Annotated in this window: 53 protein-coding genes (2 of these 53 cut by a window edge); 23 read left to right on the top strand and 30 right to left on the bottom strand. The window is 65.5% G+C overall.

Features of this window, described 5'->3' with window-relative positions:
* Positions 1-783, bottom strand: the 5' portion of a protein-coding gene (locus tag NIBR502770_RS12275; RefSeq protein WP_141182121.1) for a cell wall metabolism sensor histidine kinase WalK. 879 nt of this gene lie to the left of the window's left edge; only the first 783 of its 1,662 coding nucleotides appear in the window; it begins with the start codon at positions 781-783; the stop codon falls past the left edge of the window.
* Positions 784-1,034: 251 nt separating this feature from the next.
* Between NIBR502770_RS12275 and NIBR502770_RS12270 the strand changes: the two genes are divergently transcribed.
* On the top strand, positions 1,035-1,817 hold the full coding sequence (locus NIBR502770_RS12270) for a response regulator transcription factor (protein WP_141182120.1): 783 nt from the start codon (positions 1,035-1,037) through the stop codon (positions 1,815-1,817).
* Between the two features lie 3 nt (positions 1,818-1,820).
* Here the strand turns inward: NIBR502770_RS12270 and NIBR502770_RS12265 are convergent, their stop codons facing one another.
* From NIBR502770_RS12265 to NIBR502770_RS12175, 19 genes are all read right to left on the bottom strand, one after another.
* Complete coding sequence (locus tag NIBR502770_RS12265) at positions 1,821-2,303, bottom strand: Hpt domain-containing protein (protein WP_141182119.1); 483 nt, start codon at positions 2,301-2,303, stop codon at positions 1,821-1,823.
* 94 nt (positions 2,304-2,397) lie between these two features.
* The gene (locus NIBR502770_RS12260) at positions 2,398-3,282 is read right to left on the bottom strand and encodes a type II secretion system F family protein (protein ID WP_141182118.1); all 885 of its coding nucleotides are present in this window, start codon (positions 3,280-3,282) and stop codon (positions 2,398-2,400) included.
* A gap of 7 nt (positions 3,283-3,289) precedes the next feature.
* Positions 3,290-4,222: a type II secretion system F family protein gene (locus NIBR502770_RS12255; protein WP_141182117.1), complete on the bottom strand. Its 933-nt coding sequence runs from the start codon at positions 4,220-4,222 to the stop codon at positions 3,290-3,292.
* A gap of 10 nt (positions 4,223-4,232) precedes the next feature.
* Positions 4,233-5,717: a CpaF family protein gene (locus tag NIBR502770_RS12250; RefSeq protein WP_141182116.1), complete on the bottom strand. Its 1,485-nt coding sequence runs from the start codon at positions 5,715-5,717 to the stop codon at positions 4,233-4,235.
* Entirely contained in the window at positions 5,717-6,910 is a 1,194-nt protein-coding gene (locus tag NIBR502770_RS12245; protein WP_141182115.1) for an AAA family ATPase, read from the bottom strand. Before NIBR502770_RS12245 ends, NIBR502770_RS12250 begins: the two co-directional genes overlap by 1 nt.
* On the bottom strand, positions 6,907-7,662 hold the full coding sequence (locus NIBR502770_RS12240; protein WP_246857261.1) for a Flp pilus assembly protein CpaB: 756 nt from the start codon (positions 7,660-7,662) through the stop codon (positions 6,907-6,909). The genes NIBR502770_RS12245 and NIBR502770_RS12240 overlap by 4 nt, the downstream gene beginning before the upstream one ends.
* Before the next feature lie 26 nt (positions 7,663-7,688).
* Complete coding sequence (locus NIBR502770_RS12235) at positions 7,689-8,606, bottom strand: pilus assembly protein TadG-related protein (protein WP_246857260.1); 918 nt, start codon at positions 8,604-8,606, stop codon at positions 7,689-7,691.
* A gap of 44 nt (positions 8,607-8,650) precedes the next feature.
* The gene (locus tag NIBR502770_RS12230) at positions 8,651-9,064 is read right to left on the bottom strand and encodes a TadE/TadG family type IV pilus assembly protein (RefSeq protein WP_141159791.1); all 414 of its coding nucleotides are present in this window, start codon (positions 9,062-9,064) and stop codon (positions 8,651-8,653) included.
* A gap of 115 nt (positions 9,065-9,179) precedes the next feature.
* A complete protein-coding gene (locus tag NIBR502770_RS12225; protein ID WP_141159792.1) occupies positions 9,180-9,419 on the bottom strand; it encodes a Flp family type IVb pilin in 240 nt (79 codons plus the stop codon).
* Positions 9,420-9,669: 250 nt separating this feature from the next.
* A complete protein-coding gene (locus NIBR502770_RS12220) occupies positions 9,670-10,554 on the bottom strand; it encodes a type II secretion system F family protein (protein ID WP_141182113.1) in 885 nt (294 codons plus the stop codon).
* A 9-nt stretch (positions 10,555-10,563) separates the two neighbouring features.
* Positions 10,564-11,328, bottom strand: a complete 765-nt coding sequence (locus NIBR502770_RS12215; RefSeq protein ID WP_246857259.1) for a type II secretion system F family protein — start codon at positions 11,326-11,328, stop codon at positions 10,564-10,566.
* Between the two features lie 181 nt (positions 11,329-11,509).
* On the bottom strand, positions 11,510-12,895 hold the full coding sequence (locus NIBR502770_RS12210; RefSeq protein WP_371416459.1) for a CpaF family protein: 1,386 nt from the start codon (positions 12,893-12,895) through the stop codon (positions 11,510-11,512).
* Positions 12,896-12,978: 83 nt separating this feature from the next.
* Complete coding sequence (locus NIBR502770_RS12205) at positions 12,979-14,178, bottom strand: AAA family ATPase (protein WP_141182110.1); 1,200 nt, start codon at positions 14,176-14,178, stop codon at positions 12,979-12,981.
* Positions 14,175-14,951: a Flp pilus assembly protein CpaB gene (locus NIBR502770_RS12200; protein ID WP_141182109.1), complete on the bottom strand. Its 777-nt coding sequence runs from the start codon at positions 14,949-14,951 to the stop codon at positions 14,175-14,177. The genes NIBR502770_RS12205 and NIBR502770_RS12200 overlap by 4 nt, the downstream gene beginning before the upstream one ends.
* A 55-nt stretch (positions 14,952-15,006) precedes the next feature.
* On the bottom strand, positions 15,007-16,062 hold the full coding sequence (locus NIBR502770_RS12195) for a Tad domain-containing protein (RefSeq protein WP_141182108.1): 1,056 nt from the start codon (positions 16,060-16,062) through the stop codon (positions 15,007-15,009).
* Positions 16,050-16,457: a TadE/TadG family type IV pilus assembly protein gene (locus NIBR502770_RS12190; RefSeq protein WP_141182107.1), complete on the bottom strand. Its 408-nt coding sequence runs from the start codon at positions 16,455-16,457 to the stop codon at positions 16,050-16,052. The genes NIBR502770_RS12195 and NIBR502770_RS12190 overlap by 13 nt, the downstream gene beginning before the upstream one ends.
* Before the next feature lie 112 nt (positions 16,458-16,569).
* Complete coding sequence (locus NIBR502770_RS12185; protein ID WP_246857258.1) at positions 16,570-16,764, bottom strand: Flp family type IVb pilin; 195 nt, start codon at positions 16,762-16,764, stop codon at positions 16,570-16,572.
* 607 nt (positions 16,765-17,371) lie between these two features.
* The gene (locus NIBR502770_RS12180; RefSeq protein WP_168223166.1) at positions 17,372-17,566 is read right to left on the bottom strand and encodes a Flp family type IVb pilin; all 195 of its coding nucleotides are present in this window, start codon (positions 17,564-17,566) and stop codon (positions 17,372-17,374) included.
* 277 nt (positions 17,567-17,843) lie between these two features.
* Complete coding sequence (locus NIBR502770_RS12175; RefSeq protein WP_141182106.1) at positions 17,844-18,476, bottom strand: prepilin peptidase; 633 nt, start codon at positions 18,474-18,476, stop codon at positions 17,844-17,846.
* Positions 18,477-18,804: 328 nt separating this feature from the next.
* Between NIBR502770_RS12175 and rplM the strand changes: the two genes are divergently transcribed.
* The 3 genes from rplM (at position 18,805) to glmM (ending at position 21,314) form a co-directional block, all read left to right on the top strand.
* The gene (gene rplM, locus NIBR502770_RS12170) at positions 18,805-19,248 is read left to right on the top strand and encodes a 50S ribosomal protein L13 (RefSeq protein ID WP_043454696.1); all 444 of its coding nucleotides are present in this window, start codon (positions 18,805-18,807) and stop codon (positions 19,246-19,248) included.
* Positions 19,249-19,286: 38 nt separating this feature from the next.
* A complete protein-coding gene (gene rpsI / locus NIBR502770_RS12165; protein WP_141159801.1) occupies positions 19,287-19,790 on the top strand; it encodes a 30S ribosomal protein S9 in 504 nt (167 codons plus the stop codon).
* Between the two features lie 162 nt (positions 19,791-19,952).
* Positions 19,953-21,314: a phosphoglucosamine mutase gene (gene glmM, locus NIBR502770_RS12160; protein WP_141182105.1), complete on the top strand. Its 1,362-nt coding sequence runs from the start codon at positions 19,953-19,955 to the stop codon at positions 21,312-21,314.
* 92 nt (positions 21,315-21,406) lie between these two features.
* Here glmM and NIBR502770_RS12155 read toward each other — a convergent pair whose 3' ends face one another.
* From NIBR502770_RS12155 to coaA, 4 genes are all read right to left on the bottom strand, one after another.
* Positions 21,407-22,069 carry an isoprenylcysteine carboxylmethyltransferase family protein gene (locus tag NIBR502770_RS12155; protein WP_210418860.1) on the bottom strand — a complete coding sequence of 221 codons (663 nt, stop codon included), beginning with the start codon at positions 22,067-22,069 and terminating at the stop codon, positions 21,407-21,409.
* A gap of 255 nt (positions 22,070-22,324) precedes the next feature.
* The gene (gene mscL, locus NIBR502770_RS12150; protein ID WP_141182103.1) at positions 22,325-22,729 is read right to left on the bottom strand and encodes a large conductance mechanosensitive channel protein MscL; all 405 of its coding nucleotides are present in this window, start codon (positions 22,727-22,729) and stop codon (positions 22,325-22,327) included.
* Between the two features lie 92 nt (positions 22,730-22,821).
* The gene (locus NIBR502770_RS12145) at positions 22,822-23,679 is read right to left on the bottom strand and encodes a D-alanyl-D-alanine carboxypeptidase family protein (RefSeq protein ID WP_141182102.1); all 858 of its coding nucleotides are present in this window, start codon (positions 23,677-23,679) and stop codon (positions 22,822-22,824) included.
* A gap of 5 nt (positions 23,680-23,684) precedes the next feature.
* Positions 23,685-24,680, bottom strand: coding sequence for a type I pantothenate kinase (gene coaA, locus NIBR502770_RS12140; protein WP_210418859.1), 996 nt, complete (start codon positions 24,678-24,680; stop codon positions 23,685-23,687).
* 105 nt (positions 24,681-24,785) lie between these two features.
* Between coaA and glmS the strand changes: the two genes are divergently transcribed.
* The 8 genes from glmS (at position 24,786) to NIBR502770_RS12100 (ending at position 38,127) form a co-directional block, all read left to right on the top strand.
* The gene (gene glmS, locus NIBR502770_RS12135) at positions 24,786-26,678 is read left to right on the top strand and encodes a glutamine--fructose-6-phosphate transaminase (isomerizing) (RefSeq protein ID WP_141182100.1); all 1,893 of its coding nucleotides are present in this window, start codon (positions 24,786-24,788) and stop codon (positions 26,676-26,678) included.
* 776 nt (positions 26,679-27,454) lie between these two features.
* Complete coding sequence (locus NIBR502770_RS12130; RefSeq protein ID WP_141159808.1) at positions 27,455-27,802, top strand: holo-ACP synthase; 348 nt, start codon at positions 27,455-27,457, stop codon at positions 27,800-27,802.
* A 15-nt stretch (positions 27,803-27,817) separates the two neighbouring features.
* Positions 27,818-29,401, top strand: a complete 1,584-nt coding sequence (locus tag NIBR502770_RS12125; protein WP_141182099.1) for an NAD(P)H-hydrate dehydratase — start codon at positions 27,818-27,820, stop codon at positions 29,399-29,401.
* 69 nt (positions 29,402-29,470) lie between these two features.
* Entirely contained in the window at positions 29,471-31,729 is a 2,259-nt protein-coding gene (glgX, locus tag NIBR502770_RS12120; protein ID WP_141182098.1) for a glycogen debranching protein GlgX, read from the top strand.
* A complete protein-coding gene (gene treY / locus NIBR502770_RS12115) occupies positions 31,726-34,056 on the top strand; it encodes a malto-oligosyltrehalose synthase (RefSeq protein WP_141182097.1) in 2,331 nt (776 codons plus the stop codon). Before glgX ends, treY begins: the two co-directional genes overlap by 4 nt.
* A complete protein-coding gene (treZ, locus tag NIBR502770_RS12110; protein WP_141182096.1) occupies positions 34,053-35,840 on the top strand; it encodes a malto-oligosyltrehalose trehalohydrolase in 1,788 nt (595 codons plus the stop codon). The genes treY and treZ overlap by 4 nt, the downstream gene beginning before the upstream one ends.
* The gene (gene mgrA / locus NIBR502770_RS12105; protein ID WP_141182095.1) at positions 35,837-36,877 is read left to right on the top strand and encodes an L-glyceraldehyde 3-phosphate reductase; all 1,041 of its coding nucleotides are present in this window, start codon (positions 35,837-35,839) and stop codon (positions 36,875-36,877) included. Before treZ ends, mgrA begins: the two co-directional genes overlap by 4 nt.
* A gap of 164 nt (positions 36,878-37,041) precedes the next feature.
* On the top strand, positions 37,042-38,127 hold the full coding sequence (locus NIBR502770_RS12100; protein WP_141182094.1) for an inositol-3-phosphate synthase: 1,086 nt from the start codon (positions 37,042-37,044) through the stop codon (positions 38,125-38,127).
* Positions 38,128-38,399: 272 nt separating this feature from the next.
* Here NIBR502770_RS12100 and NIBR502770_RS12095 read toward each other — a convergent pair whose 3' ends face one another.
* The 4 genes from NIBR502770_RS12095 to NIBR502770_RS12080 form a co-directional block, all read right to left on the bottom strand.
* Positions 38,400-39,359: a DUF559 domain-containing protein gene (locus tag NIBR502770_RS12095; protein ID WP_141182093.1), complete on the bottom strand. Its 960-nt coding sequence runs from the start codon at positions 39,357-39,359 to the stop codon at positions 38,400-38,402.
* A gap of 400 nt (positions 39,360-39,759) precedes the next feature.
* Entirely contained in the window at positions 39,760-41,436 is a 1,677-nt protein-coding gene (locus tag NIBR502770_RS12090; RefSeq protein ID WP_141182092.1) for a formate--tetrahydrofolate ligase, read from the bottom strand.
* 101 nt (positions 41,437-41,537) lie between these two features.
* Positions 41,538-42,803, bottom strand: a complete 1,266-nt coding sequence (gene mshA, locus NIBR502770_RS12085) for a D-inositol-3-phosphate glycosyltransferase (protein WP_141159818.1) — start codon at positions 42,801-42,803, stop codon at positions 41,538-41,540.
* 76 nt (positions 42,804-42,879) lie between these two features.
* Positions 42,880-44,292, bottom strand: coding sequence for a 6-phospho-beta-glucosidase (locus NIBR502770_RS12080; protein WP_141182091.1), 1,413 nt, complete (start codon positions 44,290-44,292; stop codon positions 42,880-42,882).
* 91 nt (positions 44,293-44,383) lie between these two features.
* On the opposite strand from NIBR502770_RS12080, the gene NIBR502770_RS12075 reads away from it, so the two are divergent.
* Genes NIBR502770_RS12075 through tsaD form a run of 6 tightly spaced genes read left to right on the top strand, consistent with a single transcriptional unit; the run spans position 44,384 to position 49,621 of the window.
* Positions 44,384-45,475, top strand: a complete 1,092-nt coding sequence (locus tag NIBR502770_RS12075; RefSeq protein ID WP_141182090.1) for a carbohydrate kinase family protein — start codon at positions 44,384-44,386, stop codon at positions 45,473-45,475.
* Positions 45,476-45,530: 55 nt separating this feature from the next.
* Positions 45,531-46,769, top strand: a complete 1,239-nt coding sequence (gene alr, locus NIBR502770_RS12070) for an alanine racemase (protein WP_141182089.1) — start codon at positions 45,531-45,533, stop codon at positions 46,767-46,769.
* Positions 46,766-47,353 (top strand): tRNA (adenosine(37)-N6)-threonylcarbamoyltransferase complex ATPase subunit type 1 TsaE, encoded by a 588-nt coding sequence (gene tsaE, locus NIBR502770_RS12065; protein WP_141182088.1) that lies wholly within the window; start codon positions 46,766-46,768, stop codon positions 47,351-47,353. Before alr ends, tsaE begins: the two co-directional genes overlap by 4 nt.
* Positions 47,347-48,018: a tRNA (adenosine(37)-N6)-threonylcarbamoyltransferase complex dimerization subunit type 1 TsaB gene (tsaB, locus tag NIBR502770_RS12060; RefSeq protein ID WP_141182087.1), complete on the top strand. Its 672-nt coding sequence runs from the start codon at positions 47,347-47,349 to the stop codon at positions 48,016-48,018. Before tsaE ends, tsaB begins: the two co-directional genes overlap by 7 nt.
* A 44-nt stretch (positions 48,019-48,062) precedes the next feature.
* Positions 48,063-48,533, top strand: coding sequence for a ribosomal protein S18-alanine N-acetyltransferase (gene rimI, locus NIBR502770_RS12055; RefSeq protein WP_141183409.1), 471 nt, complete (start codon positions 48,063-48,065; stop codon positions 48,531-48,533).
* Positions 48,530-49,621 (top strand): tRNA (adenosine(37)-N6)-threonylcarbamoyltransferase complex transferase subunit TsaD, encoded by a 1,092-nt coding sequence (gene tsaD / locus NIBR502770_RS12050; RefSeq protein WP_141159824.1) that lies wholly within the window; start codon positions 48,530-48,532, stop codon positions 49,619-49,621. The genes rimI and tsaD overlap by 4 nt, the downstream gene beginning before the upstream one ends.
* A gap of 118 nt (positions 49,622-49,739) precedes the next feature.
* Here tsaD and NIBR502770_RS12045 read toward each other — a convergent pair whose 3' ends face one another.
* The gene (locus NIBR502770_RS12045) at positions 49,740-50,891 is read right to left on the bottom strand and encodes a glutamate--cysteine ligase (protein WP_141159825.1); all 1,152 of its coding nucleotides are present in this window, start codon (positions 50,889-50,891) and stop codon (positions 49,740-49,742) included.
* A 374-nt stretch (positions 50,892-51,265) separates the two neighbouring features.
* Here NIBR502770_RS12045 and NIBR502770_RS12035 point away from each other — a divergent pair, with 374 nt between their 5' ends.
* Complete coding sequence (locus NIBR502770_RS12035; protein ID WP_141182085.1) at positions 51,266-52,714, top strand: glycoside hydrolase family 3 N-terminal domain-containing protein; 1,449 nt, start codon at positions 51,266-51,268, stop codon at positions 52,712-52,714.
* A 42-nt stretch (positions 52,715-52,756) separates the two neighbouring features.
* On the top strand, positions 52,757-53,575 hold the full coding sequence (locus NIBR502770_RS12030; protein ID WP_256371914.1) for a shikimate 5-dehydrogenase: 819 nt from the start codon (positions 52,757-52,759) through the stop codon (positions 53,573-53,575).
* 8 nt (positions 53,576-53,583) lie between these two features.
* Here NIBR502770_RS12030 and NIBR502770_RS12025 read toward each other — a convergent pair whose 3' ends face one another.
* A complete protein-coding gene (locus NIBR502770_RS12025; RefSeq protein WP_141182084.1) occupies positions 53,584-54,822 on the bottom strand; it encodes a class I SAM-dependent methyltransferase in 1,239 nt (412 codons plus the stop codon).
* A 54-nt stretch (positions 54,823-54,876) separates the two neighbouring features.
* On the opposite strand from NIBR502770_RS12025, the gene NIBR502770_RS12020 reads away from it, so the two are divergent.
* The 3 genes from NIBR502770_RS12020 to groL form a co-directional block, all read left to right on the top strand.
* Positions 54,877-55,257: a hypothetical protein gene (locus tag NIBR502770_RS12020; RefSeq protein ID WP_141182083.1), complete on the top strand. Its 381-nt coding sequence runs from the start codon at positions 54,877-54,879 to the stop codon at positions 55,255-55,257.
* A gap of 286 nt (positions 55,258-55,543) precedes the next feature.
* Entirely contained in the window at positions 55,544-55,837 is a 294-nt protein-coding gene (gene groES, locus NIBR502770_RS12015; protein WP_003805290.1) for a co-chaperone GroES, read from the top strand.
* Between the two features lie 78 nt (positions 55,838-55,915).
* A protein-coding gene (gene groL / locus NIBR502770_RS12010; RefSeq protein WP_141159829.1) for a chaperonin GroEL crosses the window boundary here: on the top strand, positions 55,916-57,212 show its 5' portion. The gene runs 314 nt beyond the window's last position; 1,297 of the gene's 1,611 nt are visible here — the first part of the coding sequence; the start codon lies at positions 55,916-55,918; its stop codon lies beyond the right edge, outside the window.

The raw sequence follows: 57,212 nt of genomic DNA, 5'->3' as shown, positions 1-57,212 counted from the left end.
CCGCCGGTCCTGGCCGAAGATGAGCTGGTGCCCCTGGCCCGGGATGGCGTCGTCAGCGCCCGTGGCGCGGCGGAAGTTGCGCTGGCGGCTGTTGGACACCAGGAAGTGGCCGGAACTGTCGACGGCGGCAATTCCGACGTCGGTGGCGTCCAGGACGGTTTCAAGCAGCTTCTCCCGTTCCCGGCTTGCCGCCAGCAGGTTCCGGAGCTCACGGTCCTTCTCTGCCAGCTCGCGCTGCTGCAGGCGCAGGTTCACGCTCGCGAAGCGGATCGCCAGGGAAACGGCGAGCATCATCACGGGGAAGAGCACCACCGTGGTGAGGTCTGATGCGGTGACGGCGGGAAGATGGCCAATCGCTGTGGGAGCCATGATGAAGAACGGCCCCAGGAAGCTGAGGACCAGGCTGGTGCGGGCCAGCATGCCGGATGCGGAGAGCCAGATGACCGGGAAGACCGCCAGGACGGCCAGCCCCGGCAAGAGCGGTGCCGCACCGTTGCGCATAAGGCCAATCGCCAGGAAGTCCAGGACGGGGACCAGCAGGTACGGCCTGTGCGGCAGGCGTTCCCAGGGAACCAGGAAGCACGCCAGGAACAGGAGTCCGTGCAGGGCCACGCCGGCCCCGTACCAGGGACTTCCCAACAAGGATGGCCACGCGGAGGGCGTGATCAGTGCGATGACGGCCACCACCACGGTCAGGGGAAGCTGGCACAGCACCACTTGGGCGCGTGGTCCCAGCCGCCGGAAGATGCGGCCGGGCCCGCGGTGGAACAATGGCTCAGCCATGTTTCTGACTCGTACCCCTTCACAACTGGATGGCAGGCCCCGCGGGGTCTTTCTATTGCTTTCCCTACCCCGCTTCTTACCCTTTCCGCTCCATACTGCACACGTCTTGTCATAATAATTGACTTTTCAATTTTCGGGGCGAATTCAGCTGTGATCAGCAGGGCTTACTAGTAGCGTATAAATGGTTGGAGCGGGAATGGCATTGGCGCTGGGCCAATGGGGGGCCATCTCCGCCTGGCGCAGGGATAGCAATGGACGATCTTGGTGTAGCTGTAGTAATCGAAGATGACGCGGATGTACGGAACCTCCTGGAAGGCGTACTGACACAAGCGGGCTTCGAAGTGCATACAGCTGTTGATGGGCGGGCCGGGGTTGAGGTGGTCCGCAGCAAGCAGGCCAACGTTGTTACGCTCGATATTGGCCTGCCGGATATTGACGGCTTCGAGGTTTTGCGGCGAATCCGGAATTTCAGTAACGCGTACGTGGTGATGCTGACGGGACGGACGGAAGAACCGGACCTCCTGTCGGCTCTGAATGCCGGCGCGGACGACTACATTGCCAAACCCTTCAGGCCGCGGGAACTCCGGGCCAGGGTGGCGGCAATGATGCGCAGGCCCCGGCACGAGGTCGCGGGGGAGCAGCCGTCCCCGTCGCACTGGGGACAGGCCGCGGCCCCTGCCGTACACGCCGACCCGGCGGTGCTGCAGCACAACGGCCTCCTCCTGAACCACCGGACACGCACGGTGGAGGTCAAGGGTGAGCCGCTGGGACTGACCCGCAGTGAATTCGACCTGCTGCACGTCCTGCTCAAGGGCGGCGGTGCCGTGTGCACCAGGGCTGACCTGGTGCGCGCCGTACGGGGCGACTTCTATGACCACGACACGTACATCAGCGAGGCGGATGAGCGGGCCGTGGAGGTGCATGTGGGAAACCTGCGGCGCAAGCTCAAGGAGGACCAGCTGTCTCCGCGCTGGCTGCAGACCGTCCGCGGGGTAGGCTACCGGCTCGCACCGCGCAGGCCCGATGACGCCTGAGCGTCAGCCCTTTTCCAGGATGTAGGTCGACTGGAGCTCGGACACCGTCCGGGCTCCATCCTGGGCCACCCCCGCCATCATGGCCTGGCCCTGGAGAAAGTCGCCCTTCCGGATGAGGCCTTCGAGGACTTCGGCGAGCCTGGCCAGCCGGACACCGCCCACCATGGCAGAGCTGATCTTCAGGCTGATGACGGCATCCAGGGCAGCGGCCTCGTCCTGGGTGTCCACGGCTGTTCCCAGCCGCGCCAGGCGCAGGTCCCACATGGCGGCGTAGTCGCGGGCGAAACGCTGGGCCAGTCCTGAACCGGCCAGTTCGTCCTCGAGTTCGGCCAGCACGGCTGCGTCAATCAACGGCAAGAGCGCAGCCGCTTCGAGTGAGAGGGCCGTGCGTGCCGCCGGCCCGGGAGCGGCAGGCAACGGGACCCCGGCCAGCGGGGAGTCCACAGCGGGGCTCTTTCCGCTGGAACCGGGATCCTGACTCTGCATTGTTCAAGGCTACTTCCTGGAAATCCTTCGGCGTCCAATTTCTTATCATTCTGTGTAAACCTTGAGGCAACCTTGCCGTCGCCCTGCGTATCGATTATTGTCCGCTGAACGTCATCACCGTATTGATCACGGCCGGTCCCAGGATGGCGATGAAGAGGACCGGGAAGATGAAGAACAACAGCGGGAAAAGGATCATGACCGGCAGTTTCATGGCTTTTTCCTCGGCCCGCTGGCGCCGCTTGACGCGCATTACCTTCGCCTGGACACGCAGGACCCGGCTGATGGCGATGCCGTACGTGTCGGCCTGGACCACTGCCTGCACGAAGCTGCGCAGCTCAGGGATGCTGGTCCGTTCCGCCAGGGCGATGTAGGACTCACGGCGGCTGCGTCCCACCTGCATGTCCTGGAGGGTGCGGACCAGTTCCTCGGCCAGCGGGCCCTTGCCGTTCTCGCCGGCGCGGGCCATGGCGCCTTCGAAGCCGAGCCCTGCCTCCACGGAGATCAGCATCTGGTCCAGCGTGTTGGCCAGTTCAAGCTGCATGGCCTTCTGCCGCTCCTGGCCTTTGCTGTAGAGGAGGAGGTCCGGGATGAAGTAGCCAAGGACCAGGACGAAGATGCCGGCGAGCTTCATCAACGGGCTGCTTCCGATGCCCGCGAGCCAGAGGCCCACCGCCACGCCCGCCAGGCCGAGGGCGAGCTTGGACCCCAGCACCTTTCCCAGCGGCATTGAGGCGGGCCGGCCGGCGAGGGACAGCAGCCGGTCCAGGAAAGCCACGTAGGCCGGGGGAGTGACGCGCCGGCCGATGCCTTCCAGCAGGCTCGGCGTGGATGCAGGTGCAACTGCGGCGGGCGGGGCGCCACGGGAGAGGAGGTCGGTAACCGCGACGCGGCCCTGCTTGTCCACGGTCAGGACGGACCAGGCCATGGCACCCAGGGGGATGCAGACCAGCAGGACGGACAGCAGGACGATGAGGTTCATGGGGTCCTCAGAACTTCAGGTCGATAATCTTGCGCATCCACAGCGCACCGATGGTCATCAGGACAAAGGAGGCACCGATCATCACCCAGCCCAGCGGATGGGTGAACATCGCGTTCATGTAGTTGGGGCTCACGGCCAGCAGCATGGCCACAATGCCGAACGGCATGGCGATCAGGATGTAGGCGGAGAACTTGCCTTCCGCGGCCAAGGCCTTGATGTGGCCCTTGATCTCTGCGCGCTCGCGGATGGTTTCGTTGACCTGGTCCAGCACCTCGGCCAAATTGCCGCCCACCTCGCGGTTGATCTGGATGGCCTGCGAGATCCACACGAAGTCCTCGTTCTTCATCCGGTCGGCGGTGTCGTTGAGGGCGGCGAGCAGGTCGCGGCCAAGGCTGGTCTCGGTGATCACCCGCCGCATTTCCTCGGAGGTGGGCTTCTGCGACTCGGTCGCCGCGGCGTCGATGGCGCGCAGGATGCTGTGCCCTGCGCGCAGGCCGCCGGAGAGCAGCTGCAGGGTGTCGCCCAGCTGGCTGTCGAAGGCGGTGCGGCGCTTGCCGGCCAGGAACCCGAGGACCAGTTTGCCCACGAAGGGTGCCAGCAGGGCCAGCAGCAGTCCCATGACGGGGCCAACAGTGACCAGGCCCACCAGCATGCCGACGCAGGCGCCGATCCCCACCAGGAGGAAGAACTCGGCCTGGCTGAGCCGCAGGCCTGCGTTCTCCAGTTCGGCCCGGGCAAAGGGCTTGACGTTCCGGCCGGCGAGGAGGCGTTCGAAGGACCTGACTGCGGACAAGGCCACGCGGGTCAGCGAGGATGGCGGCTCGGGTTCAAACGGGCGACGGCGGTCCAGCGGCACCGAGGGTGCGCTTGGCAGGAGCACGGCCACGCCCAGCAGGCAGATGGCTGCGAGGAGGATAACGCTACCGATGGCGATGATCATGGGCCCGTCCCTACTTTGAGCCCGGACCCAGCGGCGTCGCAAACACCGCGGGTGACACGTGGATGCCCAGGTCCTCGAACCGGTCGATGAAGCGGGGACGGATGCCGGTGGCTACGGGCCGGCCCAGGAACCGGCCCTGCGCGTCAACGCCTGCCGAGTAGTCAAAGATGAAGGCGTCCTGGAGGGTGACGATGTCCCCTTCCATGCCCTGGACCTCCGTGACGTGGGTGATCCGGCGGGAGCCGTCGCGGAGCCGGGAGATCTGGACGATGAGGTTCACGGCGGAGGCGATCTGTTCGCGGATGGCGCGCAGCGGCAGGTCCATCCCGGCCATGAGCACCAGGGTTTCCAGGCGGGCCACGGCATCGCGGGGCGAGTTGGAGTGCACGGTGGAGAGGGAGCCGTCGTGGCCGGTGTTCATGGCCTGGAGCATGTCCAGCGATTCACCGCCGCGGACCTCGCCCACCACGATCCGGTCCGGGCGCATACGGAGGGAGTTGCGGAGGAGCTCGCGGATGGTGACTTCGCCCTTCCCCTCGGTGTTCGGAGGGCGGCTTTCCAGCCGGACCACATGTTCCTGCTGGATCTGCAGTTCCACGGCGTCCTCGATGGTGACGATGCGTTCGTCGTGCGGCAGGAAGGAGGACAGGACGTTCAGCAGTGTGGTCTTGCCCGTGCCGGTACCGCCGGAGACGATGATGTTCAGCTTGGCCTTGACGCAGGCGTTCAGCAGCTCGGCCATTTCCGGCGTGAGCGTTCCGAAGTCGATGAGGTTGCGGACGGTCAGCGGGGTTTTGCTGAACTTTCGGATGGTCAGCGACGAGCCGCCGACGGCCAGCGGCGGAATGACCGCGTTTACACGGGAACCGTCCTCCAGGCGGGCATCCACCAGCGGGGAGGACTCATCGATGCGGCGGCCTACCTTGGACACGATCCGTTCGATGACCTTGCGCAGGTGCTCCTCGGAGCTGAAGCGCGACTCGGTGAGCGTCAGCTTGCCTTTGCGTTCCACATAGATCTGGTCCATGCGGTTGACCATGATTTCGGTGACGGCGGGATCGTCCAGGAGGCGCTGGAGCGGGCCGTAGCCCAGCACGTCGTCGGCAACGTCCTGGACCAGGCGGGTGCGTTCCTCCGGGGTCAGCGGCACCTGCTCGGCGTCGACGATGCGGGTGAGTTCTTCCTTGGCGGTGCTCCGCAGTTCCCGTTCACTTACGGCTGCGTCGTTGAAGCGCGTCCCCATCCGTTCGAACAGTGCGGTGGCCGCCCTGTCCTTCATGGCTGCGAAGACATCCACCCGGGGTGCCGTGGGCACCAAGGAGGTGCCGGCGTCGTGCGTTGAATGCACGACGGCGCCGTGCGCCGGCTGGTGCCGCTCCGTGCTTTCCGAGGGGGAAGGCGAAGGCGCGGGGGCCGGGCGGGGCGGCTCCAGCAGCGCGGTGCCCGACGCCTGGTTGCGCGACTGGACCGCGTTGATGCGTTCGGAGAGTTTCATCAGATGACCACCCTTCGGTGAAGTTTCCGCTGGGCCTGCGTGCGCCATGCCGGGTTGAAGCGCTCCACCAGCTGGCGGAGGCTCTTGACGGCGGGGTCCTTCTTGGATTCCTGAAGGACGGGGATGCCGCGGTTGGTGGACAGGGCCACGGCGCGGGAGCGGGGCACGCTGACGTCCACGGGCGCGCCGATGGTGGATTCGACATCCCTGACGTTCAGGCCGGATTTCGCGTCGGCCATGTTCAGGACCACGTGGCGGGATTCGGGCATGATGTCCAGTTGGCGCAGGACCTCAAGGCCGGAGCGGAGGCCGCGGAGGCTGGGGATGTCCATGGCGCTGACCCAGACCACGTCGGTGCACTGTTCCATGGCGGCGAGGCCGATTTCGGGCATCCCGGGCGCGGTGTCGATGACCACATACTGGAATTCCTGGGCCAGCTGTTCCAGCAGGTGGCCGATTTGTTCCGGGGTGATGTGGTCCGCGTCCACGGGGTTGGGCGGGGCGCACAGGGCGTAGATGCCTGCCGGGTGGACCGTGAGGAAGGCCTTCAGGACCAGGGAGTCCTGGGCGGCGGCAGGGGAGACAGCGTCAGTGACGGTGTGCTGCGGATTGAGGTAGAGGCCGGAGGCGACGTCCCCGAACTGCAGGTCAAGGTCCACGATGACCACGCTCATGGGCGCGATCTGGCCAAGGCCGATGGCAATGTTGGTGGCCAGCGTGGTCTTGCCGACGCCGCCCTTGGGGGAGAAGACGCCGATGACCAGGCCGCTGCCGCTCTCCGCCTGCTGTGCCTCCGGGCCGCGGTGGCGCGTGGCGAAGGACTGGCAGGCGCGCTCCAGCAGCACCCTGATTTCCGCGGCGTCGGCCTGCGGGCTCAGGATGTCGCGGATGCCGGCGCGCATGGCGTAGAGGAGGTAGTCGGGGTCCACGTCGCTGACCAGGACCAGGCTGAGGCCAGGCAGCTGGACGTCGAATACCTTGGCGAACCGCAGCGCCTCTTCATAAGAAACGTCCGGTCCGATGATGAGGACCTCGGGCTGTTCCTGGTTGAGGAGGGCGAACAGCTCCGCGGGACCTGCGGGGAGGATGTCGCTGGCGATGGTCTGGACGGTGCCGCGCAGGCCGTTGGCGACGGCGGCGCGCAGCTTCTGGTCGAAGTCGCCGTTGGGGGAGAGGAGGACGAAGCGGCTCATTTGTACACGTTGTCCTTCCTGGCGATGAAGCCGCCGTTGTCCTGCGCGTCGAGGGGTTCCTTGGTGAGCCAGAGGTCACCGTTGTTCGAGGAGTAGATGATCTTGGTGGCGTCGATGTCGTTGACCGCCACTGTGACCATGAGTGAACCTTCAGGAAGGGTGGTGTCCTGCGGATTGGTACCGTCCGTGGGCTTGGCGCTTGGTGTTGCCTGCGGAGCGCGCTGGACGGCGGTGACCAGTGCCTTGCGGATAGTGAGCTGGGTGGTGGGGTCGCCTGCTTTGGCCTTGTCTGCCCCCGCCGCGAAGATCAGGGCAATGCCCACGTGATCACCGGCGTTGAGTCGTCCGCCGACCACGCGCTTGGGTTCCAGTTCGAAAGTCACTTCCTGGAGGCCTGCCGGGATCTGGACTGCGCCCTGGGCCTTGACGTCACCGGGGGCTACCAGGCGTTCGGCGAGGAGCTGCTCGCCAGGGACCAGGTCCACGGCGGCCACTTTGCCGGCGGAGTCATCGAGGTTTTTGAGGGCCGTTTTGGCAACAGCAGTGCCCGGTAGTTGCTGCTGGGACACAGATGCCCTGACGATTTCAAGTGATGATCCGGCGGGAACGGCCTTGGTTACCACCAGGACATTTGTTGGATTCATGTCAGCCACCGCTCTCTGGTCAGCGCCTTGGGCGTAGGTGACGATAAGGATCGCTCCGATGATGGCCAGCACTACTGCTGCTACACCGGCCAACATACGAGACTTCACTGACTGCTCCTGGATCTTGGTTCTTGCTAGGGGGTGAGGCGCACGATGGAAGCCCCGAAGTTTGGGACGTTGCCAAGTTCAAAGGCCTGGGACAAGGTCACGAACTTCACGAAGTAGCCGCGGAGCGTCTTGTTTTGGACATTGCCGCCGGTGGACCAGCTGAAATTTGAAAAGTGATAACCGGTGACGTGGAAGGCGGCAAAACCCTTCACGTAATACTGGCCGGTTGAACCGGTCCCGGTCGCAGCGTCATACACAGGCAAAAGAACGGTCTGGTCTTGCACCTTGGTGAAATCGGCTGTTTGGCATCCAGTGGGAGCGCTGGCTCCCGGGTCAACCGGGAACCAAATACCTGACATGGTGGATGTCCCGGCTGTGGCTGTGACGGTACAGGTTTTGGGGTCTGTCGGAAGCCAGCCAAATCCGCCAGGAAGAGTGTCACCACAGCTTCTCGCCTGTTGGTCCAGTACCTGTTCGGCACCCACTGAACCATCAAGGGGAATGTTGAGCTTGCAATAGGCCACCGCCAAAGGCAGGATGGCGGGACCTTTAGAAGGCGTCCCCCATGCCGCGGTCGAGGTGGCGTTGACCTCAGCAGATTTGATGCCGAAAATTTTGGCGAAGAACAATGAAACCTGGTTGGGTGCGTGGCCAGCCTCCTGGGCACCAACCGTTACTGTGACGGGTCCATTCGATGATCCCAAGGCTATGGACTTGATGTTGCTGATGCCATCATTTGCGTTCCCGTTGGCAAGGGTTGAAGCCAACGGCGCCGAAGTGGAGCAGTTTGAATCCTTGGCATTTTTGGCGCATTTTTGGGCAATCGCGAGCGCAGCTGCATCCGCCCCATTTCGAAGCTGCGTTCGCTCCGCGTAGAGCATGCTGACATCCACTGCGATGGCCGCGAAGCCCAGGAGCACGACAAGGGAGATGGCGACGAGCACGCTTACAGCCCCCTGTTCAGGACTGGCCTGGGTGTTTCGCTGATTTAGCCGCCGCACAGCATGGCTCCTTTGGCGGTCAGGGTGAATGGTCCGGCAATTCCCGTAAGCGTCGACAGACTGTACGTAATGGTGACGGTGGTCTGCGGACTTGTTCCTGAAGGGATCGTTGAAGGGCACGCAGCGCCAAATTGGATGGCGCTGTCCTGCAATCCTGGTTGCAAAGAAACGGCTGTGTTCTTGGCTGCCGTTCTAGCGTTTATTTGAGCAGCCGCCTGGGCCGTAGCCGTTCGATCAGCCATTGCCGTAACTCGGACAGCCTCTCGGGCTGCGGCTGAAAGCGAAGCCTGAGCGTTATAGACGCGACTGAATTCCATAATCCCCAATAGGAGCGTTATTAGGACCGGCACCACGATCGCGAACTCGACTGCGGCCGCGCCTCGTTCGGATGCCCTGGGCATGACCCAAACCTTTCGGTTGACCAAGAGTGCTTGAGAACATCTAGTGGCGACGGCATATTGCCGCCGCCACTTGAAGCGTTCTTGCTTTTGCGGCGCAAGTAAATTCTGCGCGACCCTATTTGGCCGCGCAGGTGCCAGTGGCAGCAGTTGTGGCAGTCTGAGCAGTGGCCGTCCACGCGCCGCCGCCGACCTGGCACTTGACCTGTTCGAACATGGTGCTCAGCGTGCCGCCGAGAAGCGTTACTGCGGCGATGATGACGACGGCAATGAGGGCGACCATGATGCCGTATTCAACGGCGGTGGCTCCCTTTTCGCTGCGAAGGCGGACGGAGAGGTTCGTGTAAAGAGAAAGCATTTTGACTCCTGAGCGAGACGGATTGGCTGGCCCAGTACCAGCGCTTCAACGAAAGTAGCAACGCTTGATCCGACATTGACCCGATCTTGCAACATCCTGAGGAAACCCTTTTCTGAATGCACGTTTCCTGCGCTTTTGCTGTGTCTTCCCTGTGCTGGGGCTGGCTCGCGGACGCCAAAAGGACCCCCTCGGTTCTGGGTGCCGAGGGGGTCCGGTCTGATGGCGCTGGTGGGCGCGTTATATGGTTCTTTCAAACACGGCTGAAGGCTTCGATGATGTTGATCGCGGCGGGCCCCAGCAGAACGATGAACAGCACGGGGAAGATGAAGAAGATCAGGGGGAACAGAACCTTGACCGGGAGCTTCATCGCTTTCTCTTCTGCGCGCTGCCGACGTTTTACGCGGGCATCTTTGGCCTGCGCACGGAGGACTTTGGCGATGCCGATACCGTATTTATCGGCCTGTACTACGGCCCTTACGAAACCCTTCAAGTCCGGCACGGAAGTCCTTGCCGCCATTGCTTCGTAGGCCTCGTGCCGGGGCCGGCCAACCTGGATATCCTGCAAGGTACGCACGAGTTCCTGGGCCAGAGGTCCTCCGCCATAGGAGCCTGCCCGGGCCATTGCCGATTCGAAGCCAAGCCCAGCTTCAACAGAGATCAGCATTTGGTCCAGGGTGTTGGGCAGTTCCAGCTCAATCTCTTCCTGCCGCTTAATCGCCTTGTTGTAGACCAGCAGGTCCGGGACGAAATAGAAGAAGACTGTCATGAAGATCGCCACTGCGATGTTCAGTGAAGTAAACGAGTTGGAGAGTACGACGATCCCCGCGAGCGCACCCGCAAGGGACAGCAAGGGTTTAGAGATGATCAACTTATCCAGCGGCATGGACGCCGGGCGTCCGGCCAATGACAGCCAGTGGTCCAGTTTGGCCTCGTAGCTTCCCGGCGTAAGTCGTTTTGATATTCCCAGGAGCATCGGAGCCTGCTGCCCGGCCTCGCGACCGCCAACGGTGAATCCGCGCGCAAGGTTTCCCCGGATGGCGAGGGCCCCTTTTCGGTCCAGGGTGGCCCACGACCACACAAAATACGTGAGAGGAAGGATAACTGTGGCGATAATCAACCAAGCGATTGGAGTCATGTTCGATCCTTAGAACTTGATCTTGACAATGCGGCTCATCCAGAAGCCGCCGATGATGAACATCAGGGCACTGAGGCCCAGCAGGAACCAGCCGATCGGTTTCTGGACAAAGACGTCCAAGTAGCCCGGGTTGACCATTCCGACGAAGAACGCGACCCCGACCGGCAACGCCATGAGGATGTAAGCGGACATCTTGCCTTCCGCGCTTAGTGACCGCACGTGGCCCTTGATTTCGCTACGCTCACGTATCGTGCCGGCCACTTGGTCCAGGACCTCCGCGAGGTCCCCGCCGACTTCTCGATTAATCTGGATAGCCTGCCCAATCCACCGGAAGTCTTCGCTGTCCATCCGAGTGGCGGAGTCATCGATAGCCTCCCGGGCATCTTTGCCGATTCGCGTCTCGTTGACGATCCTGGTCAGTTCCTCTGATGTGGGCGCCTCGGACTCGTTCGCTGCGGCTTCGATTGCCCTCATCACGCTGTGGCCGGCACGCAACCCGCCTATCAGCATTTGAATGGTGCCAATCAGTTGGGCATCGAATTTACTCCGGCGCTTATCCCTTCGAACTGTGAGCACCAACCTGGCCACGAACGGCGTCGCCAGTGCCAGTAGGATTCCGAGTCCGAGGTTAGTGGCGAGGCTGGACAGCAAGCCAACAGCCACGGTCACCGCGGCCACGAAGGCGCTGAATTCTGCAGGCGTCATTTTCACGCCGGCGTTGTAGAGAAGTTCGCGGCTGTAGGGGCCGCCGGATTTCCCGATCAGGCCACCCATCGCGTTGGCCGCTGACTCCGAAAATCTTGACAGTGTGGACGGGTCCGGCTGTCCGTCGGGCCTGCGGCGTTGGATTGGAATGGCGGCGTACCGAGGCCTGAGGACAACTATCACCAGGACCAGCAGGGCGCCGAAGCACAGACTGATGGCACCGGCGAAAACCAAGGGCGAGTCCATCGGCCTACCTCCTGCCGGCCGGAACTGCGGCCCCGAATACAGCTGGGGAGACACCGATGCCGAGCTCTGAGAACCGGTCAAGGAACCTGGGGCGAATGCCCGTGGGGATCGGCTTGCCCAGGAATCTCCCGTGCTGGTCAACACCGGCTGAGTAGTCGAAGAGGAACGCGTCCTGGAGGGTGACAATGTCACCTTCCATGCCTTGGACTTCCGTGACGTGCGTGACCCTGCGGCTGCCATCACGCAGGCGGGTGACCTGGATGATGAGGTCCACTGCCGAGGAAACCTGTTCGCGGATAGCCCTCAGGGGCAGGTCCATCCCAGCCATGAGGACGAGAGTCTCCAAACGGGCGATGGCGTCCCGGGGAGAATTGGCGTGAACCGTTGAAAGCGATCCGTCATGGCCTGTGTTCATGGCCTGCAGCATGTCCAGGGACTCGCCGCCCCGGACCTCGCCGACGATGATGCGGTCGGGACGCATGCGAAGGGAGTTACGGACAAGTTCCCGAATTCCGACAGCGCCTTTTCCTTCAATATTCGGCGGCCGGCTTTCCAGGCGGACAACGTGCTCCTGCTGCAGTTGCAGTTCCACGGCGTCCTCGATGGTGACGATGCGGTCATCTTCGGGGATGAAGGATGACAGTACGTTGAGCAGGGTGGTTTTTCCTGTACCCGTTCCACCGGAAACGATGATGTTCAACCTGGCCTGCACACATGCACTGAGCAATTCAGCCATCTCCGGGGTCAACGAGCCCCAGTCGATGAGGTTCCGGACCGTAAGGGGTACGTGGCTGAACTTCCTGATGGTCAACGAAGGTCCGTTGACCGCCAGTGGAGGGATGATCGCGTTGACGCGGGAACCGTCTTCAAGCCGGGCGTCCACCAGCGGCGACGATTCATCGATGCGCCGGCCCACCCTGGAAACGATGCGGTCTATTACTTTTCGGAGGTGGTCGTCAGAGCTGAATTGTGATCCGGTCAGGCTCAAGTGGCCATTGCGCTCGATGTAGATCTGGTCGTACTTGTTGACCATAATTTCCGTCACGGACGGGTCTTCGAGCAGCTTCTGCAGGGGACCATACCCCATCACTTCGTCGGCAATTTCGCGGATGAGCCTGCGGCGCTCTTCGGGCGACAGCGGCACCTGCTCGTCGTCGATGACTGACGACAGTTCATCGACGGCTATGGTCCGCAATTCCTCGTCCGACGACGACGTGTCGCCGAAGCGCGTGCCGAGGCGATCAAACAGTGCCAGGGCAGCCCTTTGTTTGAGCCCGGCCAGCGCATCAATAGGCGGAGAAGCGAGATTGCCGCCCAGCGACGAACCTGGAATAGGGGCACCAGCCGGGGGAAAGGATGTGCTTTCAGGCTGAGTGCCTGACTTCGACATTTCAGACAGCGTACGGCCGTTGGGCGTTGTGGCGTTTGACTGGTCGGAATTGCCTTGAGAGCCAGCGAGCCTATCTGAGAGTTTCATGACACAACCACCCTTCGGTGCAGTTTCGTGCGTGGGGAGGATACCCACTCGGGATCAAACCGATCTACGAGCTTCTTCAGCCCTTTGGCCGCCGCATCCCTGGTCGACGCTTGGAGGACCGGTATGCCGCGGTTCGTTGAAAACGGGAGCGTCCGGGAGCGGGGGATGACAGCGTCAACCGGGACGCCAACGGTGGCTTCCACGTCCTGGACCGACAGCCCGCTTTTGCGGTCCGCAAAGTTGAGGATGGTGTGCCGGCCCTGCGGCATCAGTTGAAGTTCCTTCAGTACTCCGAAGCACTTTCGTAACCCGCGGACACTGGGAACGTCCATCCCGCAGACCCAAACCCCGTCGGTTGCCTGTTCCAACGTGGCGAGTACGTGCTCGCCCAGGCCCGGTGCGGTATCCACCACCACATATTTGAATTCACTGGCCAGTTGCTCGAGCAGCCGGCCCACGTGCTCGCCGGTGATGTAATCGGCTTCGGCCGGAGTCCGGGGAGCGCAAAGCGCGTAAATCCCGGCCGGGTGAACGGTGAGGAATGCCTTGAGAACCATGGAGTCCTGGGAGGCAATGCCATGAACGGCATCGGTGATCGAGTGCTCTGGTTCGAGCAACAAGCCGGATGCAACATCCCCGAACTGGAGGTCCAGATCGACAAGGACGACGCTCATTGGCGCTACTTTGCCGAGTCCCACGGCGAGGTTGGTGGCGACTGTCGTCTTGCCAACCCCGCCCTTCGGCGACATGACGGCGATGACCCGGCCCCGTTCCTGCCCCGGGTCCGTGGGCAACGACATTCCCCGCCGCCGGCTGGCAGATGCCAGGCAGGCCCGTTCGAGCAGGACCCGTAGGTCGTTTACCTCGATATCTGGTTTCAACACGTCCCTGATACCTGAGTGCATGGCCCGGAGCACCAGCTCAGGGGAGGGCTCAGCGACAAGGAGCAGGCTGATCTCCGGATACTGGAGGTCAAAGACGGTGGCCAGTTTCAATGCGTCTTCTTCGCTGACACCTGGTCCCAGGATCAGAACCTCAGGCGGAGCCCCTGTCAGCTGCCGGAATACGTCCTCTGGCCCTCCCGACAGAATGGCCGGGCTGAGAGTTTCCAGATCCCCATGGAGGGCAGTTGATACCGCCTCCCGTACTCGGGCCTCAAAGTCCCGAACCCCGGTTATGGCTACGAAGCGACTCACCGGTACAGCCCACCAAAGGTCGTCACGGGAGGCTGCGTCTTGGTGCTCTTGTCGGTCTGCTTCGAGAGCCACAGTGTGCCGTATTCCGCCCCGAAGACCATCTTTGCGGCGTCGGCGTCGCTCCTGGCGACCGTCACGAAGGCGGAACCATTCGGCATCGCCACCGTCGAGTCACCCGAGGAGTTGGACGTGTTCTTGCTGTCATCGGGTGCGGCTTTTTGGACGGCAGTGACCAGCACGTCGTGGAACAGCAGCCCTGTGGACTGCTTCCAGCCCTTTACTTCGGCCGGAACATTTGCATCCGCGGGAATGTTGTCGTCGGTCTTGAAGGAGCTGTAGACCGTGACTACGTCTCCGGCTTCCAGGCGGCCTCCCAGAATCCGCTCCGGGGCCAAGAGGAATGTAACCTCTTGCAGGCCATCCGGCACCGGCACGGTGCCCGGTACCAGTTCCTTCGGGTCCACCAGCTTTGCTGCAAGCAGCTGTTCGCCGGCTTGCAGGGCGGAAGCGGTCACACGTCCCGTCTGGCCGTCCAGGCTTTCCAGTGCAGCTGCCGGCACGGCGGACTGCGGAAGCTCTTCGACCTTTACCTTGCCGCCCAAGTCTTCAACCTTGGTGCCGGCAGGGACGGCTTCCTTCGCGACGAGAACTTTCACGGGGTTTAGTCCCTGTGCAGCTCTTGCGTCGGCGCCTTGTACATAGACGACCAGCAGGGCAGTTCCGATGATTGCCAGCACCAGTGCTGCAATGCCTCCCAGTAGGCGAGATTTCACTGTGGGTACTCCTTTGCAATGGGTTTGTGTCGATTAGCGGGGAAAGTCCCGCACGTTAGTTCTTGAGGTACACCTCGGAGCCGCCGTAATTGGGAACGTTGCTTGTAGACAACCCCTCGGCAAGGGACACAAAGCGAGTGAAGTACCCCTGGATTGCACGGCAGTTTCCACTGCAGGATGGCGCCAGCGGGTCCAGGTCCTGGACGCTGCCGCTGAACTTGTAGCCAGTCACTTTGAGGGCCAGGAAGCCGACAATTGTGTACTTGGTGTTGTTGCCGTTATTGAGTGATACCGCTGAAGAGAAGACTGGAATCAGAACGGTGGTGCCTTTGATGGTTGAGGGCATGCTGTCGCATACGTGCGGCAAGGCGATTCCGGGCTTGCTGCCGACGATGGCGGTACCTGCATCTACCGTGGCGGAGCAGTTAGTACCGGCATCAAGCCAGCCAAATCCGCCTGGTGCATAGCCATTCTGTGCTGCACAGCCGGGGTAGGCGGGTGTGTTCTCGTCATAACGGAGCGTTAAGTGGTTGGCCAAAGGATTGCCGGTGAACGTTCCTGTTGAGTTGAATTCCGCCAGTTGAGATGCGCTGAGGTTCTTCTTGAAGACACAGTCGCTTACGGTCCATGGGAAGCTTGTTGCCTCGGAAACGGCGCCCCAGGAGGCTTCCGCTGTCGCTTGGATTTGTGTGGTGTTGAATCCCATGACACGGGCAAAGAACAGGCCGAATCCGTCGGTTGTTGATCCGGCCGCCCGGGCCTTCGTTTCTACGTGGACAGTGGTCGAGTTGGGAAATGTGACCGTGGATCCGCTGGTACCGTCATTGGCATTGCTGTTGGCGAACAGGTTTCCGGTTCCGGACGAATCCCCGCACGAGCCTTTCGCGCACTGGTTTGCGACTGCCAATGCCGCCGAGTCCGCTCCGTTCTGCAACTGAGCCTTTTCGGCGTACATTGCTCCGACATCCACGGCCAGGGCGGCAAATCCGAGGAGGACGACCAGGACGAGTGCGACTATGACCGTAGCCGCGCCTCGCTCATCCCTTTCTTCCCGCGTGGCCTGTTGATCACTCCGCGCCCGCGTGATGCCTGACCGACCTAACCGCCGCATCTCATAACTCCTTTTCCTGTGAGGGTCATCGGGAAGATGCCCGGGCCGCCGAAGAAGCCGGCATCCAAAAATCCGGAGAGTGAGGGCAAGGTGACCTTGGTGGTTACTGTCACGTTGGCGTCGGCCGCGCAGCTGCCGGCAGTATTCGTGACGCCCACAGGGAGACCGGAGAGCGAGGGTGCGGCGGCAAGGGTTGCTGCTGTCACGTTCAGCCCGGGATCTTTATAGTGAATGGCGGCGTACCGGGCGCCTTCCCTTGCGGCCTGTGTCAGAGAAACTTGCACATTCAGCACCCGGCCAAATTCGATTGTGCCCATCACTACGAGAAGCAGTAGTGGCAGTAGCATTGCCATCTCGACGGCGACTGCGCCGCGCTCTTTTTGTTTCGCTTTCAAAACCGTCTCCCAGGCCGAGGTGCGCGAATATCAGGTGGGGAGGGGACCCCTAACAGAGACGGCCGGCTCCGTACCCAGTGGGGCTGCGGAGCCGGCCGTCAACCGGGTTGGACTAGAGCCCGGCCGTGACGTTTGCGAACATGCCGCGGATGGCGATGCCAAGGGGTCCAACAGCGACGATGACCACCACTGCGATGAGGGCGACCATGATGCCGTACTCAACCATCGTTGCCCCCTTTTCTTCCCGGCTGAAGCGATCCTTGACGCCGGCGATGAAAGCAGTCATTGAGACCATGAGAGAAGTCATTGTATTTTCCTTAATTCGGTGAAATTGGGTGTACTTCTGATTTCAACGAATTCCCAGCTGCCCCGTAAAGTTTTAGCGGCTGGACTTCGCTAAGAAGAGATTGTCACTGGGGAGCATGGGCAACAATGCGTAGTAGTACTCGACTTTTTCGAGCGCGGATAAATCGGTGTACTTGTATATGCGGAGAACTACTCAGTCAGCGTGTGCAGGTACCGGCCCGACTACTCGTAGTAGTGAACCCGTGAGCGTGCCTGGGCAATGACAAAAAGGCAGCTATCGGCGTGGGCCGGATGTGGCCACGGTGCGTGGTAGGCGCTGCCCACGGGCTGCTGTTCACGAAGTAGCCGGCGGGGGCAGGGCACTGGCCAACCCGAAGTTCAGCGCGGGCTTCCCGAACGACGAAAGCGCCCAAGGCGTGGCCCTCGCACTTCCCGTGAAAAGGTGAACCGGGAACAAGAACGAGAACAAAGACGCCTTGGGCGCTGATTCCGTCTGGGAACAGGGCGCGCGCGGCCCGAAAGAACCGCGGAGGTATTATCGTCGGGGCCGGTAAGCCTTAGGGCCTGAGTTAGTCAGGACAGCGGCGCGGCCGTCAGTCAGGGATGAACTAGATGCCGGCCGTGACATTTTCAAACATGCCGCGGATGGCGATGCCAAGGGGTCCAACAGCGACGATGACCACCACTGCGATGAGGGCGACCATGATGCCGTACTCAACCATCGTTGCCCCCTTTTCTTCCCGGCTGAAGCGATCCTTGACGCCTGCGATGAAAGCAGTCATTGAGACCATGAGAGATGTCATTGTATTTTCCTTAATTCGGTGAAATTGGATTACTTTTGATTTCAACGAATTTCCAGCTGCCCCCATAACTTCTTAGCGGCTGGGCTTCGCTAAGAAGAGAGTGTCACTGCGGATCATGGGCAACAAGGCGTAGTGGTACTCGTTTTTTAGCAGTGCAATAAAAAAATGTACTCGAATGCGTGGCAAAGTACTCAGGCACTACATGGCGGCAGTCGGACGGCTACTTGGAATCGTGCCTTGGCGGACCTATTTGTGTGGCACGAGCACCGATCCGGGGTTAGGCCATGAACAAGGTCACGGCCATTAGGGCACCCAGCATGGAGGGCCCGTGGGCCACTTCGGTGGCTTTGTTCCGGCCTTTCCTGCCGAGGACAAACACCGTGACGATGCCATTCAAGACGAAGCCGACGAGCCCTCCGTAGAGAAGGTGGCTCCAACCTAGGTACCCCAGGTAAAGGCCGACGGGCGCTGCGAGCTTCACATCGCCCATCCCTATGCCGCCGGGCGAGATAAGTCCCAAAACAAGGTAGCCGGCAAACAAGATAACGGCTCCCAGGACTGCGCGGAGGAAATCATCAGATTGCTTATCGAATATCCCCGGCAGGAGAAGCAATAGAAGGCCCCCGGCCAGCAGCATCAACACGAGGGGATTCGGCAGCAAGTGGAGTGCTACGTCGATCCTGGCCAGCTGGACGCCCAGGACAGCGAGCAAAAGGAAGGCTGGGAGGCTAAACGAGCTGCCGAAACGCGCCGAAAAGGCGGCACACGCGACGGCGGTTACCGCCGCCGTCGTAATTCTTGCTTGCAGGCGCGGCACTTCCCCAAGCCGGGAAAGCAGCCTTGCGATCAGTCGCTCGGCGATGGGAGAGAGGACGGCTCCCAAGAGCGCGGCGCCAACGGCCAAAAGCACGGCGTTAGGGTCCCAGTTCCCCGTTGACAACACTGCATCCCCCTGCGTTGGTTTGGGCCGGCGCGGCCCCAGCGGTCTCCGGCTACCTCATTTTGACCCCGAACCACCTGACGCGCTAATCTAGGTAGTCGTTGTGCGTGTCCTATTCCGATGGTGCGTGCCCGCTTGAGGATCCGGTTGCAGGATAACTACTCAACGTGCACATTCGGAACTTCAGGATGACTGGTTACATGGAGCCCTCACCTCTGTTCCGGTAGCGCGCAGACAGTAGGTGCGCGAGCTAGCGACACCTAAACAAGAACGCCAGAACAAGAACGAGGCAAACACCGTGCGTACGTACACCCCGAAGCCCGGCGATATCAACCGCCAGTGGCATGTCATTGACGCCACCGACGTTGTCCTTGGTCGTCTTGCAAGCCAGACCGCAATCCTGCTGCGCGGCAAGCACAAGGCCACTTTCGCATCCCACATGGACATGGGCGACTTTGTCATCATCATCAACGCCGAGAAGGTAGCCCTGACCGGTGCCAAGCTGGAGCAGAAGCGCGCTTACCGCCACTCCGGCTACCCGGGCGGCCTGACCTCCGTCAACTACGCGGAACTGCTGGAAACCAACCCGGTCCGCGCCGTTGAGAAGGCCATCAAGGGCATGCTCCCCAAGAACTCCCTCGCTGCCCAGCAGCTGGGCAAGCTGAAGGTGTACCGCGGTGCTGAACACCCGCACGCCGCCCAGCAGCCCAAGACTTTCGAAATCACCCAGGTCGCCCAGTAGTCCTGGCCACCAAACAACTTATCTATACAAGGAGAATCGTGGCTCAGAACGAAGAGACCACCGAGGCTGTCGAAGCCGAGGAAAACCTGACCAGCTACACTTCTGAGAGCTCAGCTGCTGAAGCTGCTCCCAAGAAGGAGCGCCCGGCCCTGACCGTTGCCGGCGCAGCTGTTGGCCGCCGCAAGGAAGCCGTTGCACGCGTCCGCGTTGTGCCCGGCTCCGGCAAGTGGACCATCAACGGCCGTGCGCTGGACAACTACTTCCCGAACAAGCTGCACCAGCAGGACGTCAACGAGCCCTTCAAGATCCTTGATCTCGAAGGCGCCTACGACGTCATCGCCCGCATCCACGGCGGCGGCATCTCCGGCCAGGCCGGCGCCCTGCGCCTCGGCATCGCCCGTTCGCTGAACGAGATCGACGTCGAGAACAACCGCCCGACGCTGAAGAAGGCCGGTTACCTGTCCCGCGACGCCCGTGTCATCGAGCGTAAGAAGGCCGGTCTCAAGAAGGCCCGTAAGGCTCAGCAGTACTCCAAGCGCTAAATCCGCTTGCACAAGAGCCCGTCCCACCGGTTGGTGGGGCGGGCTTTTGCCGTTAGGGACTCTTGCATGCCCCTGTCCGCGTTGGACACCCGAATTGGGGCGGGAAAAAGCCTCTGGCCAGCCGTTTAAAGCTGCGGCAACCCCATCCTCTAGACTTGACCGGTGTCTAGATTATTTGGAACTGATGGTGTCCGGGGGCTGGCCAACGGCCTGCTGACAGCAGAGCTGGCCCTGCAGCTGGCCCAGGCGGCCGCCGTCGTGCTCGGCCACGCCCGCAACTCCAACGGCTCCCGGCCCCGCGCCGTACTGGCCCGTGACCCGCGCGCCAGCGGCGAATTCATCGCCGCAGCCGTGGAAGCCGGCCTCTCCAGCTCGGGCATCGACGTCTATGACGCCGGCGTCCTGCCCACCCCCGCCGCCGCCTACCTCGTCGCGGACCTGGACGCCGACTTCGGAGTCATGATCTCCGCCTCCCACAACCCGGCGCCGGACAACGGCATCAAGTTCTTCGCCCGGGGCGGCCAGAAGCTGCCCGACGAGGTGGAGGACGCCATTGAGGCACAGATGAGCAAGGAAGCCGTCCGCCCCACCGGCCCCGACGTCGGCCGCATCCAGCGCTTCTCGGATGCGGAGGACCGCTACATCGTCCACCTGCTCCGCACCCTGCCGCACCGCCTGGACGGCCTCACCGTGGTACTGGACTGCGCCAACGGTGCCGCCAGCGGCTGCTCGCCCCAGCTCTTCAAGGACGCCGGCGCCCACGTCATCGTCATCGGCGCGGATCCTGACGGACTGAATATCAACGACGGTGTTGGTTCCACCCACCTCGGCCCGCTCAAGGACGCCGTCATCAAGTACGGCGCCAACCTGGGCATCGCCCACGACGGCGATGCTGACCGCTGCCTGGCCGTGGACCATGAAGGCAACGAGGTGGACGGCGACCAGATCATGGCCATCCTCGCCGTCGCGCTCAAGAAGGCCGGCAAGCTCAAGGACGATGTCCTCGTGGCCACCGTCATGAGCAACCTGGGCCTCAAGATCGCCCTCCGTGACGCCGGGATCACCATTATGGAAACAGCCGTGGGGGACCGGTACGTCCTCGAAGGAATGCGCGACGGCGGCTACAACCTGGGCGGCGAGCAGTCCGGCCACGTGATCTTCTCCGACCACGCGACTACCGGCGACGGGCTCCTTACCGGCCTGCAGCTCGCAGCACAGGTGGCCCTGACCGGGAAGCCGCTCAAGGAGCTCGCCACGGTCATGACCAAGCTCCCGCAGGTACTCATCAACGTCAAGGGTGTTGACCGCAGCAGGGTGGGCAGCAGCGAGGTACTGGCCCAGGCCGTGGCGGCAGCGGAAGCCGCTCTGGGTGACACCGGACGAGTCCTGCTCCGCCCCTCCGGCACCGAGCCGGTGGTCCGTGTGATGGTGGAGGCGGCGGACGAAGAGACGGCCCAGTCCATTGCCGAACACCTCGCACAGGTGGTCCGGACCGAACTCGCGCTGGAGCTCGCCGCAAACTAGAAGCCAAAGAAATGTGGCCCGCCTCCCGAAAGGGAAACGGGCCACATTTCGCTGGGGGACCTGCCAAGCGGTTTCCGGGACCATCAGCAGGGTCAGAACAGGCCGGGCACGAACCGCGCAGTCCGCAGCCTGTATGCGGCATATTCGGGCACGTTTTCCGCCAGCAGCTGCTCCTCTTGAATTGCCCGGTATGCCTGAACGGCTGCCAGTGCCACAAGGATCGCCGTCTTCAGCAGAGTGGGGCTGAAGCACACAGCCCCGATCAGGGTGATCATCTCTCCAACGTAAAGAGGGTTGCGGATCAGCCGGTAGGGGCCATGCTGTACGAGCGTTCTTACCTGGGGCTCCACGCCGAAACTCTTGCCAAGCGTCATCAGGGACCAGACAGTAAAGACCATTCCCAGGGTCATGAGGGCCACCGAAAAAAGTGCCAGACCGTCAGATACTTCCGTCCCGCCGGCAAACGCGAGCAGGAAAGGCAGGAAGGTTCCGACGTAGGCCGCGACTGTGGGAGCAATCCGCCCGCTCCGGGCGCTTGCAGAGTTCCTGGTCAAAAGGAAGTAGACCGCCATCAGATAAAAGACGGTCATCAGGACTTGGTAGGAGACGTGCAACCCGGTGACGAGGGCAGAGGACGAAGCGACCTTCGAGCCCGAAAACAGTGCGGAGACCGCCCACAATAACAAGAGCGCCATTATCGGGACGAGAATTACCCGTTCAATGTCAATTGACGTTGACTGCTGGCGAAGTTTCATCAAAAGCCTTCCAGAGAGTTGCAGACCCAACATCTGCAGCCACGGTTCCACGGCCTCCCCAATGAGGCTGCGGTGCACTGAGCCTAATAGGACAAGGGGACCTAATGGCGTAAATTTCCCATAAATTGCCCCGATCCTGAGCAAGACCCGCAGGTAGTCACGACAACGCGGGACCCAACTAACCGCTAACATCTGCAACCAACTGTGGCCCGCCTCCATCAGGAGACGGGCCACAGTTGCGGGGCGGATACGGGGTCAGATATTCCGGCTCTGGAGGGAGTCACGGATTTCGGTCAGCAGGGCGATATGCGGGTCCTCGGCAGATTCTTCCTTGACGTCCTGGTTGATGCCGAGACGGCGGTTGCGGCGCTCGATCATGTGGTTCATGGGCATGACCACCACAAAGTAGATGGCGGCGGCAATCAGCAGGAAGTTGACTATCGCGGTTAGCAGGACGCCAAACTCCACGGCGTTGCCGTTGAAGTCCACCTTGGCGAAGCTGTCAAAGTTCGGCGATCCCACAAGCCCTGCAATGAACGGCATGAGCACCTTGTTCACCAGCGCGGTTACAACCGCGCCGAAGGCAGTACCCATGACAACAGCGACGGCAAGGTCTACGACGTTGCCCTTCATAATGAAATTCTTGAATCCTGTCAGCATGGGACCCACGCTAGCCCACGGAGGGAGTGCTTCAGATAACGCGGCGGTAAATTCTTATCGCGTCTTGGGAACCGGATTGGCGTGCGGAACGTTCACGGGTATCCCGGTGCCGCTTCCAGCCCGAAGTATTCCTCCAGCGTACCGATGCCGCGGTTCAGCATGTCCGTTGCCGCCTCAACCCCCACATACCGCAGGTGCCAGGGCTCGTAGTAGTACCCCGTGATGGGATGCAGCATCCACGGGTAGCGCACCACGAATCCAAACCGGTGCCCGTTCGCCTTCGCCCACGTGGCCGCAGGCTGCTCCGCGAAGCACGGCTGGAAGCTGCAGGCGCCCCCGCCGTCCCCTATGTCGAACGCCCACCCGGTCTGGTGCTCCGAGTGGCCGGGCCGCGCGCTGGCGGTGTCGGCGTCGGCCTGTCCGCGCGCCGCGACGTACCCGTTGTAGGTGGTCACCTGCGTGCTGTACGAACGGTAGCCGCTGGCCAGGACCATCGCCACACCGTCCTGCGCGGCCGCCGCGAACATCGCCTCGGCCGCTGCTGCCGTGGTGCTGTTCAGCAGCGCCGCCTCACCTGCGGCGGAAATGGCGACGGTGGGACGCACCAGGTCGGCAGGCACATAGTCGGCCGGCTTCAGGGGCCGGTGCTTGTTCACGATGACCCAGGGGCTCGCCGGATCATCGAGCGAAAACTGCCGTGCCAAAGCTGCCGATGGCGACGGTGTGGGGGACGGCGCCTCAGGCGGCTGGCCCACTGTGGCCGCGTCCGCCGTCGGGCCCGCTGACGCGGTGGCGGCCGCAGGGGAGGGGGAGGGGGACGGAGCAGCGGACGACGACGACGCCGCCTTGGGTGCCTCAGGCGTGCAGGCGGACAGGACAGTCAGCCCGGCCCCCGCAGCGAGGAAGCGCGTAAAGCTGCGGCGGCTGTGCGACCCGCATTCGTAGCACACCTGTGCTAAACCTTCCGGAGCAGCATGCGGCGGATGGAGTGGTCCGCGTCTTTGGTCAGCACCAGCTGCGCCCGGCCGCGGGTAGGCAGCACGTTCTCCTCCAGGTTGGGCTCGTTGATCCGCTTCCAAATGTCCCTGGCGGTGTTCTCTGCCTCATCGTCGGAGAGCGTGGCGTAGCGGTGGAAATAGGACTCCGGCTGCGCGAACGCGGTGCTCCGCAGCTTCCGGAACCGGTCCACGTACCACTCCTCGATATAGGAGGTCTTCGCGTCCACGTAGATGGAAAAGTCAAAGAAGTCGCTCAGGGCCAGGCCCTGCCGGCCGTCATGCCGGGGGCGGGCCGGGGCCAGGACGTTCAGGCCCTCGACGATCAGCACGTCCGGGCGGCGGACCACCACTTCCTTGCCGGGCACGATGTCGTACGTGACGTGCGAATACCAGGGCGCCCGGACTTCCTCGGCGCCGCCCTTGATCTCGCTCACGAAGCGCAGCAGCGCCCGCCGGTCATAGGATTCCGGGAACCCCTTGCGGTCCAGCAGTTGCCGGCGCTTGAGCTCGGCCAGCGGGTAGAGGAAACCGTCCGTGGTGATCAACTCGACGTTGGGGGTGCCCGGCCAGCGGCGCAGCATTTCCCGCAGCACACGGGCGATGGTGGACTTGCCCACCGCGACCGAGCCGGCCACGCCGATCACGAAGGGGGTGCGCTGGGTCTGCTCGCCAAGGAAGGTGGTGGTGGCCGCGTGCAGCTGCCCGGCAGCCTCCACATACAGGTGCAGGAGCCGTGACAGCGGCAGGTAGACGTCACTGACCTCCTTGATGTCCAAGGGGTCGCCGAGCCCGCGAAGGCGCAGCACGTCCTCTTCGTTGAGGGGCTGTTCCATCTGGGCTGCGAGCCGGGACCAGGTATGCCGGTCCAGCTCCACGAACGGCGAGGCACCCTCCCCGTTCGCTTCATTGCGTTGCGAAGTCACGCTAAAGATTCTGCCCCCCGCCCGGCCCATCGCGAAATGACGCCCCTGTTCAGCGCGGCGGCACCTGTCACGGGGGCGCTGCATCGCGGTCCTCCGGTTTAGAACAAGTGCCACGCGCCCGATAGTCTTGTCCCTATGTGTGGAATCGTGGGTTACGTAGGCCGTTCCGTGGACGGTGCAGTTAATGGTCACAGTGCGTTGGATGTTGTCCTTGAGGGGCTCCGCCGCCTGGAGTACCGCGGTTATGACTCTGCCGGTGTGGCTGTGGTGTCCCAGGGTGCTATCGAGTCGCGGAAGAAGTCCGGGAAGCTGAGCAACCTGATTGGCGAGCTGGAGGCCCGGCCGTTGCCGGAGGCGCTGACCGGTATTGGCCACACACGGTGGGCCACGCACGGTGGGCCGACGGACCGCAACGCGCACCCGCACCTGGCTGATGGCGGCAAGCTCGCCGTGATCCACAACGGCATCATCGAAAACTTCGCCGAGCTCAAGCTGGAGCTGCTGGAGAAGGGCGTGACGTTCCTGTCCGAGACGGACACCGAGGTCGCTGCCGCGCTGCTGGCAGACATCCTGCGGAACAAGCTGGGCGGGGACACCGCCAACGGCGGCCTGACCAAGGCGATGGAGCTCGCCTGCCAGCGCCTGGAGGGCGCCTTCACGCTGCTGGCTGTGCACGCGGACCAGCCCGACGTCGTCGTGGCCGCCCGCCGCAACTCACCGCTGGTGGTGGGCCTGGGCGAGGGGGAGAACTTCCTGGGTTCGGACGTGTCCGGGTTCATCGACTACACCCGCCGCGCGGTGGAGCTGGGCCAGGACCAGATCGTCACGATCACCGCGGACACGGTGGAGATCACCGACTTCTACGGCAACCCGGCCCAGGGCAAGGAATACCACGTGGACTGGGACCCGGCCTCCGCGGAAAAGGGCGGCTTCTCCTCGTTCATGGAGAAGGAAATCCACGACCAGCCCGACGCCGTGGCGCAGACCCTGCTGGGACGTTCGGACATCAAGGGCAAGCTGACCCTGGATGAGCTGCGGATCGACCCGGAGCTGCTGAAGCAGGTCAACAAGATCATCGTCCTGGCCTGCGGCACCGCCGCGTATGCCGGCATGGTGGCGAAGTACGCGATCGAGAACTGGTGCCGGATCCCCACCGAAGTGGAGCTGGCACACGAGTTCCGCTACCGGGATCCGATCCTGGACCAGAACACCCTGGTGGTCTCGATCAGCCAGTCCGGCGAGACCATGGACACCCTGATGGCCGTCCGGTACGCCCGCGAACAGGGCGCCAAGACCATCTCCATCTGCAACACCAACGGTTCCACCATCCCGCGTGAGTCCGACGCCGTGCTGTACACGCACGCCGGCCCGGAGATCGCGGTGGCGTCCACCAAGGCGTTCCTGGCCCAGATCACGGCCGCGTACCTGCTGGGCCTGTACCTGGCGCAGCTGCGCGGGAACATCTTCTCCGGCCAGATCAAGGACGTACTGGCGGACCTGAACAAGATCCCCGCCAAGATCCAGACCATCCTGGACAACGCCGGCCCGCTGCGTGAACTGGCCCGGTCTATGGCGCAGGAGAAGTCAGTGCTGTTCCTGGGCCGGCACGTAGGCTACCCCGTGGCCCTCGAGGGCGCGCTGAAGCTCAAGGAGATCGCGTACATCCACGCCGAAGGGTTCGCCGCCGGTGAGCTCAAGCACGGCCCCATCGCCCTGATCGATGAAGGCCAGCCCGTGTTCGTCGTGGTCCCGTCCCCGCGCGGGCGTGACTCGCTGCACTCCAAGGTGGTCTCCAACATCCAGGAAGTCCGTGCCCGCGGCGCCCGGACCCTGGTCATCGCCGAGGAAGGCGACGAGGCCGTGAAGGCCTACGCCGAGTACGTCTTCTACGTCCCCGAGACCCCCACCCTGCTGATGCCCCTGCTGACCACCGTCCCGCTGCAGATCTTCGCCGCGGAACTCGCCGCAGCCAAGGGCTACGACGTGGACCAGCCCCGCAACCTCGCCAAGAGCGTCACGGTCGAATAAACCCTATAGAACGCAGACCCCGGGCCACAACGACCCGGGGTCTCTGTTTTGCCTAGCGGTTTTTGATGCTGCCTAGCCGGAACTGGATGATCCGTTCCGGGTCGTTCTCCGCCAACTTCAGCACCCGAACCTCAACGTCATAGCCGTCCAACACTCCGGCTGCGCTGCATGCTGTGTACATTCCGGTGACATTCGGAGGAAGGGGAGACGTTTCACAGTCCCCGTCCACTTTCCCGTCCAGCCCCGCCGCCACGGTTAGTTGGCGGATGGCGGAGGGAGTAGGGGGTTGCTGAGTCCTATACTGGCGCCACATGCTGTCGCAAGGCACAGCGACAGGGACGCAGAAGAACCCGCCGCTGACGTTTTCACCATCCGGTTCCCACCCGGCCAACGGATGGAGCCTGTCGGCGAGTGACACCATCCGGGCCGTTCCCAACACGTACGACGCCTGCAACGCAAAAAACGGAGCAGCGATGACGGCGAGTGCGATCAGGACTCCTTTGAAAACCCTTCGCCAAGGTCTTCTCCTCCGTGGCGCCTGGGAGCCTTTCGAGTTGTCCATAGGGCATTATCTCCAGCAAATGGAAGAACGTTGATACCTGGGGCCGAGCGGATCTGTGTAACTTTTACGCCGCCCCGGCCCCGGAGCCCCCGGTTCCCGGCGTGCGCTCCGCAAGATCGCCCCAAAAGTCACGCGTTTCCGCTGATGGCGGACAGCCCGAATGACCGGCGCGCACCAGCCTTCCCGCTGCAGCCGCCACCGTAGAATGGCACCCATGATCGTTGGCATCGGGGTAGACGTAGTAGACATCGAGCGGTTCGGGCGGCAGTTGGAGCGGACGCCGGGTCTGCGGGACCGCCTGTTCGTTCCCGCGGAACGGGAACTGAACACCCGGTCCCTGGCCGCCCGGTTCGCCGCCAAGGAAGCGGTGGCCAAGGTCCTCGGTGCGCCCGCCGGCATGAACTGGCAGGACTGCTGGATCGGCCTGGACAGCAACGGGCCCACCGTCCAGGTCAAGGGAACGGTCCTTGCGGTGGCCGAGGCCAAGGGCGTCAAGCGCTGGCACCTGTCCATCAGCCACGACGGCGGCATCGCCACGGCCACGGTCCTGGCCGAAGGCTGACCAGGCCCCCGCCGCATGATCAGCGCCTACACCGGAACGCAGGTCCGGGCCGCCGAGGAGCCACTCCTCGCCGACGGACTGGGGGACGTGCTCATGCAGCGCGCCGCGCACGGCCTGGCCAACGCCGTCGTCAATGAACTTCACTCACGCGGCAGCCGCCTGAACGGCGCCCGCGTGGTGGTGCTGGCAGGCAAGGGCAACAACGGCGGCGACGGGCTGTTCGCCGGCGCCTTCCTGGCCGCCCGGGGAATGCGTACGACGGCGGTGCTGACCGGGGACGCGGCCCATTCGGCCGGCCTGGCCGCACTTGAGCGCGCCGGCGGCAGGGTGCATCGGCTCACGGACGCGGGACTTCCGGATCTGGCAGAGGAAGCCGCCCGGGCCGACGTCGTGATTGATGCCGTGCTGGGAACCGGCGCCAAGGGCGGCCTGCGGGGGAGCGCCGCAGCCCTCGTCCAGGCTGTAACTGACGCGCACCGCCGCGGCTTTGTGGTGGCGTGCGACCTTCCCAGCGGCGTTGACGCGGACACCGGCGAGGCCGCCGCACCCATCCTCCCGGCAGACCTGACGGTCACGTTCGGCGGAGCGAAGAACGGCCTGCTCGCCGATCCCGGCGCGGACCACGCGGGCAGGGTGTTGGTGGTGCCCATCGGGATCGAGACGCACCTGCCGGAGCCCTCCCTGCGCCGGCTCGAGGACGCTGACATGGCGCGCCTCCTGCCCCACCCGTCCCGGCGGGCCCAGAAATACTCCCGCGGCGTGCTGGGCGTGGTGGCGGGCTCCGAGGACTACCCCGGCGCGGCGGTGCTCGCCTGCCGCGGCGCCCTTGCCGCGGGAGTGGGCATGGTCAGGTACCTGGGGCCGCCGTCGGTGGCAGACCTGGTCCGCCGGTCGTGCCCCGAGGTTGTCTGCAGCACCGGGACCGTGGCTGGAAACCGCGTGCAGGCCTGGCTGGTGGGCTCCGGCCTGGGGCCGGGGGACCGCGATCAACTGACCCGGGCACGGGACGCGATCGCGTCCGGCCTTCCCGTGGTAGCCGACGCCGGGGCGTTGCCGGCGCTCCCCGCCGTCCTGCCCCCGCACGTGGTGCTGACCCCGCACGCCGGGGAACTCGCATCGTTGTTCCAGCGGCTGGGCCACCCTGAGGACCGTGAAGCGGTGGAGGCGGGAACGCTGGCAGCCGTGCGCAGCGCGGCAGAGCGCACCGGGGCTACCGTCCTGCTCAAAGGCGCCACAACGCTTGTAGCTGCACCGCAGGGCGCCATTTTCAGCCAGGCGGACGGCACGCCCTGGCTCGCCACGGCCGGCAGCGGGGATGTGCTGGCCGGCGTCATCGGTGCGCTGCTCGCCCAGGCAGGGGACGACGACGGGCGTTTCAGTGCGTTGGGCATCGGCGCCGACGCGCGGTGGGCCGCCATCGCAGCGCTGGGTGCTGCCCTGCACGGCCAGGCCGGGACGGCGGCGTCGGCGTCCGTGTCCGGGGGCCCGATCACCGCGGGACGTGTTGCGGAAGCCCTACCCGAAATTTGGGGTAAAGTCAGCATGCTTAGTAAATATGGAGCCTGGAAACGTAATAGTCACAGCCAACCACTACGGTAGGCATTAGTTCGCACCAGCAGCAGGGGCGTTCCAATGCCGTCTGCTGCTGACCAAATAATGAGGAGCACGATGGAAGTCTGGCCTGGAACTGCCTACCCGCTGGGAGCTACCTTTGACGGCACCGGCACCAATTTCGCCCTGTTCAGCGAACGGGCGGAGCGGGTCGAGCTCTGCCTCCTGGCCGATGACTTGACCGAAACCAAGATCGAGCTGACCGAAGTGGACGGCTACGTGTGGCACTGCTACCTGCCCCACATCCAGCCCGGCCAGAAGTACGGCTACCGGGTGCACGGTCAGTACAACCCCGCCAGCGGTGACCGGTTCAACCCGAACAAGCTGCTCATGGACCCCTACGCCAAGGCCATCCAGGGCCAAATCGATTGGGACCCCGCGCTGTTCTCGTACGAATTCGGCGATCCTGATTCCCGCAACGACGCCGATTCCGCGCCGCACACCATGCACGGCGTGGTCATCAACCCGTTCTTCGAGTGGGACGGCGACCGCCAGCTGAAGATCCCGTACCACCAGTCGGTGATCTACGAAGCCCACGTCAAGGGCCTCACCGAACTGCACCCCGAGATCCCCGAGGAGCAGCGCGGCACCTACGCCGGCGTTTCCCACCCCGCCGTGATCGAGCACATGAAGAAGCTCGGCGTCACCGCCATCGAGCTCATGCCGGTCCACCAGTTCGTCAATGACGGCACCCTGGAAGAGAAGGGCCTCAACAACTACTGGGGCTACAACACCATCGGTTTCTTCGCCCCGCAGAACACCTACAGCTCCACGGGCGACGTGGGGCACCAGGTCCAGGAATTCAAGGCCATGGTCCGCGACCTGCACCGCGCCGGCATCGAAGTGATCCTGGACGTCGTCTACAACCACACGGCCGAAGGCAACCACCTGGGCCCCACGCTGTCCTTCAAGGGCATCGACAACCAGGCCTACTACAGGCTGGTGGACAACGACCTCAAGCACTACATGGACTACACGGGCACCGGCAACTCGCTCAACGTGCGCCACCCGCACTCCCTGCAGCTGCTCATGGATTCCCTGCGCTACTGGGTTACCGAGATGCACGTGGACGGCTTCCGCTTCGACCTCGCTTCCACTCTGGCCCGCGAGTTCTACGACGTGGACAAGCTCTCCACCTTCTTCGAACTCATCCAGCAGGACCCGGTAGTTTCCCAGGTGAAGCTGATCGCCGAGCCGTGGGACGTTGGACCCGGCGGCTACCAGGTGGGCAACTTCCCGCCGCAGTGGACGGAATGGAACGGCAAGTACCGCGACACCGTCCGTGACTTCTGGCGAGGCGAGCCCTCCACCCTGGGCGAGTTCGCTTCCCGCCTGACCGGCTCCGCCGACCTGTACGAGAGCTCCGCCCGGCGCCCGGTGGCCTCCATCAACTTTGTCACCGCCCACGACGGCTTCACCATGCGGGACCTGGTCTCCTACAACGAGAAGCACAACGAGGCCAACGGCGAAGGCAACAACGACGGCGAATCCCACAACCGTTCCTGGAACTGCGGCGTGGAGGGGGACACCGACGACGAGAAGGTGCTGACCCTCCGTGCCCGGCAGCAGCGGAACTTCATCGCCACGCTGCTGCTCTCCCAGGGCGTGCCCATGCTGCTCCACGGCGACGAACTGGGCCGCACGCAGCAGGGCAACAACAACACGTACTGCCAGGACTCCGAGCTCAGCTGGGTGCACTGGGAAGCCATGGACCAGCCGCTGGTGGAGTTCACGGCCTTCGTGAACAAGCTCCGCCACGACCACCCCACGTTCCGCCGCAGCCGCTTCTTCGACGGCCGCCCGGTGCGCCGTGGCGAAGGCGAGAAGCTGCCGGACATTGTCTGGCTCAAGACCGATGGCACCGAAATGCTGCCGGAGGACTGGGGGAGCGGCTTCGGCCGGACCATCGGCGTGTTCTACAACGGTGACGGCATCCAGGAACAGGACGCGCGCGGCCGCAGGATCACTGATGACAGCTTCCTCATGGCCTTCAACGCCCACGACGAGGATGTGGACTTCTGCGTCCCGTCCGACGAGTACTCGCAGTACTGGGAGGTCCTGGTCGACACCGCCGCCCAGGCCGACGCCTACGAGCCGCTCAAGGCCGGGGCCACCCTGACCCTGGATGCGAAGTCCATGGTGGTCCTGCGCGCCTACTCCGGCCCCGAAGCTGAAGTGGACACTTCCGCAGCCGCGTCCCTGGCCTCCATGGCCGAGCACGAGGAAGCCCAGGAGGAAATGGTGGAGGCCCAGACCAAGGCTGCGGAGGCGAGCGAGGCAAGGGCAACGGGCACCGACGAGGACGCCACGGCATGAGGACCCCGGTTTCCACCTACCGTTTGCAGATCCGCAGCAGCTTCACCCTCTTCGACGCCGCCGAAAAGGTCCCGTACCTGAAGGACCTCGGCGTGGACTGGGTGTACCTCTCGCCCATCCTCACCGCGGAGAAGGGCTCGGACCACGGCTACGACGTGACGGACCCCTCCGCGGTGGACCCGGACCGCGGCGGCCCGGAAGGCCTGCTGGCCCTCTCCAGGGCTGCCCGCGAGCACGGCATGGGCGTCCTGGTGGACATCGTGCCCAACCACGTGGGCGTTGCCACCCCGGTACAGAACCCGTGGTGGTGGTCCCTCCTCAAGGAAGGCCGCGAATCGCCGTACGCCGAAGCGTTCGACGTCGACTGGGACCTGGGCGGCGGAAAGGTCCGGCTGCCGATGCTCGGCTCGGACGCCGACCTGGACAAGCTCGAGGTCAAGGATGGCGAGCTCCGCTACTACGACCACCGGTTCCCGCTGGCCGAGGGCACGTACAGCGAGGGTGACTCCCCGCAGGACGTCCACAGCCGCCAGCACTACCAGCTCATGGACTGGCGCCGTGCCGATGCCGAGCTGAACTATCGGCGCTTCTTCGCGGTCACCACCCTCGCCGGCATCCGGGTGGAAGAGCCGTCCGTCTTCGAGAAGGCCCATGCCGAGGTGGGCCGCTGGTTCACCGAAGGCCTGGTGGACGGTCTCCGCGTGGACCACCCGGACGGGCTGGCCGACCCCGCCGGCTACCTCCGCTGGCTCAAGGACCTCAGCGGTGGCGCGTACGTCCTGGTGGAGAAGATCCTGGAACCGGGCGAAGTCCTGCCCCAGGACTTCGCCTGCGAAGGGACCACCGGTTACGACGCACTGGCGGACGTGGACCGGGTCTTCGTGGACCCCGCAGGGCAGCAGGCCCTGGACGCACTGGACGCCTCCCTGCGGGGAACGTCCGGGGCCGCCGACTACGCCGAGATGATCCGCGGCACCAAGCGCATGATCGCCGACGGCATCCTGCGCTCCGAGGTGCTGCGCCTGGCCCGGCTGGTCCCCGAGTCCCACGGGATCACGGTGGACCAGGCAGCCGACGCCATCGCGGAGATCATCGCGTCCTTCCCGGTCTACCGGTCCTACCTGCCGGTGGGAGCCGACGTCCTCAAGGAAGCCTGCGAGTCCGCCGCGGCGCACCGGCCGGACCTGGACGTAGCGGTGGGAACCCTCCTGCCGCTGCTGCTGGACCCCGCCAACCCCATCGCCGTCCGCTTCCAGCAGACCTCCGGCATGGTCATGGCCAAGGGCGTGGAGGACACGGCGTTCTACCGCTACACCCGCCTGGGCACCCTGACCGAGGTGGGTGCCGAGCCCACCGAGTTCGCGGTGGCACCGGAGGAATTCCACCAGCGCATGCAGCGGCGCCAACAGGAACTGCCGCTGTCCATGACCACCCTGTCCACCCACGACACCAAGCGCAGCGAGGACGCCCGGGCCCGGATCTCGGTCATCGCCGAACTGCCGCAGGAGTGGGCGGAAACGCTGGGGGCGCTCCGCGGACTGGCGCCGATTCCGGACGGGCCGTACGAGAACCTGCTGTGGCAGGCGATCGTCGGCGCCTGGCCTGCAAGCCGGGAGCGGCTGCAGGGCTATGCGGAAAAGGCAGCCAGGGAGGCCGGCAACTCCACCACCTGGACCGATCCCAACGAGGACTTCGAAGCTGCGGTAAAAGCCACCGTCGACGCAGTCTTCGACGACGCCCAGGTGGCCCAGGTCGTGGGGGACTTCGTGGCCCGCATCGACGCCTTCTCGGCCGCGAATTCGGTGTCCGCGAAGCTGGTCCAGCTCACCATGCCGGGCGTGCCGGACGTCTACCAAGGCAGCGAGTTCTGGGAGCGGTCGCTGACCGACCCGGACAACCGCCGGCCCGTGGACTTCGCCGCACGGCAGGCAGAGCTGGCAAAGCTCGACGACGGTGAGTTGCCGGACGCGGGCACGGAGGCGAGCAAGCTGCTGGTCACTTCCCGGGCCCTGCGCCTTCGCCGGGACCGGCCGGAGCTGTTCCAGGGCTACACCCCGCTCGAGGCCACCGGGCCGGCCGCAGGGCACCTGCTCGTGTTTTCCCGCGGCACCTCGGCAGCCTCGTCCGGCGCGGTGACCCTGGCTACCCGGCTGCCCGCCGGCCTGGAAGCCGCCGGTGGGTGGCGGGACACCGCCGTCGAGCTTTCCGCTGCCATGCGCGACGAACTCACCGGTACCAGCCACGGTCCTGGGCAGGTTTCGGTGTCCGAAGTGCTGGGTACCTACCCCGTGGCCCTGCTGGTACCCGTGGATGGAGAAAAGGCATGACCCTGGTCAACGCAGGACCCGAGCGCTTCGACGTGTGGGCGCCGGAAGCTGCATCGGTAGTACTGCTGGCCGACGGCCGGCAGTACCCGATGCAAAAAAAGGAGACCGCGCCCGGCTCTGAAGGCTGGTGGACTGCGCCCGACGCCCCGGCCGGCGGCGACGTCGACTACGGCTACCTGCTGGACGGGGACAGCACCCCCATCCCGGATCCGCGGTCGCGCCGGCTCCCCGCCGGCGTGCACAAACTGTCCCGCACCTACGATCCCGCCGCCTACGCGTGGCAGGACTCCGGCTGGGGCGGCAAGGACCTGCAGGGCTCCGTGATCTACGAACTCCATGTGGGCACCTTCACCCCCGAAGGAACCCTGGACGCCGCCGTGGACAAGCTGGGCTACCTGGCGGACCTGGGCATCGACTTCGTGGAACTGCTGCCGGTCAACGGATTCAACGGCACCCACAACTGGGGCTACGACGGTGTCCAGTGGTACGCCGTGCACGAGGGCTACGGCGGACCTGCCGCCTACCAGCGGTTCGTCGACGCCGCCCACGCGGCAGGGCTCGGCGTCATCCAGGACGTGGTGTACAACCACCTGGGACCCAGCGGCAACTACCTTCCCAAGTTCGGCCCGTACCTCAAGCAGGGGGACGCCAACACCTGGGGCGATTCCGTAAACCTGGACGGCCCCGGCTCGGACGTGGTGCGCGAATACATCCTGGACAACGCCGCCCTGTGGCTGCGTGACTACCACGTGGACGGCCTCCGCCTGGACGCGGTGCACGCGCTGCGGGACGAGCGGGCCGTGCACATCCTGGAGGACCTAGGGGCCCTGGGCGACGCCATTTCGGCTGAAACCGGGCTGCCCAAGACCCTCATCGCGGAATCGGACCTCAACAACCCGCGCCTGATCTACCCCCGGGACGCCAACGGGTACGGCCTGGCCGGCCAATGGAGCGACGACTTCCACCACGCGGTGCACGTCAACGTCAGCGGCGAAACCACCGGCTATTACTCCGACTTCGACTCCCTGGCCGTGCTGGCCAAGGTGCTCAAGGACGGGTTCCTGCACGACGGCAGCTACTCCAGCTTCCGCGGCCGGCACCACGGACGCCCCATCAACGCCTCGCTGGTGCACCCGGCGGCGCTGGTGGTCTGCAACCAGAACCACGACCAGATCGGCAACCGGGCCACGGGGGACAGGCTCTCCCAGTCCTTGTCCTACGGGCAGCTGGCCGTGGCCGCGGTGCTCACGCTGACCTCGCCGTTCTCGCCCATGCTGTTCATGGGCGAGGAATACGGGGCCTCCACGCCGTGGCAGTTCTTCACCTCGCACCCCGAACCTGAGCTCGGCAAGGCCACCGCGGAAGGGCGCATCAGGGAGTTTGAGCGCATGGGGTGGGATCCCGCCGTCGTGCCCGATCCCCAGGACCCGGAAACCTTCCGCCGCTCCAAGCTGGACTGGGCCGAGGCTTCCACGGGTGACCACGCGCGGCTCCTGGAGCTGTACCGGTCCCTGACGGCGCTGCGCCGCTCCCATCCGGACCTGGCCGGGCTTGGCTTCGGCGGCACCGACGTTTCGTTCGACGACGACGCCGGCTGGCTGCGGTTCCGGCGCGGTTCCGTCGAGGTGCTGGTGAACTTCTCCGACGCCAAGGTCCGGCTGGACGGTTCCGGCAGCGTCCTGCTGGCTACCGACGACGGAACCGGGTTGGACGGCGGGGCACTGGCCATGGCGCCCTGGAGTGCCGCGATCATCGCAACCCAACAGGAGGGACAGAACGCATGACCTACGCAGCAGCGGACAACCGCTATGAAACCATGCCCTACCGCCGGGTGGGCCGCAGCGGGCTCAAGCTCCCGGCTATCTCCCTGGGCCTGTGGCACAACTTCGGTGACGACAAGCGCTTCGAGGAACAGCGGGACATCCTCCGCCGTGCGTTCGACCTAGGCGTCAACCACTTCGACCTCGCCAACAACTACGGCCCGCCCGCCGGATCGGCCGAAACCAACTTCGGCCGCCACCTGCGGGATGATTTCAAGCCCTACCGCGACGAACTGGTCATCTCCACCAAGGCCGGCTACTACATGTGGCCCGGCCCCTACGGCGAATGGGGTTCCCGCAAGTACCTGATCTCCAGCCTGGACCAGTCCCTGCAGCGGATGGGCCTGGACTACGTGGACATCTTCTACAGCCACCGGCCGGATCCCGAGACGCCCATGGAGGAAACCATGGGCGCCCTGGACTACGCTGTCCGCTCCGGCAAGGCCTTGTACGCGGGAATTTCCTCCTACACCCCCGAACAGACCCTCGAGGCCGCCCGCATCCTCAAGGAACTCGGGACGCCGCTGCTTATCCACCAGCCCAGCTACTCCATGCTGAACCGGTGGACAGAGGACGGCTCGCCCAACCTGTACGAGGTGCTGGACCAGGTGGGTGCCGGGTCCATCGCCTTCTCGCCCCTGGCGCAGGGGATGCTCACGGACCGCTACCTCCACGGCATCCCGGAAGACTCCCGGGCGGCGCAGCAGAAATCCCTGGACCAGGGCCTGATCACGGAGGAGAAACTGGACCGGGTCCGCGGACTGCGGAAGATCGCCGAGGGCCGCGGGCAGTCCCTGGCCCAGATGGCCATCGCCTGGATCCTGCGGGACCAGCCCAAGGGCTCACCCGTCACCTCGGCCCTGGTGGGCGCCTCAAGCGTCCGGCAGCTGGAGGACACCCTGTCCGCCATCAACAACCTCGACTTCTCCGGCGATGAACTGAACGCGATTGACGAGTTTGCCGTGGAATCCGATATCAACCTCTGGAAACAGGACGCCTAAGGCACACATGTTTTCATTACACAGCGGGACCGGCGGAACAACGGCCGGTCCCGCTGTGTTGGGTAGTATGAAATGGCGCCGCGCGGCGCCAAGCCAGCCGGCCGCCGTCGTCCATTACTCGGAGGCCAACCAGGCCGGCTGACGTTTGTCCCCAAAGGAGTTCCGTGTCTTCACATCCCATCCGTGTTGCAATCGTTGGCGTGGGCAACTGCGCCGCCTCGCTGGTGCAGGGCGTCCACTACTACAAGGACGCCGACCCGGCCGAAACCATCCCGGGCCTGATGCACGTTGAGTTTGGCCAGTACCACGTGGGTGACGTTGAGTTTGTCGCCGCGTTCGATGTGGACGGCAAGAAGGTCGGCGTTGACCTTTCCGATGCCATCCTGGCCAGCGAGAACAACACCATCAAGATCGCCGACGTCCCTCCGACGGGCGTAACGGTCCAGCGCGGCCACACCCTGGACGGGCTGGGCAAGTACTACCTCGAGACCATCGAGCAGTCCACCGAAGAGCCCGTCGACGTGGTCCGGGCCCTGAAGGACGCCAAGGCTGACGTCCTGGTCTGCTACCTCCCGGTCGGTTCCCAGCGGGCCGCCGAGTTCTACGCCCAGGCTGCGATCGACGCCGGCGTGGCCTTCGTCAACGCCCTGCCCGTGTTCATTGCCGGCACCAAGGAGTGGGCTGACAAGTTCACCGCCGCTGGTGTCCCGATCGTGGGCGACGACATCAAGAGCCAGATCGGTGCCACCATCACCCACCGCGTGATGGCCAAGCTGTTCGAGGACCGGGGCGTCACCCTGGACCGGACCTACCAGCTGAACGTCGGCGGCAACATGGACTTCAAGAACATGCTGGAGCGTGACCGGCTGGAATCCAAGAAGATCTCCAAGACCCAGGCCGTGACCTCCAACGTTGAAGCCGAGCTGGCTGCCAAGGACGTGCACATCGGCCCGTCGGACTACGTCCAGTGGCTCGATGACCGCAAGTGGGCCTTCGTGCGCCTTGAAGGCCGGAACTTCGGCGACGCCCCGGTGTCCCTGGAGTACAAGTTGGAGGTCTGGGATTCCCCCAACTCCGCCGGCGTGATCATCGATGCAATCCGTGCCGCGAAGATCGGCCTGGACCGCGGCATCGGCGGCCCGCTGCTCTCCGCCTCCAGCTACTTCATGAAGTCCCCGCCGGAGCAGTTCAACGACGACCTCGCCCGCGAGAAGGTCGAGGCCTTCATCCGCGGCGACCTGGAGCGCTAAACCGTCTTTTCCCGGTGCCCGGACGCTCCCTCACCCTCACCGGGTGGGGGAGCGTCCTGCGTTAATACGCCCCACCACTTCCGGCCGGCTTTTCCGGGACGCCCCATCACTTTTTGCCGGCTTTTTCGGGACGCCCCATCACTTCCTGCGTACTCTCCCGAAACGCCCCATCACCTTTTGCCGGCTTTTTCGGGACGCCCCATCACTTCCCGTCCCCTGAGGAGCGTAAACACAGCGGCTGCGATTTTGGAGGCGGCGGTGGAGTTTTGTTTTCACCCGCTTCCGGCAAAACCGGCCGAGTAGGATTGGTCAATCCACGCCGTGTGAAGGTGTCGTTTGATTGCCGCCACAGCTCGTTGAAAACCGTCCGTGGCATCGTCCTTGGTGAATACCAGAACCGTCCACCCAGCTGATTCGAAGGCTTTGTCGCGCCGTCGATCACTCAATCGCTGAGCCTCAAGAAGATGGTGACCGCCGTCGTACTGGACTGCAAGGCGCCGGTGACGGTAGCCCAGGTCGGCAGTAGGGGAAGCTGCGTCATTCGGTCGAAGTGCGATCTGCAGGTCAGGGTCTGGCAGGTTCGCGTCAAGCATTGCCAGCCGCAGCATCGATTCCGGTGCCGAATCAGCGCCGACCCGCATCAGCTCCAAAGCTTCCCGGGCACGCACGACCCCCTGAAGATTAGGGTGCCGGCTGACTAGAGCGCTGAGACCCTCCAATGTGTCAAAGGGCTGTGACCTGGCTTCAAACTCCGCTCGAGGGATGCGAATGATTTGGTCTCCAAGGCAGACCAGCTCAGCCAGCGACAGCCGCCGGGCCAAGTCGAGCCAGGTTCGGGAACGAGTGCTGATGCGGATACCGTCGACAGTTTCGATTTCGTCGGCACTGGCAATGACCTTATGGGCAACCACACCTTTCCGGCGCACCTGCGGCAAATGCTTCGGTTTGCTCATATGCAGTTCAGTTGAATCCGACAGCCACGCGGGAAGCAGTTGACAGTGCAAACGCGCAGCTGTGACGTGCGAAACCCACGCACCTGGCGAAACTTCGGAGAGGACCCGTGCCGCGCCTTCCAACTCGAAGCTCCAAGTCGAGGGGCGGTACAACCGCCTGCTGACGTGGACCACGTCATCCTTCCGCAGCCGCTTCGCTGACACACCGGCAGTCACCGCCGAGTCGTATGTGAACGGAGAGCTTGCCAGGGTCGACGGTAGATCAGCGCGCTTATGCATGCTGGCATTCTGGCGTATGAGGCTAGACCCCTGCAGGAGTTATCCACAGGAACAGACCTGGATGGTTTCAAGGTGATAGGGCGTTGGTGAATTGGGGGCGGGAGGTGATAGGGCGTTGGTGCGTTGGGGCGGGAGGTGATCGGGCGTTGGTGAATTGGGGCGGGAGGTGATGGGGCGTTGGTGAGTTGGGGCGGGAGGTGATGGGGCGTTGGTGAGTTGGGGCGGGAGGTGATGGGGCGTTGGTGAGTTGGGGCGGGAGGTGATGGGGCGTTGGTGAGTTGGGGCGGGAGGTGATGGGGCGTTGGTGAGTTGGGGCGGGAGGTGATGGGGCGTTGGTGAGTTGGGGCGGGAGGTGATGGGGCGTTGGTGAGTTGGGGGCGGAAGGTGATGGGGCGTGGGGTTAGGTGAGGCCCACTGGATTCCCGTCCGCGTCAACGTCCATGCGCAGCGCAGCCGGGACGGCAGGGAGGCCCGGCATGGTCATAACGGCCCCGGTGAGGGCCACGATGAACCCGGCGCCGGTCTTGGGCAGCAGGTCGCGGACGTGGATGGTAAACCCCTTGGGGGCGCCCAGCCGGGAGGCATCGTCAGTGAACGAGTACTGGGTCTTGGCCATGCACACGGGCAGCGAACTCCAGCCGTTCCGCTCGATGTCGGCAAGCCGCTTCAACGCGGGCACGGAGAAGTCCACGCCGTCGGCGCCATAGATTTCCTGGACGATGGTCCTGATCTTGTCCTCAACCGACAGCCCCAGCGAATAGAGGTGCCGGAAACTGTTGGGGCCGGCCACTGCCCCGGCCACCAGGGCAGCCAGTTCGTCACCGCCGTCCCCGCCACCGCCCCGGCCCCACACGTCTGCGACGGCCGCCGGGACACCTTCGGCCGCGCACCAGGCAAGCAGCCAGTCGAGCTCCTCTGCGGAATCGGACGAGAACCGATTGATGGCAACCACGGGCGTGACACCGAACTTCTCCACGTTGTGGATGTGTCGCTGGAGGTTCACCACACCTGCTTCCAGCGCCGCCAGGTCCGGGTGGGTCAGCCGGGCCTTGGCTACGCCGCCCTGCATCTTCAAGGCGCGGACGGTTGCCACCACCACGACGGCGGAGGGTGCCAGGCCGCCGATCCGGGCCTTGATGTCCATGAACTTCTCTGCCCCGAGGTCTGCGCCGAATCCGGCCTCGGTCACCACGATATCCGCCAGGCGCCGGGCGGTCTGCGTGGCAATGAGCGAATTGCAGCCGTGCGCGATGTTGGCGAACGGGCCGCCGTGCACCAGCGCCGGGGTACCGGCAATGGTCTGCACGAGGTTCGGTTTGATGGCTTCCTTCAGCAGCAGGGTCAGGGCGCCCTGGACCCCCAAATCGGCTACGGTGACAGGTGTCCGGTCATAGGTGTACCCGAAGGTGATCCGGCCCAGGCGCTCGCGAAGGTCGGTGATGTCCGTCGCCAGGCAAAAGACGGCCATGATCTCTGATGCCACGGTGATGTCGAAGCCGTCCTGCCGGGGCACGCCCTGGGAGGGGCCACCCAGGCCGATCACTATCTCCCGCAGGGCGCGGTCGTTCATGTCCAGAACCCGCTTGAAGGTCATCCTGCGCGGATCGATGTTCAAAGCATTGCCCTGGTAGATGTGGTTGTCCACCAAGGCCATCAGGGCGTTGTTGGCGGACGTGATGGCGTGGAAGTCGCCCGTGAAGTGCAGGTTGATCTCGTCCATGGGCAGCACCTGGGAGTAGCCGCCGCCGGTGGCGCCACCCTTCATGCCCAGCACGGGGCCCAGGGACGGTTCCCGCAGGGCGATCATGACTTTGTGGCCGGCACGGGCCAGCGAGTCTGCCAGGCCAACGGTGGTGGTGGACTTTCCCTCGCCGGCCGGGGTGGGAGACATCGCCGAAACCAGCACCACCTTCCCGGCCGGCGGGGGCGCATCGAGGCGTGTGGGGTCGATCTTCCCCTTGTAGCGGCCGTACTGTTCCAGTGCGCCAGGGTTGATGCCTGCGGCCGCCGCGATCTCCTCGATGGGCCGGATCCGCGCAGCGCGGGCTATCTCAAGATCAGAAGGGAGAGCAGACATCCTTGTCCTTTCCTGCACCGGCCGGCGCCGGTACCTGCCCCTAAGCTAACAGCACGCAGCCCCAACGGCACGCGGTTCCGACGTCACCACGGAAAAGGGCTTCAGGACGCGGGAACCGCCGGGGCCAGGCGGCGGCCCACGAAGTTGTCGACGGCGGCATGGTAGCTTTCCAGCGTGATGGCGGCAGTGCGCTGCCAGCCGGAGTTCTGGGCCCGGATGGCAGCGGCCCGGCCCAGGTCCTCACGGGTGGCGGGGTCGTCGTAGAGGGCCTCCAGGGCATCGGCCCAGTCGGCTGCGTGGTGGCCGTCCACCAGGAGCCCGGTCCGGCCGTGGAAGATGGCGCGGGACAGGCCGCCCACCCGGGTGGCCACCACAGGCGTGCCGCAGGCCTGGGCCTCGAGTGCCACGAGCCCGAAGGATTCGCTGAAGGAAGGCATCACCACAACGTCGGCCGCGCGGAACCAGGACGCCAGCTCGGGGGCCTTCACCGGCGGAAGCTGCGTGACGACGTCGTCCATTCCCGCCTCCGCCACCAGGCAGCGGAGGTTGAACTCCTTGTTGCCGCTCAAAGCGCCCAGGATGGTGACGCGCAGGTCAATGTCCGGGCGGCGTTTGCGCAGCAGCGCCGCGGCCTTGACCAGGACCTGGGGGCCTTTCAGGCGCTGGATGCGGCCGGCGAAAACCAAGTGGAACGTCTCCGGGCTGACGCCGTGCCCGGCCCTGGACCGTGCCCGGAAGGCGGGAGTGAACGTGGCGAGGTCCACGCCGGGCGGGGCGATGTCGATTCGGTCGTAGGTGGCGCCGTAGTGGGAGACGAGTTCGGCGGCCTCAGAGCTGGTGTTGGCGATGAGCCTGGCCGCGCCGTCCACGATGCGGTGCTCGCCAAGTTCGCGGCGCCGGGGCTCAGGCTGCTCACCGGATTCCAGCAGCAGGTTCTTGACCTTGGCCATGGTGTGCATGGTGTGCACCAGCGGCACGCCCCACAGCTCGGACAGCTCCAGCCCGGCGATCCCGGACACCCAGTAGTGGGAGTGGATGACGTCGTAACGGCCGTGCGGCTGGCGGCGGCGGATCTGCTCAATTTCCGCGACCATGGCGTGGAGCAGCCCGGGCAGCTCCTCCTTGGGGATCTTCCGGGGCGGGCCGGCCAGGACGTTGTGAACGCACACCCCGGGGTCGGGATGCTCGACGGCGGGCTGGTCGGCTGAGGTGGCGCGCGTGAAGATCTCCACCTCCACACCTGCCTCGGCCAGCGCCGAGGCCAGCTCGCGGATATAGACGTTCATTCCGCCTGCATCACCGGAGCCGGGCTGTTCCATGGGGGAGGTGTGGAGGGAAAGCAAAGCGACCCTGCGGATCAGTGCCACGGGACCTCCTTCCGGCCGCCGGCGCGTGTCAGGGGTGCCGGCTCAGTGCACATCCGATAAAACATTACTCCTTCCCCTAACGCCCGCCGCCCTCCCACATCTTCCCCAGATCCGGAAACGCCCGCTCGTACCGGGCCATCAGCTTCACGGCCAGGTCCGCCGAATCCACCAGCGGGTGCCGGGCAAAGGCTTCGACGGCCGCCTCCCGGTTGCCGGCGCCCGCAGCCACGACAACGAGCCGCTCCACCTCCTTGACCCGCCGGAGCAGGCCCAGCTGCGGTTCCGCCGGGGTTTGCTGGGGCAGCGGGACGGCGCCGGCCTCGGTGACAGTGCAGGGGACCTCGACGACGGCGTCCGCCGGCAGGCCGGGAATGGCAGGTTGGGGCGGGGACGGGGTAGCACCGGCGCGCCCGGGTGCCGGGGCTGCCGGCAAGGCGTTCACAGTGTTGAGGACCAGTTGCGTGCCTCCGCCGCCGGCGAGGGCGCGCATGGCGGCGAGGGCAACACGCTCATAGCCGCCGCCGGCGAGGTCTTCCTCGCTCCGGGGCTCGCCGGCACCCCGGGCTTCGGCCAGGTATCCCTCTTCGCGGGACCGGCGCGCTGCCTCCCACAGCCGGTAGGCGTCCGGGCCGGCCGCGGCAAGCCGGGGATACAGCTCCTGCTGCTGGCTGTGGATCGTCTGCCCGCGCGTGCCCGCCATGGCCTGCATTGCCTGCCGGGCGGCCTCGCCCTGGTAGTAGTAATACAGGTACTCGTTGGGGAGCAGGCCCAGCCCGGCAAGGAACGGCTGCGGGAACAACCGGCCCTCCTCGAAGGACTGCAGCGCCGCGGTGTCCGCCAGAAGGCCTGGGAGCATATCCCTTCCGCCGGACTCCAGCCGGTACAACCAGCCCAGGTGGTTCAGCCCGTAGTACCCCACGCCGTCGAGCCGTCCCGCCGGCAAGGGCACACCGGCAGCCCGCGCGGCCCGCTGCACCAGGCCGCCCGCAGAGTCGCAGATCCCAATGACCCGGTTCCCCATGACGGGGCGCAGCGCCTCGGTGACCATCCCGGCCGGATTGGTGAAGTTGACCAGCCACGCGTCCGGGCAGCGCTCGCGCATCAGCCGGGCAAGGTCCACCATGTGCGGGATGGTCCGCAAAGCGTAGGAAATCCCGCCCGCCCCCGTGGTTTCCTGGCCCAACAGCCCGAGGTCCTGTGCCACCTTTTCATCTGCCACGCGGCCCGCCGTCCCACCGGGCCGGATCGCGGCGAACACCATGGAGGTACCGGGGAGGGCCGCGGAAAGATCGGTGGTGGCATCCACCGGAAGGTGCGCACCTTGTCCTGTGGGCATACTGCGCAGCACAGCGGTGACGGCGTCAAGGCGGGCGGGATCGACGTCGTGCAGCACCAACTCCGTGACCAGCCCGGAAAAGGGCCCAGACACCAACGCCCGGTATATCAACGGCACCCGGAAACCCCCGCCGCCGGCAATCAGAAGCCGCATGGATGCAGTCTAGGACCAGCCTCCGACACCCTGTCCAGGCCGCTTCCTAAGCCCCTACCGGAGCCCCTGCCCCACGGCGTATCCTGCGCTCATGGACGCCATGCCAGCCCGCCGCTTCGATCCGCTGGCCGCTGTCCGCTCGCCGGCGGAACCTGGATTCGACCTGCTGCTGGCCGGGACCGTCTTCCAGGACATCATCTTCACCGGCCTGCCGCACGGGCCCGAACCCGGCACGGAAATCTGGAGCGACGGCATGGGCAGCTGTCCCGGCGGGGTGGCCAACCAGGCCATCGCCGCGGCGCGGCTGGGACTGCGGACCGGGCTGGCGGCGGCTTTCGGGGACGACGGCTACGGTGACTTCAACTGGAAGATCCTCTCCAGCCAGGAACACGTGGACCTCAGCCTCTCCCGCCGCGTCCCGGGCTGGCACTCGCCGGTCACCATCTCCCTCTGCGTGGACCAGGACCGCTCCATGGTCACCCATGGCCACTCTGCGCCGGTGACCAACTCCGAGCTGATCGGAAGCCCGCCCCAGGCGCTCGCCGGCATCGCGGAGGTCGGCATGGAAATTGAACCGTGGGCCCGGGCCGCCCACGGCGCAGGAGTTCGCCTGTTCGGTGACGTCGGATGGGATCCCAGTGGGGAGTGGGCTCCGGTGCGGCTGGAAAACCTGCAGTACTTCTACGCCTTCCTGCCCAACCAGCGCGAGGCCATGGCATTCACCGGCAAGGACAATCCGTGGAGTGCCCTCTACGCACTGGCGGACCGCGTGCCGGTGGCGGTGGTCACCCTGGGAGCGCAGGGCGCCATGGCCGTGGACTCGGAAACCGGGGAAGAGGAATGGGTCCCGTCGCTTCCGGTCAAGGCGCACGATCCCACCGGAGCCGGCGACTGCTTCGACGCGGCGTTCATCGTGGGTACCCTGGCCGGCTGGCCGCTGGGGGACAGGCTGCGTTTCGCCAACCTGTGCGCCTCGCTGGCTGTGCAGGAGGTTGGCGGATCGCTGGCCGCCCCTGGCTGGGGGGACATCGCCGACTGGTGGAAGCGCGCCAACGCCCGCCCGGAACGGCAGATGAGCCAGTGGCTGCGCCGCTTCGGATTCCTCGCGGAAATCATCGAGGACGTCCCCCTCGCCGCCCAGCGCCGCGCGGCCGCCACCATCGCGCATCTCTCCGACGCCTGAGGAGCTCCGGACGCCCGATTATTCGGCGCGAAGTGCCCGCACTAGAATCAGTCAGGTGACCTACCCCGCAAGAACCGGTGAATTCAGCGCTGCCTCCGGGCCGGACCCCCACCATGAGCGGTCCGCCGTGATCGACCTGGAGGCCATCCGGCACAACGTCCGCCGGCTTGCCGCCGCCGCTTCCCCCGCGAAAGTCATGGCCGTGGTCAAGGCCGATGCGTACGGGCACGGCGCGGTCCCGGTGGCCCGTGCAACCCTGCAGGCAGGCGCGTCCTGGCTGGGCGTGGCGCACATTTCCGAGGCCCTCGCGCTCCGCGCCGCCGGCATCGATGCGCCCCTGCTCGCCTGGCTGCATACCGCCGACAGCAACTTTGGCGCCGCCGTGGCTGCCGGCGTCGACATTGGCTGCTCCGGGTGGGAGCTGGAACGCATCGTGGCTGCGGCCCGTGAGCAGGAACGCCCCGCACGGATCCACCTGAAGGTGGACACGGGGCTTGGCCGCAACGGCGCCACGCCAGAAGCCTGGGACCGCCTGGTGGGGGAGGCTGTGGAGTACCAGGACCAGGGACTGCTGCGCGTGGTGGGCATCTTCTCCCACCTCGCCGTGGCTGATGAGCCGGAGCGGCCCGAAACCGATGAGCAAGTGGCCGCATTCCGGGAGGCCCTTGCCATTGCCGAGGACGCGGGCGTGGACCCTGAGGTCCGGCACCTGGCCAACACCCCCGCCACCCTTTCCCGCCCGGACACCCACTTCGACATGGTCCGCGTGGGCCTGGGCATTTACGGGCTTTCACCGTTCGACGGGACGACCTCGGCCGAGCTCGGCCTCCGGCCCGCCATGACGCTGCGCACACTGGTGTCGCAGTGCAAGGAGGTGCCCGCGGGACAGGGCGTCTCCTACGGCCTCCACTACCGCACCCGGGAAGCGAGCACCCTGGCACTGATCCCGCTGGGCTATGCCGACGGCGTCCCGCGCGTGGCCACCGGCGGCCCAGTCCGGGTGGCCGGGAAGACCTATCCCGTGGTGGGGCGGATCGCCATGGACCAGATGGTCATCGACCTCGGTGCCGAGGCATCCGGGGCGGCGTTGCAGGGCGCGGAAGCGGAGCTGTTCGGGAACGGTGCCGACGGCGGACCCACCGTTGACGAATGGGCGCGCGCCGCCGGGACCATCAACTACGAGGTGGTGACCAGGATCAGTCCGCGCGTACCCCGCCGCTTCATCAACGAGGACGAATCCGCTGGCAGCGGCCAGGCCATGGCCGGCGCGCCCGGCAAGGCCGGAGCGGCATGAGCGCGCCGGACGAACTGACCGCCAACTGGGAAAAGACCTTCACGGCGACGACGGCGGAACAGACCCACGCGTTCGGCGCCCGTTTGGCGGAGGTGCTGCAGGCCGGGGACCTGCTGGTGCTGTCCGGCGAGCTGGGTGCCGGGAAAACCACCTTCACCCAAGGTCTGGGCGAAGGCCTGGGCGTCCGCCCGGGCATCATCTCGCCGACGTTCGTCCTGGTCCGGATCCACCCCAACCTCCCGGACGGCCCCCGCCCGGGCGGCCCGGACCTGGTGCACGTGGACGCCTACCGCCTTGGGTCGGCGGCGGAGATTGACGACATCGACCTCGAAAACACCATGGATTCATCGGTGACGGTGGTCGAGTGGGGACATGAGCGCGTGGAGCACCTGAGCGACAGCCGGCTCGAGATCGACCTGCACCGTGCCATCGGGCTCGGGGCCACCCCGGCGGCCACCCCAGGAAGCCTGGACTTCGACGCCGAAGACACCGACGAGCCCCGGACCATCGTCGTGCGTGGCTACGGTCCCCGCTGGGCGGACTTCCCCGCACTGGCCGGACCGGACGGGGGAGCGGCATGCTGATCCTCGCCATTGACACGTCGGCCGTGGCCAGCGCAGCGCTGGTCACCGACGATGCCCCCGAAAGCGTGCTGGCCAGCTTTGCCACGGAGGACACCCGCAGCCATGCCGAGGTGCTTGCCCCCGGAATCCACGCCATGCTGGCGTCCGCGGGCGTGACCGGGCAGGATGTGGACGCCCTGGCAGTGGGGGTTGGTCCTGGTCCGTTCACCGGCCTTCGCTCCGGCATCGCCACCGCCCGCACCTTGGCCTATGTGTGGGGAAAGCCGCTGCACGGACTGGTGAGCCTGGACGCGATGGCCCTGGAAGTTGCCGAGTCCACCGCCGCCGTCGCCGAGTTCCTGGTGGTGACCGACGCCCGCCGCAAAGAGGTCTACTGGGCCCGGTACAGCTTGGCTGACGGACAGCTGCCCGTGTTGGAGGACGGCCCCCACGTCGGGTTCGCGTCTGACCTCCCGGACCTGCCTGCTTTCGGCGCCGGCGCGGGACTCTACGCCGATGTGCTCCGGGCCCATCCGGATTTCGCCGCGGAGCAGCCGGATGCCCTCTATCTCGGCCAGTTCGCCCTGGCCCGGCTGGCGTCGGGACACACCCTGCTGGACTCCACCCCCCTGTACCTGCGCGAATCCGATGCCCAGGTGCCCGGACCACGGAAGCGGGCATTGTGAGCACCACCCCGGACCCACGCGCGGCTGACGTCACCGTCCGCGACATGACGCTGGACGATATTCCCGCCGTCGGCGCACTGGAACACAAGCTCTTCCCCATTGACGCGTGGCCAGTCCAGATGTTCCTGGACGAACTCTCCCAGCCGGAGACCCGGCGCTACCTGGTGGCGGAGACCACGGGTGGCATCGTGGGCTACGCCGGGCTGATGTGCATCGAGCCCATCGCTGACGTCCAGACCATCGCCGTCGTCCCCGAGCACGAGGGGCGCGGCATCGGCAGCACGCTCCTCACGCAGCTGATCGACGAGGCCCGGCACCGCGGCGCCGCTGACGTCCTTCTTGAGGTCCGGGCCGACAACCCTCGGGCACAACAGCTCTACGTGCGGTTCGGCTTCGAACAGATCCACATCCGCCCCCGGTATTACCGCGACGGCGTGGACGCCCTCATCATGCGGCTCCAGCTGGCCGCGCCTGAAACTGACGGACACGAAGCAACGGAAGCAGGCCAGGCATGAACCGTACGCAGCCCCTGGTGCTGGGCATCGAATCGTCCTGCGACGAAACCGGCGTGGGCATCGTGCGTGGCACCACCCTCCTGACGAATACGGTCTCTTCCTCCATGGACGAGCACGTCCGTTTCGGCGGAGTCATCCCCGAGATCGCCTCCCGGGCCCACCTCGATGCTTTCGTTCCCACCCTCGAACAGGCCCTGGCCGACGCCGGCGTGACCCTGGACGAGGTGGATGCCATCGCCGTAACCTCCGGACCTGGGCTTGCCGGCGCGCTGATGGTGGGCGTGTGCGCCGCCAAGGCGCTCGCCGTGGCCACCGGAAAACCCCTGTTCGCCATCAACCACCTGGTGGCGCACGTTGGCGTCGGACTCCTGGACGACCGTGCCACCGGCCGCAGGCAGGAGCTGCCGGAGAACCTCGGAGCCCTGCTGGTTTCCGGCGGCCACACCGAAATCCTGCGGATCAACAGCATCACCAGCGACGTGCAGCTCCTGGGCTCCACCATCGACGACGCCGCAGGCGAGGCCTACGACAAGGTGGCGCGCATCCTGGGCCTGGGCTACCCCGGGGGACCGGCCATCGACAAGGTGGCCCGCACCGGCAATCCCAAGGCGATCCGCTTCCCCCGGGGCCTCAGCCAGCCGAAATATATGGGCACGGCCGATGAACCCGGCCCGCACCGGTACGACTGGTCCTTCAGCGGACTCAAGACGGCCGTGGCACGGTGCGTAGAGCAGTTCGAGGCCCGCGGCGAAGAGATTCCCGTGGCCGACATTGCCGCGGCGTTCCAGGAAGCCGTGGTGGACGTGATCTCCTCCAAAGCGGTTCTGGCTTGCCGGGAGCACGGCATCAAGGATGTCCTGCTGGGCGGCGGCGTAGCGGCAAACTCCCGCCTGCGGGAGCTGACCGGGCAACGCTGCGCCTCCGCCGGTATCCGCCTGCACGTCCCGCCGCTGGACCTGTGCACGGACAACGGCGCCATGGTAGCCGCCCTCGGCGCGCAGCTGGTGATGGCCGGCGCCGACCCAAGCGGCATCGGCTTCGCCCCGGACTCCTCGATGCCCGTCACCTCGGTCTCGCTGCCGGCCTGACGGCACAGGGACGGGCGAAAGCGAACCGTCGCGGGGCACTTTGGCGGGCTCCGCCGTCGTACATCACGATGGCGGCCGGCGTGTCCGTGTCGAAGTGCCCCACTTCGGCAGGAGCATGTCAGGCGGTGGGGCCGTTGCGCATCTGCTTGACCAGGTCCAGCACCACGGCCTGCAGGTTCCCGCCGTTCTCGGCAGCCACCCGGCGCTGGCGCTGGTACCCGGCGCCGCGGCTGATGATCTTCTCGACGTCGGCCAGTTCGTCGGAGCAGCGCAGCTTGGCCGCGACCGGTTCAAGCCGGTTCAGGGTCTCCAGCAGGTGGTCGGTGACCAGCTGCTCCTTGCCCGCGGCGTCAAGGATGATGATGGCGTCCAGGCCGTACCGGGCAGCCCGCCACTTGTTTTCCTGGACGTGCCACGGCGGCATGGTGGGGATGGTGCCGCCGTTGTCCAGGGTGGTGGAGAACTCATCCACCAGGCACTGAGTGAGCGCCGCAATGGCCCCCACTTCCTCCAGGGTGGCCAGGCCGTCGCAGATCCGCATCTCGATGGTGCCCAGGGCGGGCACCGGCCGGATGTCCCACCGGATCTCCGAGATGGTGTCGATGACGCCCGTGGTGAACATGTCCTGGACATAGGACTCGTACTCCGCCCAGGACGTGAACTGGAAGGGTAGGCCCGCGGTGGGAAGCTGCTGGAACATCAAAGCACGCTGCGAGGCGTATCCGGTGTCCTCACCGCCCCAGAACGGGCTGGATGCGGAGAGCGCCTGGAAGTGCGGGAAGTAGTTGACCAGGCCGTCCAGGACCGGAAGGGCTTTGTCCCGGCGGTCCAGGCCCACGTGGACGTGGACGCCATAGATGACCATCTGCCGGCCCCACCACTGGGTCCGGTCGATGAGCTTGGCGTAGCGCTCCTTGTCCGTCACGGGCTGCAGCTGCGGGGGGCTGAACGGGTGGCTGCCGGCGCAAAACAGCTCCACGCCCATGGGATCGGTGATTTCACGCACCGCAGCGACGGACCTGTTGAGGTCCTCCTTGGCCTCGGCGGCCGTTTCGCAGATCCCGGTGACCAGTTCCACCGTGTTGAGCAGCAGTTCCTGCTTGATGTGCGGATGTTCGTCGTCTTCGTTGAGCTCGGGGTGGCGGGAAGCCACGCCGCGGAGCACCTGGTTGGCCACGGAAGCGAGCTCGCCCGTCTTTCCGTCCACCAGGGCAAGCTCCCACTCAACACCGAGGGTTGACTGCCTCGATGACGCGAAGTCGATCTTCACACGTTTCCTTACTGTCCGGTTTGCCGCTGGCTGAAGCCGCTCACAGGCTGCTGCCGGCAGGGGAACGGGTGGTTCAAGTCTAGTGCAGGGGTAGCATCGTACTGATGGCACCGTTCCCCCCGCGTCATAGTCCTGCCAAATCCGTCCCCCTCCTCGTCGCCCTTTCCGCACTGGCGCTGGCATCCTGCTCGGCCTCCCCGGGCGCCGCCCCGCCGTCGTCGTCCGCGCCGCCCACCGGGGTGTCCCCGTCCGCATCAGCAAGTACGACGCCGGCGCCCCCTTTGGCTTCCCCGTCACCTGATCCGGGTTCCCGGCCCTTGGGGTGGGGGCCGGAGCAGCGGGACCAGGACGCCGCGGCGGCGGCCGTCGCGGCCATGTCGCCCGAGCAGAAAGCCGGGCAGGTCCTGCTCCCGTTCTTCAAGGGCAACCAGGTGGAGGCGCAGGCGGCGCTCATCCAGCGCCTCCACCTGGCAGGGTCCATCATCATGGGGGACAACGTGCCCCGCGACCCACGGGGCCAGGTGGACGTGCCCGGAATGGGTGCCGTGAACCAGCGGTTGCAGCAGGCTGTTGCGGCAGACGGCCGGCGTTGGCCGGGGATCATGAGCGTAGACCAGGAAGGCGGAGCGGTGGCACGCCTGGGGCAGCCCCTCACCGAATGGCCCACGCCCATGAGCTACGGCGCGGCCGGCAACCAGGCACTGACCCGCCAGGCGGGCAAAGCCCTGGCCGGCGAGCTGGTGCCGTTGGGCTTCGACCTCGACTTCGCGCCGGACACGGACGTGACGGTCGGCCCCTCGGACCCCACCATCGGTGCCCGTTCCATGTCCTCTGACCCTGCTGCGGCGGCAGCCCAGGGAACGGCCTTCTCCCAGGGCATGCTGGACGCAGGGGTGCTCCCCACCGTCAAGCACTTTCCCGGGCACGGCTCGGTAACGGCGGATTCCCACCTCAGCCTCCCCGTCCAGCCGGCAGGCCTCGACGTGCTGCGGGGCCGGGACTGGAAACCCTTCGAGGCTGCCGTCGCTGCGGGCCTGCCCATCGTCATGACCGGGCACATCGCCGTGCCTGCGCTGGAACCTGGTGTGCCGTCGTCGCTCTCCGCACCGAGCTACGCGGCGCTCAGGGGTTTGGGCTTCAAGGGCGTGGCCGTGACCGATGCCCTCAACATGGGCGCCGTCGAGAACCAGTACCCGGCCGGCGCCGCTGCAGTGAAAGCACTGGCCGCCGGCGCCGACCTGCTGCTGATGCCTGCGGACGTGGAGCAGGCGCACGCCGCCATCGTCCAGGCCCTGGCCGCCGGGACCCTTCCCGCCGCACGCCTGGATGAGGCAGCGCAGCGCGTGGCCACCATGATGATCTGGCATGCCCGCACCACGCCGCCTGCCGGTACCCCGGGCGCGGGTGCTCCGGCAGGAAGCGGGGCTGCGCTGTCGGCCCAGGTCTCGGCGTCGGCCGTCACGGTTGTCTCCGGCCCCTGCAGCGGACCCTTGGTTCCCGGCTCCGTGCGGGTGGCCGGCGGGGGACCGGGGGACCGGGAACGTTTTGAAGCCGCCGCCGCGCGCGCCGGGATTGCCGTGGGATCAGGGCCGGTGGTCAACCTCATCGGATTCGGCGGCAAACCGGCGGGCGGGGACATCGCCGTGTCCCTCGACGCCCCCTGGCTACTCCAGGGGTCCAGCGCCCCGGTGAAGCTGGCACTGTACGGACGAACCGATGCCGCCTTCGACGCCTTGGCCGCCGTACTGGCAGGGAAGGCCCCGGCCCCGGGAAAGCTGCCCGCCGCCGTCGGGCCCTTCCCGGCCGGAACCGGCTGCCCCTGAGCCCCTGGCCGCGCATGCCCGCAGGAACGCTTTAATGGTCTGGTGCCCATTCTGAATAAAGACATGACCCTCTGCATCTCGCTCTCGGCCCGTCCCAGCAACAACGGGACCCGGTTCCACAACCACCTTTACGGGCAGCTGGACCTGAACTGGATCTACAAGGCGTTCGCGCCCACCAACCTCGAACAGGCCATCGCGGGTGTCCGCGGGCTGGGCATCCGTGGCTGTGCCATCTCCATGCCCTACAAGGAAGACGTCATCGCGCTGGTGGACGAGATGGACCCCTCCGCCAAGGCCATCGACTCCGTAAATACCATCGTGAACACGGACGGGCATCTCAAGGCGTACAACACGGACTACACCGCCATCGAACAGCTCCTCGCCACCAATGAAGTCCCTACCGACTATTCGGTGCTGGTGCAGGGCGCCGGCGGCATGGCCAAGGCCACCGTTGCAGCCCTCCGGGACGCAGGATTCCGGGACGTCACCGTCATCGCCCGGAACGAGGCCGCCGGGCGTGCGCTGGCGGACCAGTATGGCTTCCAGTGGCGTGCAGCGCTCGACGGCGGGACGGCTGACCTGATCATCAACGTCACCCCGATCGGCATGGCGGGCGGCGCGGAAGCTGACACAATGGCTTTCCCTGCCCAAGCCATCGACGCGGCCCGCCTGGTGTTCGACGTGGTGGCGCTGCCCGCCGAAACACCGCTGATCCGCGCCGCCCGTGTGGCCGGCAAACCAGTGATCACGGGGGCCGAGGTGGCCACCATCCAGGCGCTGGAGCAGTTCGTCCTGTACACGGGCGTGCGTCCCACGCCGGACCAAGTGCGGGCGGCCGAGGACTTCATGCGCGCCCAGTAAGGCGTGCGTCAGGCGGGCTCCACCACGATGGCCACCCGGTCCTCGCCGATGCGCGTCAGGACCAGGGTGGCCGTCCTACCGCCCTTCTTCGCGTTCTTTCCGCCGGGCAGCAGCTGCTTCCGCAGCTCTTCCGGAGTGACCGCCGTGCCGCGCTTCTTGATGTCCAGCACGGTGATGCCCTCCTGCTTTACCCAGGCCTTGAGCGCCTTGACGTTGTACGGCATGACCTCCAGGACCTTGTAGGCACGGGCGAACGGGGTGGCCAGGAGCCTGGGCGCGCAGATGTAGGCGATGTGTTCATCCACCAGGTGGCCGCCGAGCTGCAGCGCCACGTCCGCCACCAGCCCGGCACGGATCACGGCGCCGTCCGGTTCATACAGGTACCCCTCCACGGGGCCCACCGGCGCGGCAGGGCCCGCGCCGAAGTCCTCGGCACTGGTCAACTCCGCAGGTGCCTGCGGCCCCAGGACCAACGCGGCGCGGCGGACTCCGGGCCGGCGAACGCCGTTGAACCACAGGGTCACCTCCGTGACGTCGCCGGCCACCGACACCCACTGCGCCTCGCAGCCCGCAGGCACGGACTCGTGCGGCATGCCCGGGCCCATCTTCACGCCCACGGCCTTGCCCTGGGCAGCCAGTGACTCCACGAAGGACAACGGCGGCGAGAATGCCTCAGGGTCCCAGATCCGCTTGGTGCCGGAGCTGGAGGTGACCCGCCGGGCCGGGTCCAGCCAGACGCCGTCCATCCCGTCCAGGGGGACGGACGAGGCGTCGGCATGCACCACCGTGGCGTTGGGGAAGGGGATGAGGTTCACGGTGGCGCAGGCCGCGGTGGTTTCGTCCATTTCGACGGCAGTGACGTTGAGGTCCAGGGAGGCCAGGGCCAGGGAGTCCGCGCCCAGGCCGCAGCCAAGGTCCGCCACGTGGCTGATCCCGGCGGCCGCGAACCGCCGGGCGTGGTGGGCGGCGACACTCAGGCGCGTGGCCTGTTCCAACCCAGCCTGCGTGAAAAGCATCTGCCGGGCGAATTCGCCGAATTTGGAATCCGCCCTGGTGCGCAGCCGCGATTGCGTCAGGACGGCCGAGACGAGTCCTGCAGGGTGACCTGCCTTCCGGAGTGCAGCGTTGAGCTCGAACGAGTCCTCATCGCGGTATGGGCCCAGGGACGCCAGCAACTCCCAGCCCTCCGGGGTCAGCAACGGTGCGATTTGGTCCTGTGCCATCTGGTCCTGGGGAGCGTGAGCCATGGGTTCCAGCCTAGTGGAGGAGTGCATGCGCGGGATGCGGATACTGTTGAATCCATGGATGAGAGCGCAGCCCCCCGCGAGCCCGATGACCACGAACCGGGGGACCACGGGCCGGCCAGGTTCGCCCGTCCCGTCCTGATTGCCGCCGCCGTGGTGGCCGTGGTCTGCATCGCATTGATGGTGATCATCTTCCTGTTGGACACCTTCAACGCGACCGTTTATTCGGTGGGCGGCAAAAACGTCCAGGACAACACCCAGGAGGCCAGGGACATCCGAGGGCTGTACGACGGCGCGCGGGCCGGGAGCATCTTCTTCCTCGTTGCTGCGCTCCTCGCCGCGGCAGTGTCCGGCTGGGTGCTGTACAGGGGACGGAACCAGGACGACGGCGATGCCGAGGGCGGCGAGGACGTGGACTTCGACGACCTGGGCCGGTGACGACGCGGGGCACCGACCACCCGGGCTGCCGGGATGGGGTGCCTACCATCCCCGGCGGCCCACCGCCGTCGGGCGCCAGAGGGTGTACGCCCATGACGAAACGTTGGCACTCACCTTGACCGAGTGCTAACCCTTACATAGAGTCTTCATTAGCACTCTCCCTAGGAGGGTGCTAACACATGAAGAGCTGCCAGCCAGGCTGCTGCCGGCACCGCGACGACGGTTTGCCAGCTACGGCGGAAAGCTTTCCAGTCCACGAATTTGCTGACGAAAAGGAGAGGTCCGAGTGTCGGTCTCTATTAAGCCTCTTGAGGATCGTATTGTTGTCCGCCCGCTCGAAGCCGAGCAGACCACGGCTTCCGGCCTGGTCATCCCGGACTCCGCACAGGAGAAGCCGCAGGAAGGCGAAGTTGTTGCAGTTGGCCCCGGCCGCTTCGAAGATGGCAACCGCGTTCCCGTTGACGTAGCAGTTGGCGACGTCGTCATCTACTCCAAGTACGGCGGAACTGAAGTCAAGACTGGCGGCACCGAGTACCTCGTGCTGTCCGCCCGCGACGTCCTGGCAATCGTCGTCAAGTAAATCTTCGGATCCCCGTGCTGCCGGCCATGCTCATGCTGGCCGGCAGTGCGGGGTTTCTGTCTTTGAAAGGACAAAACCATGGCAAAGCAGCTTGCGTTTAACGACGCTGCCCGCAGGTCCCTTGAGGCCGGCATCGATAAGCTCGCGAACACCGTCAAGGTGACGCTCGGCCCCCGCGGCCGCAACGTCGTCCTGGACAAGAAGTGGGGCGCCCCCACCATCACGAACGACGGCGTCACCATCGCCCGCGAAGTGGAACTGGACGATCCCTACGAGAACCTTGGCGCCCAGCTGGCCAAGGAAGTAGCCACCAAGACCAACGATGTTGCCGGCGACGGCACCACCACCGCCACGGTCCTGGCCCAGGCGCTGGTCAAGGAAGGCCTGCGCAACGTTGCAGCCGGCGCTGCCCCCGGCCAGATCAAGCGCGGCATCGAGGTTGCGGTTGAGGCCGTGGCTGCCCGCCTGCTCGAAAACGCCCGCCCGGTCGAGGGCACCCAGGTGGCTAACGTTGCCGCCATCTCGGCGCAGAGCGACGAGATCGGTGAGCTCCTCGCCGAGGCCTTTGGCAAGGTGGGCAAGGATGGCGTCATCACCATCGAAGAGTCCTCCACCACCCAGACCGAACTGGTCCTCACCGAGGGCATGCAGTTCGACAAGGGCTACCTGTCCCCGTACTTCGTCACCGACGCGGAGCGCCAGGAAGCAGTCCTCGAGGACGCACTCATCCTGATCAACCAGGGCAAGATCTCCTCGATCCAGGAATTCCTGCCGCTGCTCGAAAAGGCCCTGCAGAGCTCCAAGCCGCTGTTCATCATCGCCGAGGACGTTGAGGGCGAGGCCCTGTCCACGCTGATCGTCAACCGCATCCGCGGCACCCTGAACGTCGTGGCCGTCAAGGCTCCCGGCTTCGGCGACCGCCGCAAGGCCATGCTGCAGGACATCGCCACCCTCACCGGTGCACAGGTTGTCTCCCCGGAACTGGGCCTGAGCCTGGACTCCGTAGGCCTGGAGGTGCTGGGTACTGCCCGCCGCATCACCGTCACCAAGGACAACACCACCATCGTGGACGGCGCCGGTTCGGCCGAGGACGTGGCTGCACGCGTCGCCCAGCTGCGCGCCGAGCTGACCCGCACCGACTCCGACTGGGACCGCGAGAAGCTCCAGGAACGCCTGGCCAAGCTGGCCGGCGGCATCGGCGTCATCAAGGTTGGCGCTGCCACCGAGGTTGAGCTGAAGGAAAAGAAGCACCGCATCGAGGACGCCGTGTCCTCCACCCGCGCTGCCCTCGAAGAAGGCATCGTGGCCGGTGGCGGTACCGCCCTCATCCACGCCCTCAAGGCACTGGACGAGGACGCTTCCGTGAAGGCCCTCG

Source organism: Pseudarthrobacter sp. NIBRBAC000502770 (genome assembly GCF_006517815.1).
Classification (GTDB): domain Bacteria; phylum Actinomycetota; class Actinomycetes; order Actinomycetales; family Micrococcaceae; genus Arthrobacter; species Arthrobacter niigatensis.
The sequence above is the reverse complement of the archived record's forward strand: the minus strand, read 5'-3'. Positions and strand labels throughout refer to the sequence as shown.

Bases quoted from the DNA above. Each gene is read 5' to 3' on its own strand.
- NIBR502770_RS12195 (WP_141182108.1), bottom strand. From the start codon at position 16,062: ATGCGGCGGTTAGGTCGGTCAGGCATCACGCGGGCGCGGAGTGATCAA.
- treZ (WP_141182096.1), top strand. From the start codon at position 34,053: ATGACCCTGGTCAACGCAGGACCCGAGCGCTTCGACGTGTGGGCGCCG.
- NIBR502770_RS12075 (WP_141182090.1), top strand. From the start codon at position 44,384: ATGGACGCCATGCCAGCCCGCCGCTTCGATCCGCTGGCCGCTGTCCGC.
- NIBR502770_RS12260 (WP_141182118.1), bottom strand. From the start codon at position 3,282: ATGAACCTCATCGTCCTGCTGTCCGTCCTGCTGGTCTGCATCCCCCTG.
- NIBR502770_RS12130 (WP_141159808.1), top strand. From the start codon at position 27,455: ATGATCGTTGGCATCGGGGTAGACGTAGTAGACATCGAGCGGTTCGGG.
- NIBR502770_RS12220 (WP_141182113.1), bottom strand. From the start codon at position 10,554: ATGACTCCAATCGCTTGGTTGATTATCGCCACAGTTATCCTTCCTCTC.
- NIBR502770_RS12210 (WP_371416459.1), bottom strand. From the start codon at position 12,895: ATGTCGAAGTCAGGCACTCAGCCTGAAAGCACATCCTTTCCCCCGGCT.
- NIBR502770_RS12255 (WP_141182117.1), bottom strand. From the start codon at position 4,222: ATGATCATCGCCATCGGTAGCGTTATCCTCCTCGCAGCCATCTGCCTG.
- glgX (WP_141182098.1), top strand. From the start codon at position 29,471: ATGGAAGTCTGGCCTGGAACTGCCTACCCGCTGGGAGCTACCTTTGAC.
- tsaE (WP_141182088.1), top strand. From the start codon at position 46,766: ATGAGCGCGCCGGACGAACTGACCGCCAACTGGGAAAAGACCTTCACG.
- tsaD (WP_141159824.1), top strand. From the start codon at position 48,530: ATGAACCGTACGCAGCCCCTGGTGCTGGGCATCGAATCGTCCTGCGAC.
- NIBR502770_RS12215 (WP_246857259.1), bottom strand. From the start codon at position 11,328: ATGGGTGGCCTGATCGGGAAATCCGGCGGCCCCTACAGCCGCGAACTT.
- NIBR502770_RS12090 (WP_141182092.1), bottom strand. From the start codon at position 41,436: ATGTCTGCTCTCCCTTCTGATCTTGAGATAGCCCGCGCTGCGCGGATC.
- NIBR502770_RS12265 (WP_141182119.1), bottom strand. From the start codon at position 2,303: ATGCAGAGTCAGGATCCCGGTTCCAGCGGAAAGAGCCCCGCTGTGGAC.
- glmS (WP_141182100.1), top strand. From the start codon at position 24,786: ATGTGTGGAATCGTGGGTTACGTAGGCCGTTCCGTGGACGGTGCAGTT.
- NIBR502770_RS12155 (WP_210418860.1), bottom strand. From the start codon at position 22,069: ATGAAACTTCGCCAGCAGTCAACGTCAATTGACATTGAACGGGTAATT.
- mscL (WP_141182103.1), bottom strand. From the start codon at position 22,729: ATGCTGACAGGATTCAAGAATTTCATTATGAAGGGCAACGTCGTAGAC.
- treY (WP_141182097.1), top strand. From the start codon at position 31,726: ATGAGGACCCCGGTTTCCACCTACCGTTTGCAGATCCGCAGCAGCTTC.
- rimI (WP_141183409.1), top strand. From the start codon at position 48,063: ATGACGCTGGACGATATTCCCGCCGTCGGCGCACTGGAACACAAGCTC.
- NIBR502770_RS12180 (WP_168223166.1), bottom strand. From the start codon at position 17,566: ATGACATCTCTCATGGTCTCAATGACTGCTTTCATCGCAGGCGTCAAG.
- NIBR502770_RS12225 (WP_141159792.1), bottom strand. From the start codon at position 9,419: ATGCTTTCTCTTTACACGAACCTCTCCGTCCGCCTTCGCAGCGAAAAG.
- NIBR502770_RS12080 (WP_141182091.1), bottom strand. From the start codon at position 44,292: ATGCGGCTTCTGATTGCCGGCGGCGGGGGTTTCCGGGTGCCGTTGATA.
- NIBR502770_RS12245 (WP_141182115.1), bottom strand. From the start codon at position 6,910: ATGAGCCGCTTCGTCCTCCTCTCCCCCAACGGCGACTTCGACCAGAAG.
- NIBR502770_RS12095 (WP_141182093.1), bottom strand. From the start codon at position 39,359: ATGCATAAGCGCGCTGATCTACCGTCGACCCTGGCAAGCTCTCCGTTC.
- NIBR502770_RS12125 (WP_141182099.1), top strand. From the start codon at position 27,818: ATGATCAGCGCCTACACCGGAACGCAGGTCCGGGCCGCCGAGGAGCCA.
- NIBR502770_RS12020 (WP_141182083.1), top strand. From the start codon at position 54,877: ATGGATGAGAGCGCAGCCCCCCGCGAGCCCGATGACCACGAACCGGGG.
- NIBR502770_RS12185 (WP_246857258.1), bottom strand. From the start codon at position 16,764: ATGACTTCTCTCATGGTCTCAATGACTGCTTTCATCGCCGGCGTCAAG.
- NIBR502770_RS12270 (WP_141182120.1), top strand. From the start codon at position 1,035: ATGGACGATCTTGGTGTAGCTGTAGTAATCGAAGATGACGCGGATGTA.
- coaA (WP_210418859.1), bottom strand. From the start codon at position 24,680: ATGGGCCGGGCGGGGGGCAGAATCTTTAGCGTGACTTCGCAACGCAAT.
- tsaB (WP_141182087.1), top strand. From the start codon at position 47,347: ATGCTGATCCTCGCCATTGACACGTCGGCCGTGGCCAGCGCAGCGCTG.
- NIBR502770_RS12035 (WP_141182085.1), top strand. From the start codon at position 51,266: ATGTCGCCCGAGCAGAAAGCCGGGCAGGTCCTGCTCCCGTTCTTCAAG.
- NIBR502770_RS12230 (WP_141159791.1), bottom strand. From the start codon at position 9,064: ATGCCCAGGGCATCCGAACGAGGCGCGGCCGCAGTCGAGTTCGCGATC.
- NIBR502770_RS12025 (WP_141182084.1), bottom strand. From the start codon at position 54,822: ATGGCTCACGCTCCCCAGGACCAGATGGCACAGGACCAAATCGCACCG.
- mgrA (WP_141182095.1), top strand. From the start codon at position 35,837: ATGACCTACGCAGCAGCGGACAACCGCTATGAAACCATGCCCTACCGC.
- NIBR502770_RS12250 (WP_141182116.1), bottom strand. From the start codon at position 5,717: ATGAAACTCTCCGAACGCATCAACGCGGTCCAGTCGCGCAACCAGGCG.